52 protein-coding genes and 1 pseudogene (2 of these 53 only partly in view) are annotated in these 56,116 nt (G+C 73.3%); 16 read left to right on the forward strand and 37 right to left on the reverse strand.

The features are described 5' to 3' along the window. The 11 genes and pseudogenes from OG823_RS06685 to OG823_RS06735 all read right to left on the reverse strand — a co-directional run. Window positions 1–728, reverse strand: partial view of an SDR family oxidoreductase gene (locus OG823_RS06685; protein WP_371478324.1) — the start only. It extends 994 nt beyond the left edge of the window; 728 of the gene's 1,722 nt are visible here — the first part of the coding sequence; it begins with the start codon at window positions 726–728; the stop codon falls past the left edge of the window. After that, a complete protein-coding gene (locus OG823_RS06690) occupies window positions 725–1,597 on the reverse strand; it encodes a M24 family metallopeptidase (RefSeq protein WP_371478325.1) in 873 nt (290 codons plus the stop codon). Before OG823_RS06690 ends, OG823_RS06685 begins: the two co-directional genes overlap by 4 nt. 30 nt (window positions 1,598–1,627) lie before the next feature. After that, window positions 1,628–2,713 (reverse strand): 2Fe-2S iron-sulfur cluster-binding protein, encoded by a 1,086-nt coding sequence (locus tag OG823_RS06695; RefSeq protein ID WP_371478326.1) that lies wholly within the window; start codon window positions 2,711–2,713, stop codon window positions 1,628–1,630. A gap of 32 nt (window positions 2,714–2,745) precedes the next feature. Beyond that, the gene (locus tag OG823_RS06700; protein WP_371478327.1) at window positions 2,746–3,642 is read right to left on the reverse strand and encodes a metal-dependent hydrolase; all 897 of its coding nucleotides are present in this window, start codon (window positions 3,640–3,642) and stop codon (window positions 2,746–2,748) included. A 193-nt stretch (window positions 3,643–3,835) separates the two neighbouring features. Next, window positions 3,836–4,615, reverse strand: coding sequence for an IclR family transcriptional regulator (locus tag OG823_RS06705; RefSeq protein ID WP_371478328.1), 780 nt, complete (start codon window positions 4,613–4,615; stop codon window positions 3,836–3,838). 312 nt (window positions 4,616–4,927) lie between these two features. Further along, on the reverse strand, window positions 4,928–6,388 hold the full coding sequence (locus tag OG823_RS06710) for a catalase (protein WP_371478329.1): 1,461 nt from the start codon (window positions 6,386–6,388) through the stop codon (window positions 4,928–4,930). A 440-nt stretch (window positions 6,389–6,828) separates the two neighbouring features. Continuing rightward, window positions 6,829–7,881: pseudogene (alc, locus tag OG823_RS06715) on the reverse strand (allantoicase); the annotation flags it as partial. Next, window positions 7,878–9,263 (reverse strand): allantoinase AllB, encoded by a 1,386-nt coding sequence (gene allB, locus OG823_RS06720; RefSeq protein WP_371478330.1) that lies wholly within the window; start codon window positions 9,261–9,263, stop codon window positions 7,878–7,880. The gene allB and the pseudogene alc, both read right to left, overlap by 4 nt. Before the next feature lie 209 nt (window positions 9,264–9,472). Then, window positions 9,473–10,624, reverse strand: coding sequence for a glycerate kinase (locus OG823_RS06725; RefSeq protein ID WP_371478331.1), 1,152 nt, complete (start codon window positions 10,622–10,624; stop codon window positions 9,473–9,475). A gap of 429 nt (window positions 10,625–11,053) precedes the next feature. Next, window positions 11,054–11,950 (reverse strand): 2-hydroxy-3-oxopropionate reductase, encoded by an 897-nt coding sequence (locus tag OG823_RS06730; RefSeq protein ID WP_371478333.1) that lies wholly within the window; start codon window positions 11,948–11,950, stop codon window positions 11,054–11,056. Window positions 11,951–12,044: 94 nt separating this feature from the next. Then, entirely contained in the window at window positions 12,045–12,908 is an 864-nt protein-coding gene (locus OG823_RS06735) for a TIM barrel protein (RefSeq protein ID WP_371478335.1), read from the reverse strand. A 238-nt stretch (window positions 12,909–13,146) separates the two neighbouring features. Here OG823_RS06735 and OG823_RS06740 point away from each other — a divergent pair, with 238 nt between their 5' ends. From OG823_RS06740 to OG823_RS06775, 8 genes are all read left to right on the forward strand, one after another. Next, a complete protein-coding gene (locus tag OG823_RS06740; RefSeq protein ID WP_371484334.1) occupies window positions 13,147–13,407 on the forward strand; it encodes a thiamine-binding protein in 261 nt (86 codons plus the stop codon). Further along, window positions 13,404–13,784, forward strand: a complete 381-nt coding sequence (locus tag OG823_RS06745) for a helix-turn-helix domain-containing protein (RefSeq protein WP_371478336.1) — start codon at window positions 13,404–13,406, stop codon at window positions 13,782–13,784. Before OG823_RS06740 ends, OG823_RS06745 begins: the two co-directional genes overlap by 4 nt. A 217-nt stretch (window positions 13,785–14,001) precedes the next feature. After that, a complete protein-coding gene (gene uraD, locus OG823_RS06750; protein WP_371478337.1) occupies window positions 14,002–14,547 on the forward strand; it encodes a 2-oxo-4-hydroxy-4-carboxy-5-ureidoimidazoline decarboxylase in 546 nt (181 codons plus the stop codon). 39 nt (window positions 14,548–14,586) lie between these two features. Further along, on the forward strand, window positions 14,587–14,922 hold the full coding sequence (uraH, locus tag OG823_RS06755) for a hydroxyisourate hydrolase (protein WP_371478339.1): 336 nt from the start codon (window positions 14,587–14,589) through the stop codon (window positions 14,920–14,922). Between the two features lie 27 nt (window positions 14,923–14,949). Then, window positions 14,950–15,864 (forward strand): factor-independent urate hydroxylase, encoded by a 915-nt coding sequence (pucL, locus tag OG823_RS06760; RefSeq protein WP_371478341.1) that lies wholly within the window; start codon window positions 14,950–14,952, stop codon window positions 15,862–15,864. A 289-nt stretch (window positions 15,865–16,153) separates the two neighbouring features. Beyond that, window positions 16,154–17,617, forward strand: a complete 1,464-nt coding sequence (locus tag OG823_RS06765) for a nucleobase:cation symporter-2 family protein (protein WP_371478342.1) — start codon at window positions 16,154–16,156, stop codon at window positions 17,615–17,617. A 74-nt stretch (window positions 17,618–17,691) separates the two neighbouring features. Next, entirely contained in the window at window positions 17,692–19,074 is a 1,383-nt protein-coding gene (locus tag OG823_RS06770; protein WP_371478343.1) for an 8-oxoguanine deaminase, read from the forward strand. Between the two features lie 398 nt (window positions 19,075–19,472). Continuing rightward, window positions 19,473–20,609 (forward strand): peptidoglycan recognition family protein, encoded by a 1,137-nt coding sequence (locus tag OG823_RS06775; protein WP_371478344.1) that lies wholly within the window; start codon window positions 19,473–19,475, stop codon window positions 20,607–20,609. Between the two features lie 180 nt (window positions 20,610–20,789). Here OG823_RS06775 and OG823_RS06780 read toward each other — a convergent pair whose 3' ends face one another. Next, window positions 20,790–21,176 (reverse strand): gamma-glutamylcyclotransferase, encoded by a 387-nt coding sequence (locus OG823_RS06780; protein ID WP_371478345.1) that lies wholly within the window; start codon window positions 21,174–21,176, stop codon window positions 20,790–20,792. Between the two features lie 185 nt (window positions 21,177–21,361). Next, window positions 21,362–23,041 (reverse strand): malate synthase A, encoded by a 1,680-nt coding sequence (aceB, locus tag OG823_RS06785; protein WP_371478346.1) that lies wholly within the window; start codon window positions 23,039–23,041, stop codon window positions 21,362–21,364. Window positions 23,042–23,230: 189 nt separating this feature from the next. Between aceB and OG823_RS06790 the strand changes: the two genes are divergently transcribed. Both OG823_RS06790 and OG823_RS06795 read left to right on the forward strand, forming a co-directional pair. Next, window positions 23,231–24,028, forward strand: coding sequence for an IclR family transcriptional regulator (locus tag OG823_RS06790; RefSeq protein WP_371478348.1), 798 nt, complete (start codon window positions 23,231–23,233; stop codon window positions 24,026–24,028). Between the two features lie 188 nt (window positions 24,029–24,216). Then, window positions 24,217–24,735 (forward strand): hypothetical protein, encoded by a 519-nt coding sequence (locus OG823_RS06795; protein ID WP_371478350.1) that lies wholly within the window; start codon window positions 24,217–24,219, stop codon window positions 24,733–24,735. Window positions 24,736–24,799: 64 nt separating this feature from the next. On the opposite strand, the gene OG823_RS06800 is transcribed toward OG823_RS06795, so the two are convergent. Beyond that, complete coding sequence (locus OG823_RS06800; RefSeq protein ID WP_371478351.1) at window positions 24,800–25,300, reverse strand: NUDIX domain-containing protein; 501 nt, start codon at window positions 25,298–25,300, stop codon at window positions 24,800–24,802. Window positions 25,301–25,356: 56 nt separating this feature from the next. After that, on the reverse strand, window positions 25,357–26,046 hold the full coding sequence (locus tag OG823_RS06805) for an HAD family hydrolase (protein ID WP_371478353.1): 690 nt from the start codon (window positions 26,044–26,046) through the stop codon (window positions 25,357–25,359). Between the two features lie 307 nt (window positions 26,047–26,353). Between OG823_RS06805 and OG823_RS06810 the strand changes: the two genes are divergently transcribed. From OG823_RS06810 to OG823_RS06820, 3 genes are all read left to right on the forward strand, one after another. After that, entirely contained in the window at window positions 26,354–26,749 is a 396-nt protein-coding gene (locus tag OG823_RS06810; RefSeq protein WP_371478354.1) for a ribonuclease, read from the forward strand. Window positions 26,750–27,086: 337 nt separating this feature from the next. Continuing rightward, a complete protein-coding gene (locus OG823_RS06815; protein WP_371478356.1) occupies window positions 27,087–30,539 on the forward strand; it encodes a carbohydrate binding domain-containing protein in 3,453 nt (1,150 codons plus the stop codon). A gap of 97 nt (window positions 30,540–30,636) precedes the next feature. Further along, window positions 30,637–30,969, forward strand: coding sequence for a MoaF N-terminal domain-containing protein (locus OG823_RS06820; RefSeq protein ID WP_371478357.1), 333 nt, complete (start codon window positions 30,637–30,639; stop codon window positions 30,967–30,969). 140 nt (window positions 30,970–31,109) lie between these two features. Here OG823_RS06820 and OG823_RS06825 read toward each other — a convergent pair whose 3' ends face one another. From OG823_RS06825 to OG823_RS06860, 8 genes are all read right to left on the reverse strand, one after another. Continuing rightward, on the reverse strand, window positions 31,110–31,748 hold the full coding sequence (locus OG823_RS06825) for a hypothetical protein (protein ID WP_371478359.1): 639 nt from the start codon (window positions 31,746–31,748) through the stop codon (window positions 31,110–31,112). Window positions 31,749–32,030: 282 nt separating this feature from the next. Further along, entirely contained in the window at window positions 32,031–33,167 is a 1,137-nt protein-coding gene (locus OG823_RS06830) for an alpha/beta hydrolase (protein WP_371478361.1), read from the reverse strand. A 359-nt stretch (window positions 33,168–33,526) separates the two neighbouring features. After that, window positions 33,527–34,444, reverse strand: coding sequence for a phosphotriesterase (locus OG823_RS06835; RefSeq protein WP_371478363.1), 918 nt, complete (start codon window positions 34,442–34,444; stop codon window positions 33,527–33,529). Then, window positions 34,441–34,884 carry a carboxymuconolactone decarboxylase family protein gene (locus OG823_RS06840; protein WP_371478364.1) on the reverse strand — a complete coding sequence of 148 codons (444 nt, stop codon included), beginning with the start codon at window positions 34,882–34,884 and terminating at the stop codon, window positions 34,441–34,443. The genes OG823_RS06835 and OG823_RS06840 overlap by 4 nt, the downstream gene beginning before the upstream one ends. A gap of 14 nt (window positions 34,885–34,898) precedes the next feature. Next, window positions 34,899–35,519 carry a DUF4865 family protein gene (locus OG823_RS06845; RefSeq protein ID WP_371484335.1) on the reverse strand — a complete coding sequence of 207 codons (621 nt, stop codon included), beginning with the start codon at window positions 35,517–35,519 and terminating at the stop codon, window positions 34,899–34,901. A gap of 51 nt (window positions 35,520–35,570) precedes the next feature. Further along, complete coding sequence (locus tag OG823_RS06850) at window positions 35,571–36,137, reverse strand: TetR/AcrR family transcriptional regulator (RefSeq protein ID WP_371478366.1); 567 nt, start codon at window positions 36,135–36,137, stop codon at window positions 35,571–35,573. A gap of 379 nt (window positions 36,138–36,516) precedes the next feature. Next, window positions 36,517–37,563: an LLM class flavin-dependent oxidoreductase gene (locus OG823_RS06855; protein ID WP_371478368.1), complete on the reverse strand. Its 1,047-nt coding sequence runs from the start codon at window positions 37,561–37,563 to the stop codon at window positions 36,517–36,519. A gap of 378 nt (window positions 37,564–37,941) precedes the next feature. Further along, window positions 37,942–38,376: a group III truncated hemoglobin gene (locus tag OG823_RS06860; protein ID WP_371478370.1), complete on the reverse strand. Its 435-nt coding sequence runs from the start codon at window positions 38,374–38,376 to the stop codon at window positions 37,942–37,944. A 161-nt stretch (window positions 38,377–38,537) separates the two neighbouring features. Here OG823_RS06860 and OG823_RS06865 point away from each other — a divergent pair, with 161 nt between their 5' ends. Further along, on the forward strand, window positions 38,538–39,530 hold the full coding sequence (locus OG823_RS06865; RefSeq protein WP_371478371.1) for an aldo/keto reductase: 993 nt from the start codon (window positions 38,538–38,540) through the stop codon (window positions 39,528–39,530). 194 nt (window positions 39,531–39,724) lie between these two features. Here OG823_RS06865 and OG823_RS06870 read toward each other — a convergent pair whose 3' ends face one another. The 7 genes from OG823_RS06870 to OG823_RS06900 all read right to left on the reverse strand — a co-directional run bounded on the left by OG823_RS06870 (window position 39,725) and on the right by OG823_RS06900 (window position 46,759). Then, the gene (locus OG823_RS06870) at window positions 39,725–41,011 is read right to left on the reverse strand and encodes a M20 family metallopeptidase (protein ID WP_371478373.1); all 1,287 of its coding nucleotides are present in this window, start codon (window positions 41,009–41,011) and stop codon (window positions 39,725–39,727) included. After that, complete coding sequence (locus OG823_RS06875; protein ID WP_371478374.1) at window positions 41,008–42,084, reverse strand: LLM class flavin-dependent oxidoreductase; 1,077 nt, start codon at window positions 42,082–42,084, stop codon at window positions 41,008–41,010. The genes OG823_RS06870 and OG823_RS06875 overlap by 4 nt, the downstream gene beginning before the upstream one ends. Before the next feature lie 2 nt (window positions 42,085–42,086). After that, complete coding sequence (locus OG823_RS06880) at window positions 42,087–42,992, reverse strand: ABC transporter substrate-binding protein (RefSeq protein ID WP_371478375.1); 906 nt, start codon at window positions 42,990–42,992, stop codon at window positions 42,087–42,089. Between the two features lie 38 nt (window positions 42,993–43,030). After that, window positions 43,031–43,765, reverse strand: coding sequence for an ABC transporter ATP-binding protein (locus tag OG823_RS06885; protein ID WP_371478377.1), 735 nt, complete (start codon window positions 43,763–43,765; stop codon window positions 43,031–43,033). Further along, window positions 43,762–44,562 carry an ABC transporter permease gene (locus OG823_RS06890; RefSeq protein WP_371484336.1) on the reverse strand — a complete coding sequence of 267 codons (801 nt, stop codon included), beginning with the start codon at window positions 44,560–44,562 and terminating at the stop codon, window positions 43,762–43,764. The genes OG823_RS06885 and OG823_RS06890 overlap by 4 nt, the downstream gene beginning before the upstream one ends. 146 nt (window positions 44,563–44,708) lie before the next feature. Then, a complete protein-coding gene (locus tag OG823_RS06895) occupies window positions 44,709–45,725 on the reverse strand; it encodes an NrtA/SsuA/CpmA family ABC transporter substrate-binding protein (RefSeq protein WP_371478379.1) in 1,017 nt (338 codons plus the stop codon). A gap of 26 nt (window positions 45,726–45,751) precedes the next feature. Continuing rightward, window positions 45,752–46,759, reverse strand: a complete 1,008-nt coding sequence (locus OG823_RS06900) for an ABC transporter substrate-binding protein (RefSeq protein WP_371478380.1) — start codon at window positions 46,757–46,759, stop codon at window positions 45,752–45,754. Window positions 46,760–47,246: 487 nt separating this feature from the next. Between OG823_RS06900 and OG823_RS06905 the strand changes: the two genes are divergently transcribed. Further along, window positions 47,247–48,029: an IclR family transcriptional regulator gene (locus tag OG823_RS06905; RefSeq protein WP_371478381.1), complete on the forward strand. Its 783-nt coding sequence runs from the start codon at window positions 47,247–47,249 to the stop codon at window positions 48,027–48,029. Window positions 48,030–48,102: 73 nt separating this feature from the next. On the opposite strand, the gene OG823_RS06910 is transcribed toward OG823_RS06905, so the two are convergent. The 7 genes from OG823_RS06910 to OG823_RS06940 all read right to left on the reverse strand — a co-directional run bounded on the left by OG823_RS06910 (window position 48,103) and on the right by OG823_RS06940 (window position 54,837). After that, window positions 48,103–48,810 (reverse strand): winged helix-turn-helix domain-containing protein, encoded by a 708-nt coding sequence (locus tag OG823_RS06910; RefSeq protein ID WP_371478383.1) that lies wholly within the window; start codon window positions 48,808–48,810, stop codon window positions 48,103–48,105. A gap of 77 nt (window positions 48,811–48,887) precedes the next feature. Next, window positions 48,888–49,016 (reverse strand): hypothetical protein, encoded by a 129-nt coding sequence (locus tag OG823_RS06915; RefSeq protein ID WP_371478384.1) that lies wholly within the window; start codon window positions 49,014–49,016, stop codon window positions 48,888–48,890. A 77-nt stretch (window positions 49,017–49,093) separates the two neighbouring features. After that, window positions 49,094–50,119 carry an ABC transporter substrate-binding protein gene (locus OG823_RS06920; RefSeq protein ID WP_371478385.1) on the reverse strand — a complete coding sequence of 342 codons (1,026 nt, stop codon included), beginning with the start codon at window positions 50,117–50,119 and terminating at the stop codon, window positions 49,094–49,096. A gap of 439 nt (window positions 50,120–50,558) precedes the next feature. Further along, entirely contained in the window at window positions 50,559–51,176 is a 618-nt protein-coding gene (locus tag OG823_RS06925; RefSeq protein ID WP_371478387.1) for an ATP/GTP-binding protein, read from the reverse strand. Continuing rightward, a complete protein-coding gene (locus OG823_RS06930; RefSeq protein WP_371478389.1) occupies window positions 51,157–51,594 on the reverse strand; it encodes a DUF742 domain-containing protein in 438 nt (145 codons plus the stop codon). Before OG823_RS06930 ends, OG823_RS06925 begins: the two co-directional genes overlap by 20 nt. Window positions 51,595–51,601: 7 nt before the next feature. Next, entirely contained in the window at window positions 51,602–52,015 is a 414-nt protein-coding gene (locus OG823_RS06935) for a roadblock/LC7 domain-containing protein (RefSeq protein ID WP_371478390.1), read from the reverse strand. Continuing rightward, window positions 52,012–54,837, reverse strand: a complete 2,826-nt coding sequence (locus OG823_RS06940) for a nitrate- and nitrite sensing domain-containing protein (protein ID WP_371478392.1) — start codon at window positions 54,835–54,837, stop codon at window positions 52,012–52,014. The genes OG823_RS06935 and OG823_RS06940 overlap by 4 nt, the downstream gene beginning before the upstream one ends. Window positions 54,838–55,260: 423 nt before the next feature. Here OG823_RS06940 and OG823_RS06945 point away from each other — a divergent pair, with 423 nt between their 5' ends. After that, window positions 55,261–56,116, forward strand: the start of a protein-coding gene (locus OG823_RS06945; protein WP_371478394.1) for a long-chain fatty acid--CoA ligase. 989 nt of this gene lie beyond the right edge of the window; only the first 856 of its 1,845 coding nucleotides appear in the window; it begins with the start codon at window positions 55,261–55,263; the stop codon falls past the right edge of the window.

The raw sequence follows: 56,116 nt of genomic DNA on the forward strand, positions 1-56,116 counted from the left end.
AGGGTGACCAGCTGGACCGGCACCTCGGTGGGCCGTTCGCGCGGATTGCGCAGGGTGGGCCGCATGTTGGCCCGGTACAGCTCGATCCCGCGGACGGCGTCCTGGCGCAGGGTCGGCTGCGGGTGCCCGGGGCGCGGGGCGACGCCCTCCAGGTCGCGCAGCACCCGCGGCCAGGCCCGGGCCAGCCCGAACCGCCAGGTGGCGGGTGCGAGCAGCGGCAGGTGGAAGGCGGTGATGTACCAGGAGTGCAGGCCCTGCGCGAGGAGCTGTCGCAGGTGCCTGGGCGTGGGCCGGCGCATCCGGCGGCGCAGCCAGAAGCCCAGGTGGTCCAGGCACGGGCCGGACAGCGTGGTGTACGAGGCGAGCCGCTGCCCGGCGCCGGGGGAGGTGACGGCCTCCCAGGACTGCAGCGATCCCCAGTCGTGGGCGACCAGGTGCACCGGGCGGTCGGGGCTGACGGCGTCGGCGACCGCGAACAGGTCGGCGGCGAGGTGTTCGAGGCGGTAGCCGTCCCGGTCGGCGGGCACGCCGGACGCGCCGGCGCCCCGCACGTCGTAGCGGACCACGTGGTGGTCGCGGGCGAGGTCGGCGGCGATGTCGTCCCAGACCACGTGGGTGTCGGGGTAGCCGTGCACCAGCAGGACGGTCGATCCGGCCGGGTCGCCCTGCTCGAAGACGGCGAGCGGCAGCCCGTCGGCGCTGTGCACGGTACGGCGGCGGGTGGTCATCGGGAGGCCTCCTCGGTGGTGGTGCTGTTCCAGCGCCGCACGTGCGGCAGGTCGTCGTCGAGCCAGTGGGCGCCGTCCTCGGTGACCACCAGCAGCTCCTCGAACTTGATGCCCACCTCCCGGAAGCCGATGTGCGGCTCGACCGCCCACAGACCGGGCGTCGGCGCGTGCCGGGAGGCCCGGCCGCCGGCCCAGAGCGGCGAGCGGCCCTGCAGGCGCTCACCGATCAGCTCGCGGCCGAGGGTCTGCAGCGTACGCACGCCGAAGCCGAACAGGTTCACCCCGGCCGGCCCGCGAGCGGTGGTCCGGGTCACCTGGTGGCCGATCACCCGGCCCGGGTAGACCTGGTGGCGGTTGTCGTAGCCGTGCGCGGCGATCTGCGCGTCCACCGCCGCGTAGACCTCGCTGAGCGGCTTGCGGGCCCGCACCTCGCGCAGGATCAGCTCGCGGTAGACCCGCAGGTCGGCGGCCAGGCGGTCCCAGACCGGGTTCTCGCCGACCTTGCCGCCGTAGCCGATGTCGGCGGTGTAGCCGTCCACCACGGGCGCGCAGTCCAGCACGTACGGCATGCCCTCCTCCAGCCGGCGCGAGCCGGCGAAGAACTGCAGCGGGGTGTGGAAGTGCCGGAAGGCGGTGCGGTCGCCGAACCAGGCGAACGGCACGTGGAAGAAGTCCTGCACGCCGGCCACGACCAGGCACCGGCGCAGCTTCGCGGTCGCCTGGCGCTCGGTGACGCCCGGTTCGATCCAGGCGGCGACCTGCTCGGCGCAGTGGTAGGCGAGCTGCTGGGTCTCCCGGAACCGGCCGAGGTCGGCGTCGGTGTAGGGGAAGGCGGGCAGGCGTGCGGCGCGCGGTGCGGTGACGGCCATCGGGTCCACTCCTTGCGGGCGTCGGGGCGGTCAGAGGTCGAGGACGAGGGTCTCGCCCTCGGCCGCGCGGGAGACGCAGGGCAGCAGGACTCCGGCCGCGCGCTCCTCCCCGGTCAGGCGCCGGTCGCGGTGCTCGGGCGTACCGGCCAGCAGGTGCACCCGGCAGGTGCCGCAGAAGCCCTGGTGGCAGGAGTAGGGCAGGTCGGGGCGGGCCTCGAGGGCGACGTCCAGGGCCGAGCGGTCGGCGGGGACGTCCAGCAGCGGGCCGTCGGCGCCCAGGCGCAGGGTGAAACGGCTGCCGCCCAGCACGGGTGCGGCGCCGAAGCGCTCGAAGTGCAGGGTGCGGGCCCCGGACGCCTCCAGCGCGCCCTGGACGGCGGCGAGCATCGGGGCCGGACCGCAGCAGTACACGGCGGTGCCCGGACGGGTGTGGGCGAGCAGGTCCGCTCCGGTGGGAACGCCCTCCCGGTCGTCGGTGCGGATCTCCACCCGGGCCGGGTCCAGCGCACGCAGCTCGTCGCCGAAGGGCAGGGCGTCCGCGGTGCGGCCGGTGTGCACCAACCGCCAGTCCAGCCCGAGTCGCCGCGCCTCGCGGGCCATCGGCAGCAGCGGGGTGACGCCGATCCCGCCGGCCAGCAGCAGGACGCGCGGCTCGGCGCAGAACGCGAAGCCGTTGCGGGGGCGGCGCACGGTCACCCGGGCGCCGAGGGCGAGCTCGTCGTGGATCTCCGTCGAGCCGCCGCCGCCCCCGGGCAGCCGACGCACCGCGACGCGGTACACCGCGGCGTCGGCGGGGTCGCCGCAGAGCGAGTAGTGGCGCTCGCGGCCGGACGGCAGCCGCAGCCGGATGTGCGCACCCGGCTGCCAGGCCGGCAGCCGGTCACCGCCGGGGTCGGCGAGCCGCAGCTCGACCACGTCCTCGGCGACCGTCCGGTGGCCGGTGACGGCCAGCTGCAGCGGCGGGACCGGCCGGGCCGGCGCACGACGCGGGCTGCGGCGCAGCAGCGGGCTGCCGAGCGCCGGGGTGTAGCGGTCGCCGAAGGCGGTGACGCGCCGCATGAAGCGGTCGGGCTCCGGGCGGCCGTACAGGTCGGGGGGCGGGGTGGTGAGGTCCATCCTGGCTGCTCCTGGCGACTGGTGGCGGCGGGTCAGTGCGGGGCGGCCGCGGCGCGGGCCGCCGGGGAGGTGGCCAGGTAGCTGAGGGCCTGGCCGGAGGAGCCCTCCTGGGTGGGGTGGTAGCCGCGCTTGAGGTAGCGCAGACCGGAGCGCAGCGACCTGATCGGGTCGGGCAGCATGCCGCGGTTCGCGATCCGGCGGGCCTCCGCCCAGGTGGGCCGGATCCGTCCGTCCAGGCTCGGGTCGGCGGCGAGCAGGAACCGCACGCCCCGTACCCAGAGGTGGACCAGCAGCGGCCCGGAGACCGCCATCCCGCGGACCCGGCGCAGGTAGCCCGGGTCGAGGTGGACCATCAGGTCGTAGGCGACGCTGCGGTGCTCGACCTCCTCGGCGCCGTGCCAGCGCAGCAGGTCGAGCATGGTGGGGTCGGCCTTGGCCCGGTCCAGACCCGGGGAGTTGAGCGCCCAGTCGCCGAGGAAGGCGGTGAAGTGCTCGATGGCGGCGACGAAGGCGACCCGCTCGATGATGTTCTCCCGGCGCTGACGGGCGTTCAGTCCGCTCCGCTCGCCGAGCACCCGCTGGAACAGCCAGGCGATCTGCCGCACGTACGGGCGGGGGTCCAGGCCCTGCGCCAGCAGGTGGTCCAGCACCTCCTGGTGGGCCTCGGCGTGGATCGACTCCTGGCCGATGAAGCCGAGCACCTCCTCCCGCAGCTGGTCGTCCCTGATCAGGGGCAGCGCCTCCTTGAACACCTTGACGAACCACCGCTCGCCCTCGGGCAGCAGCAGGTGCAGCACGTTGATGGTGTGGGTGGCCATCGGCTCGTCCGGGATCCAGTGCAGCGGAAGCTGCGACCAGTCGAACCGGACGTCGCGGGGTTCGAGGACGAGGCTGTCGTGGACGGTGGGAGCGGCGGTGGAGCGGGGCATGAGGGCCCTCCTGACCTGCGGGTGGCGGCTCGACTCTGGGCAACTTACTCGCGGGTAGAGCGGCGGACAAGAGTTTCGGCGAGCTTATTTACATCGAGTCTAATAGTCCGGAGGTGCCCGGGCCCGCCGCTCCGTGAAACGGCGAGGCCCCGCCGGACGGGCGTCCGGCGGGGCCTCGCGTACCGGTCCTCGCTCAGACCGCCATCGCCAGCAGCAGCGGGGTCGCCCGCCGGGCCAGGAGTTCGGCGGCGCTCTTGAGGCGGTGGATGTTGTCGACCGGCATCGAGGTGGCCAGGCAGCCGACCGTGCTGCCGGCCGTGATCGGGACCGCCGCGCAGACCGTGCCGAGCGCGTACTCCTGGATGTCGAGCACCGGGACGGTGGACAGCTGGCGCTCCAGACGGTGCATCAGCTGGTCGGCGTCGACCACGGTGCGCGAGGTCAGCCGGGCCACCGGGTGCCGGGAGAGGTGATCGCGGCGGCCGTCGTGGTCCAGCTGGCTGAGCAGGCACTTGCCGATCGCGCTCGCGTGCGCGGTGGCCCGGAAGTCCACCCACTCCTGGACGGCCGGGGCGTGGTCGGCGGCGGAGACCGCCTCGACGGACAACTCGCCCTCGTGGTAGCGGCTGAAGTAGACCGCCGCACCCAACTCGTCCCGCAGCTCGGCCAGTTTGTGGTTGAGCCGGACCCGGACGAGCTGCTCGCGGTTGTACTGCCCGAGCAGCGCGAAGGTGCCCCCGAGCACCCAGGCCTCGTCCTGGACCTGGAGGTAGCCCTCGGTCTCCAGGAACTCGGTCAGCCGCCGGACGTCCGGCAACGGCAGCGAGGTCTCCCGCGCCAGACCGGCGGTGGTCACGCCGCCGGGGTGCCGGTCGACCGCCTCCAGCAGTCTCAGCGCGTGCTGCAGGGAGCGGTACGGGCCAGGGCCACCCTGGTCCAGCGTGGCCTGACGACCCCTGGCCGGTGTCGACATGACGTCCCCTTCCGATGTCCCCGCGCGGACCGGCCGCGACTCCTACCAGCCTAACCACCGGGGAGCGCCGGTAGTTGCCGGTCTGCGGATTATTTGCGCAGGTGATACGGACACAGCTGCTTGGCATATGCCAGAAGGGGGACCGGCCCACCGGACGGGCCGGTCCGGCGCCGGTGATCGGGCGGCGGCGGGGCGGCGGGGCCCGGGACGCGGACGTGGCCCCTCCCCCACTGCCCAGGGGGGAGAGGCCACGTCCGCGGTCGGCCGGGGGTGGGCCCCGGCGACCGGTGAGGGTGGGTCGTGCGGTCGGTGTCAGCCCTCGTCGCCCGCGCGGAGCTTGGCGACGGCCGCCTCCAAGCGGGCGCCGTACTCCTCGTCGGCCGCGTGGAAGTGGGCGAGGTTCTTCTCGACGACGTCGTCCCGGGTGACCTGCGCCAGGAAGCCCGCGAGGTTGTCGATCAGGCGGCTCCTCTCCCCCGCCGACATCAGCCGGTAGAGCTCACCGGCCTGGAAGAAGTCGTCGTCCTTGGTGTGGGCCGGCGTGCTGTAGGTGCCGGTGTGGCCGTCCAGCCTGACCGGCGCGGCCAGCGCGTTGTCGGTCTGCGCGGGGCCGTCGTACGAGTTGGGCTCGTAGTTCTTGTCGCGGCCGGAGCTGTTGACCGCGGCGAGGCCGTCGCGCCCGTAGTTGTTCGCCTCGGTCGCCCGGGGGGCGTTGACCGCGAGCAGGGTGTGGTTGACCCCGAGGCGGTAGCGCTGGGCGTCCGCGTAGGCGAACAGCCGGCCCTGGAGCATCTTGTCCGGGGAGGGACCGATGCCGGGCACGAAGTTGTTCGGCGAGAAGGCGGCCTGCTCGACCTCGGCGAAGACGTTCTCCGGGTTCCGGTTCAGCACCAGGCGCCCGACCTTCTGCAGCGGGTAGTCCGCGTGCGGCCACACCTTGGTGAGGTCGAAGGGGTTGAAGCGGTACTCGGCGGCCTCGGCCACCGGCATCAGCTGTACGTACAGCGTCCAGGACGGGAACACACCACGCTCGATGGCCTGGTGCAGGTCGCGCTGGTGGCTGTCGGCGTCGGCGCCGAGCACCTGTGCGGACTGCCCGCCGTCCAGCGAGCGGACGCCCTGGTTGGTCTTGAAGTGGTACTTCACCCAGAACGCCTCGCCGGCCTCGTTGACCCACTGGTAGGTGTGCGAGCCGTAGCCGTTCATGTGGCGGTAGGAGGCCGGGATGCCGCGGTCGCCGAAGAGCCAGGTGATCTGGTGCGTGGAGGCGGGCGAGTGGGCCCAGAAGTCCCAGACGTTGTCCGCCTCCTGCACGCCGGTGAACGGGTCGCGCTTCTGCGAGTGGATGAAGTCGGGGAACTTGATCGGGTCCTTGATGAAGAACACCGGGGTGTTGTTGCCGACCAGGTCGTAGTTGCCCTCGGCGGTGTAGAACTTCAGCGCGAAGCCGCGCGGGTCGCGCACCGCGTCGCTGGAGCCCAGGTTGCCGGCCACGGTGGAGAAGCGCAGGAAGACCTCGGTGCGCTTGCCGATCTCGGCCAGGAAGTCGGCGCGGGTGAACCGCGAGACCTCGTCGGTGACCTCGAAGTAGCCGTAGGCGCCGGAGCCGCGGGCGTGCACGACGCGCTCCGGGATGCGCTCACGGTTGAAGCGGGCCAGCTTCTCCAGGAGCTGCTGGTCCTGGATGAGCAGCGGGCCGTACTCGCCGGCCGACGCCGAGTTCTGGTTGTCGGCGACCGGGGCGCCGGCCTCCGTGGTCAGGATCTTGGACATGAGAGGGTCCTTCAGGTCGTTAAAGGCGTTGCGTGGAGAAGGAGGAGACGGTCGGTCGGGGCGGTCCGGGGGCGGCGCCGCGGACCGGGCGGGGCGCCGGGGCGAGGTGTCGGTCGGGCCCCGGTCGTGTCCGACCGTTCGCGTCGGATCGGCGCCCGGCGCCGCGTGCCCGGCGGGGTCGCGCGTCCGGTGGGGTCGCGCGTCCGGCGGGAGTGGTCGGACCCGGCCTAGACGCCGAGCAGGCGCCAGATCGCCGAACGGCGGCGGGAGGACTGCTCGCCGTCGGGGCCGTCGGCCGGCCGGAGCGCGGAGACGGCGGCGGTGGTGGCGGCGGCGTCCGCGAGCGGGCGGGCGGCGGTCAGCGCGGCGGCCTCCTCCGCGTCGAGGCCGGCCTCGACGAGGGCGGTACGGGCCTCGCCGGCCACCAGGGCGTTGAACCAGCGCAGCGCGAGCGCGGCGCGGCCGGGTTCGGTGAGCCTGCCGGTCAGCCGCAGCCGGGCCAGGCCGCCGTCCGGGTGGACGTTGATCCGCACGTGGGTCACCGGGCGGCCCGCGTCGAGGCGGAAGCGGTGCCGGGTGTCGGGCTGCAGCCGGGTGCGCGGGAGGATCTCGAACCAGCCGTCGGCGTCGGCGGCCGGGTCGCCTCCGGCGGAGGCGTCGTAGCCCACCAGATCGGCCCAGCCGGGGGCGTTGGCGACGAAGTGGGTGGTGTCCACCTCGGCGGCCAGGACCTCGCCGCCCCCGGCCAGGGCGATCCGTACCCAGTCGTTGGCCTTGTCGCGCCGACGCCGGGTCTCCCAGCCCTCGCCCATGACGGAGGCGCGGCCGGGAGCGTTCAGGTTGTGCGGGGAGGAGAAGTAGCGGTCCGAGGCGGCCTCGGCGACGCCGCCGTACTCCTGGGCGGCGAGGTCGAAGGTGAGGCCGTCCAGCTCGCGCGGGTCGGTGAGCACCTCGCCGTGCACCCGCAGGCGGGCCACACCGCCGTCCGGCCAGATGTTGAGGCGTACGTGGGTGTAGCGGGTCCCGTCGGCGACCTCGAACTCGTGGGTGGTGTCGCCGCGCAGCGCGGTGCGCGGCACCAGGTCGGTCCACTCGGCCGCGTCGAGCTCCTCGACCGACGGGTGGCCCGGGATCGAGGCACCCTGGACGGAGGCCGTCTCGGGGTAGTTGCCGGTGAAGTGCGCGGTGTCCACGACCACGCCGCGGATCACGCCGCCGGCGCCGAGCCGCACGACCGCCCAGTCGTGGTCCTCGTCGGTGGGGTGCGGCTGCTCGGCGCTGACGCCGCGGCGGCGCTTGCTCTCCCAGCCGTCCATGATCTGGCCCTTGTGGCCGAAGGTGTGCGCGCGGAACTCGGCGGGCTTGGCGACCAGCAGGTTCTCCGCGTCGGCGAAGGTGTCCTCGTTGGTGGCGACCACCCCGGCGCCGAGCAGACGGGAGGCCAGATTGACCAGCTCGGTGAACGGAGCGCTGGGGGTCCGGTCGGTGCTCATCGGTGCGTCTCCAGGGTTCGGGAACGGGTGATCTGACGGCCGAACGGCTCGGCGTCCACGTCCACCACCCGGCCGCGGAGCCAGGTGGTGCGGACGGCGCCGGTCAGCGCCTTGCCCGCGTACGGCGTCACGGGGTTGCGGTGGTGCAGCGCCTCGGCGCGGACCGCGAAGGCGCCGTCCGGGTCGAAGGCGACCAGGTCTGCGTCGTTCCCGACGGCGATGGCGCCCTTGGTGCCGGTGAGGCCGACCAGCGAGGCGGGGCCGGCGGACATCCAGCGGACCACGTCGGAGAGGCTGTGGCCGCGCTTGCGGGCCTCGGTCCAGATGGCCGGCAGGCCGAGCTGCAGCGAGGCGATGCCGCCCCAGGCGGCGGCGAAGTCGCCGCTGCCGCCGTAGGCCCTGAGCAGCTTGAGATCCGGGGTGGAGGGCGAGTGGTCGGAGACCACCGCGACGAACTCGCCCGCGGCCAGGGCCGCCCAGAGCGCGTCCCGGTTGGACTCGTCGCGGATCGGCGGGCAGCACTTGAAGGCGGTGTCGCCGTCCGGCACCTCCTCGGCCGCGAGGGTGAGGTAGTGCGGGCAGGTCTCGGCGGTCACCCGGACGCCGTCCGCGCGGGCCTGCCGCAGCAGCGGCAGCACGGCGGCGGAGGAGACGTGCAGGATGTGCACCCGGGCGCCGGTGCGGCGGGCGGTGTCGAGCAGCCGGGCGACGGCGGCGGTCTCGGCGTCGTCGGGTCGGGAGGCGAGGAAGTCGCGGTAGTGCACGCCGGGTTGCTGCGGGGCCGCGGCCAGCACGTCCGGGTCCTCGGCGTGGATGATCGCCAGCGCGCCGATCCGGGCCTGCTCGGCGAGGGCGCTCTCCAGGTCGGCCTGCTCGACGTGCGGGAACTCGTCCACGCCGGAGGGGGCCAGGAAGCTCTTGAAGCCGAACACGCCGGCGTCGTGCAGGGGCTCCAGGTCCCCGGTGTTGCCGGGGATCGCGCCGCCCCAGAATCCGAGGTCGACCCAGGACTGGCCCTCGGCGGTCTTCCGCTTGACGGCCAGGCCCTCGACCGTGGTGGTCGGCGGGACGGAGTTCAGCGGCATGTCGATGATCGTGGTGACACCGCCGGCGGCGGCGGCCCGGGTGGCGGTGGCGAAGCCCTCCCACTCGGTGCGGCCGGGTTCGTTGACGTGCACGTGGGTGTCGACCAGACCGGGGAGCAGGGCGGTGTCGCCGAGGTCGGTCAGTTGGTCGTCTCCCGCCGGGAGCGAGCCGTGGACGGCGATCTGCTCGATCCTGCCGTCCCGGACCAGAACGTCGGCGGGCCGCTCGCCGTCGGGGAGGACCACGCGGCGGGAGCGGATCACCACGGTGGCGGGTGGCGTCTCGCTGGGGGGCATCGGGACCTCCGGACTGGGCGGTGCGGGCGTACGCGAGGGGTGGGGAAGGCGGCGGGACCGGGGTGCGCGGCGGTGCGTCGCGTACGGCGGCCATCGGGCGCCCGGGCGGCAGTTGAGGTCTGATCGTCATACTGCTGGCTGCGATTGCTCGGAGCCTAGGGCCGCCTTCAACAAAACGTCAATGTAGGAAGCTACGAGGAAACGAAGGTTTAACGGGAGCGGTCCACGAGGAACGCGGCGGCCAGTCGCTCCCCCGCGACCTCTGCCAGCTCACCCGCCCTGGTCATGCTGTCGCCGGGCTGCTCGGCCAGCTGGGTGAGCGCGATCGCGGCGGCGAAACCGGCCCCGCGCCACTCGTTCTCGGCCAGCTCCAGACGCCCTGCCACAGCGGCCACTCGAACCCCCGCCCGAGTGGCCGCCGCGGCAACGCCGGCGGGGGCCTTGCCGTGGAGCGTCTGCGCGTCCAGGCAGCCCTCACCCGTCACGACGAGGCGTGCCCCACGCACGGCCTCGTCGAAGCCCAGCAGTTCGAGCATCAGCTCGATGCCGGGCCGCATGGTGGCGCCGAGCAGGGCGAGGGCGGCGAAACCGACCCCGCCCGCGGCTCCGGCGCCGGGGGCGTTTCGCAGGTCCCGTCCGCTCACTTCGCCGACCACGTCGGCGAAGCGGGTCAGGCCCTCCTCCAGGATCAGCAGGTCCTCGACGTCCGCGCCCTTCTGCGGGCCGTAGACGGCGGTCGCGCCGCGCACCCCGAGCAGCGGGTTGTCGACGTCGCAGGCGACCACCACCTCCACGCCCGCCAGGACGTCGGCGAGCGGGCCGAGGTCGATCCGTGCCAGCCGGCGCAGCGCGGCGCCGCCGGGGGCGAGCTCCGCGCCCTGCGCGTCGTACAGGCCGACGCCGAGCGCCTGCACCATGCCGGCGCCGCCGTCGGTGCAGGCGCTGCCGCCGAGGCCGAGCACGATCCGCCGGGCCCCCAGGGCGACGGCGCGGCCGATCAGCTGGCCGACCCCGTACGAACCGGCCGCCAGCGGCGCGGTGCGCCCGCCGGGCAGCCGGGCCAGGCCGGAGGACTGGGCCAGCTCGACCACGGCGGTGTCGCCGCGGACGGCGATCGCCGCGTCCACCGGCAGTCCGGTCGGGCCGGCCACCTTGGCGGCCACCCGGGTGAAGCCGGCCGCCAGCGCGGCGGCCAGGGTGCCCTCACCACCGTCGGCGACGGGCAGCTCGCGGACCTCGACGCCGGGTGCGGCGCGCCGCAGGCCGGCGGCGATCCTGGCGGCGACCTCGGCGCCCTCCAGCGTGCCCTTGAACTTGTCGGGCGCGACGACGACATGGCCCTGGGTGGGGGTGGCGGGCATGGCGTGGGCCTCACTTCCGGGTCGGGTGGGGGATCGCCGGCCGGAGGCCGGCAAATCGGCGGGCGGCGGATGATCCGAGTCTGCCCCCGCTTCGTGCGTTCCGGGGCCTGGGTGGGGGGTGCGACCCCCTCCCCGCCGTTCTCCCCCGGCCTTGCGGCCGGGAGACATCCCCCCTCGTCCCGCTTCCGACGTACGAGAGGGGCTCCCCTCGGCGGGGAGGGGGCCGGGCGGCGCGCACGGCACGACCGAAGTGCCCCCGTCAGGGAGGGCGCGCCACCGGCTTGGACGGTCGGCAGGCGAGCGGATGAGCCCCGGCGCGCCTGCCGACCGAGTCCGCCCTCCTGGCGACGCGGGCACGACCGGATAGGTACACGCCGCCAGGAGGAGTTCTCGGGGGCCCGGGGACGCGTCCCCGGGCCCGGGGTCGGCCTAGGAGGCCACGGTGCGGCCGGAGAGGCGCTCGACGCCGCGCAGCAGCGCGGAGTGGTCGAGCGAGCCGTCGCCGTTGGCCCGGGCCGAGGCGACCAGCTGGGCCACGACCGCGCCGACCGGCAGGGCCGCGCCGACCGCGCGGGCGGCGTCCGTGACGATGCCCATGTCCTTGTGGTGCAGGTCGATGCGGAAGCCGGGGGCGAACTCGCGGTTCAGCATGTTCGCCTTCTTGCGGTTCAGCACGGTCGAGCCGGCCAGGCCGCCGCCGAGCACGTCCAGCGCGGCGGCGAGGTCGACGCCGGCGTTCTCCAGGAAGACCACGGCCTCGGCCAGGACCTGGATGTTGACGGCCACGATCAGCTGGTTGGCGGCCTTCACGGTCTGGCCGGCGCCGGCCGGGCCGACGTGCACGACGGTGGTGCCCAGCACGTCGAACAGCGGCTTGGCCTCGGCGAAGTCCGCCGCAGCGCCGCCCACCATGATGGACAGCACGGCCTCGACGGCGCCGGCCTCGCCACCGGAGACCGGGGCGTCCAGGGTGCGGACGCCCTTCTCCGCGGCGGCGGCGGCGACCTTGATCGAGGTCTGCGGGGTGATGCTGGACATGTCGATGACGAGGGTGCCGGCCTTGACGTTCTCCAGCACACCGCCCTCGCCGAGGACGGCCTGCTCCACGTGCGGGTCGGCCGGGACCATCGTGATGACGACCTCGGCGTCGGCCACCGCCTCGGCGATCGAGCCCGCGCTCCGGCCGCCGGCCGCCACCAGGGCGTCGATCGGGGGCTGGGTGAGGTTGTAGCCGGTCACGGTGTGGCCGGCCTTGACCAGGTTGGCGGCCATCGGGCTGCCCATGATGCCGAGGCCGATGAAGGCGATCTTGCGGGAGGCGCTCATGCGGGGCTTTCCTTCGTACGGGGAGGGGTGGGAGGACGAGGGCACCGGGCCCTGCGGTCCGGGACGCGCGGGGCGGGCCACCGCGCGGGGCGGACTACCGCGCGGCGCGCAGCTCGCGGGGCAGCCACTCGAAGCTGTCGGCGCTGACGCCGGTGGAGGGGCGGTACTCCAGGCCGACGCGGCCCGTGTAACCGGCCGCGGCGAGGCGGGCGAAGAGGTCCGCGAAGTCCAGGTCCCCGGTGCCGGGCTCGCCCCGGCCCGGGTTGTCCGCGATCTGGACGTGGCCGAAGCGGTCGGCGTAGGCGTCGATGACGCCGGCCAGGTCCTCGCCGTTCTTCGCCAGGTGGTAGAAGTCGCAGAGGAACCTGGCGTTGCCGAGGCCGGTGGCGGCGTTCACCTTGTCCACGACCTCGATCGCGGCCTCAGCGGTGACCAGCGCGTAGTCCGGCGCCTCGGGCTTGTTCAGGGTCTCGATCAGCAGGACCGCCCCGATGGAGTGCGCGGCCTCGGCGGCGAACACCAGGTTCGCCAGCGCCAGCTCGTCCTGCTCCTCGGGGGTCGAGTCGAGGACCCGGTTGCCGTAGAGGGCGTTCAGCGCCGTGGCGCCGAGCGACTCGGCGAGCGCCACGGCGACCGGGACGTTCGCCCGGAAGCGCTCGCTCTCGGTCGGCACCGACAGGGTGCCCTTGGCGACACCGGTCGCCAGGTCGTCGAGGAAGTTGAGGCCGGTGAGCCGGACCCCGGCGTCGCCGAAGGCCTTGCGGAGCTCGTCCTGCTGCGCCGGGGAGGGCGTCGGGTCGAGGCCGAAGGGCCACCAGAGCTCGGCGGCGGTGAAGCCGGCCGCGGCGGCGGCGGCCGGGCGCTCCAGGAGCGGGAGCTCGCCGAACAGGATCGACAGGTTGACCGTGGCGCTTCCGTCCGGAAACGCGTGCTCGGGGGCGGCAGTCACGTCAGTCACCTTTCACTCTCTTCCGTTTCCTCCTCCGGCCTTCGGCTCGGAGGAGCCCTTTCTTCCACGATCCGGAAGAGGGATTCTGCTTGATGGAAGCATGTCCGCCGAGTCGAGCGAGTGTCAAGGCCGTCGCAACAATTTGTTGAAGCGGCCGAAGCCCGTCGGCCCCCCGACCGTCGGACTGTCGGATCGACCAGCCCCTTCCACCCACCGGACCGCTCGCTAGAGTGGGCAGGTGCGATTGATGGTGGAGTTCACGACAGAACCGTTCGAGCTGGACACGTTGCCCGAGCACGCCGCCCGGGCCCGCCGAGTGGTCGACGAGGCCGGCCTCGCCGTCGCCGTCGGCCCGTTCGGCACCGGCGCGGAGGGTGAGGCCCCGCAGGTCCTGGCCGCGGTGGCCGAGCTGCTGCGGGAGACCCTGGACGCGGGCGCCACCCGGATCTCCGTCCAGGTGAGCGTCCTCGACGACGACACGACCCCGGAAGGAGTGGGCACGCAGTGAGCAGCGCCCCGGAACACCCGCTCGCCGCGGCGATAAAGCCGTTGCTCGACGCGGTCGGCGCCACGCCGGTCGCGGTCGGGGACGCCAAGGCGGACGACGTCCTGCTGGAGTGGGACGGCGCGCCGGCGATCGCCGTGCGCCTGCCGCACCTCAGCAGCGCGCTGGACCGCCTGCTGGCCGAGATGACCCGCCAGTTCGACGGCCGCCCGCTGGACGGGCTGGACCGAGGGGAGAAGCAGCGGGTCGTCGCCCTTCTGGAGGAACGCGGCGCGTTCACCGTCCGGCACGGTGTGGAGACGGTCGCCGCCGCGCTCGGCGTCAGCCGCTTCACGGTGTACAACTACCTCAACCGGCAGGACGGCTCGAAGTCCGGCTGACGCCTCCCGCCAGGGGCCCGGCCGAGCGGTCGGCCCTGCCGGTCGGCCCAGTCTGTCCCCTCGGGGAGTGCGGACGCATTTGGCGAATCGCACACGAAACGGGCCGGTAACCAGGCACGGATCAAAACGTAACCACCAACCGTTCAACAAAGTGTTGACGCCCGGGGGTGGCGGATCTAGCTTTTGCGGGTGGCACCACTCTTCAGGAGGTCCACCCGTGACCAACCACCCCTCAGCACCGACCGACACCGCGTCCGTCGACGCGGCCGGCGCCCTCGGCGCACTGGCGGCGGCCCCGGCCGCCGAGTTGGAGAAGACCCTGCTGGAGATCTGCTCCAGCCCCCGCTGGGCCGCCGAGGTCATCGCGGCCGGGCCCTGGTCCGACGTCGGGGCACTGCTCGCCGCGAACGCGGCGGCGATGGCCGCACTGACGGCCGGCGACCTCGCCGACGCGATGGCGGGCCACGCCCGGATCGGCGAGCCCAAGGCGGGCGACGCCACCTCCGAGCGCGAACAGGCCGGCATCCACGGAGTGGACCGCGCCCTGCTCGACGAGCTGCACGCGGCGAACTCCGCCTACGAGGCCAAGTTCGGCCACGTGTTCCTGATCTGCGCGACCGGCCGCACCGCGGCCACCATGCTCGCCTCCCTCCGCGAGCGCTTCCCCCACGACGCCGCCACCGAGGCGGAGATCGTCCGGGGTGAGCTGCGCAAGATCAACGACATCCGCATCAACCGCCTGTTGGACGGACCACCTGTCTGACCGTGCGTCACTCCTGCCATCAGTAAGGTCACTTCACCCATGACTGGCATCTCCACGCACGTGCTCGACACCAGCCTCGGCCGCCCGGCCGAGGGGGTACCGGTCGAGCTCGCACTGCACACCGAGGGTGGCTGGAAGGTGCTCGGCACCTCCGCCACGGACTCCGACGGCCGGGCCAAGGACCTGCCGGCCGTGGAGGCGGGCTCGGTCGTCCGGCTCCTGTTCGACACCGCCGCGTACTTCGCGAAGGCGTCGGAGCAGAAGCCGTTCTTCCCCGAGGTCTCGATCGTCTTCACGGTCGCGCCCGCGCAGCACCACTACCACGTGCCCCTGCTGCTCAACCCGTTCGGATACTCGGTCTACCGCGGAAGCTAGACCGCTTGATTGATTGGGAGCCACGTCATGGCCCACGTGCTCGGTCAGAACCAGTACGGCAAGGCGGAGAACCGCATCGTCCGCGTCTACCGCGACAGCACCCGTCACGAGATCAAGGACCTGAACGTCTCGGTCGCCCTCTCCGGTGACCTCGACGACGTCCATCTCACCGGCTCCAACGCCAACTGCCTGCCCACCGACACCACCAAGAACACCGTCTTCGCCTTCGCGAAGGAGTACGGGATCGAGTCGGCGGAGCAGTTCGGCATCACGCTGGCGAAGCACTTCGTGGACGAGAACGAGCCGATCCACCGGGCCCGGATCCGGATCGAGGAGTACACCTGGGACCGGATCAAGACCCCGGACAACTCGGCCCGCTTCATCGGCTCGGAGGAGGTCGGCCACTCCTTCGTCCGCAACGGCGGCGAGACCCGCACCTCGGAGATCACCTACGACGGCGAGTCCGTCCAGGTGATCTCGGGCCTCAAGGACCTGGTCGTGATGAACTCCACCAACTCGGAGTTCTGGGGCTACATCAAGGACAAGTACACCACCCTGCAGGAGGCGTACGACCGGATCCTCGCCACCCAGGTGACGGCCCGCTGGAAGTACGGCTTCAGCGGCCGGGACGAGGAGCCCCAGCCGAACTGGAACCGCTCGTACACCCACGTACGGCGGCACATGCTGGAGGCCTTCGCCGAGACCTACTCCTACTCGCTGCAGCAGACCCTGCACTCGATGGGCACCCGGGTCCTGAACAACCGCGCCGAGGTGGACGAGGTCCGCCTGGAGCTCCCCAACAAGCACCACTTCCTCGTCGACCTGGCGCCCTTCGGCCTCAAGAACGACAACGAGGTCTACTACGCGGCGGACCGGATGTACGGCCTGATCGAGGGCACCGTGCACCGCGAGGGCGTCGTCCCGGTCATCCCGGTCGCCTGACGGCCCGCACGCCATGCACACCGCCCGGCATCGCGGCACCCTCCGGCCCCCCGGGGCCGGCCGGTGGCGGGCGCACCGCAGTACCCGCCGTACCCGTCTCACCCGCACCATCTGTTTCTCCACCCCCACCAACCGGAGATCGTGCTCGCCTCACGGCGGCCGGCCCGGGGAGCTGGAGAGGCCGGCCGAGGGACTCTCGTACCGCCGTCCCGCCCTCGGCCAGGGCGAGTTCAGCCAACCTCCAGCGCCACGGGCGCGCCGAGGGCCAGGGGCACAAGAGGGGCTCGACATGGCACTCCGCACCAACAGCAGCACCGACGGCGGTTCCACTCCTGACCGGCCCTCCGGTCCGGGTGGTGGGACGGACATCAACTCCGACGCACCCCCCGGGCCGGCGGTCCACCCCGTGGACGAGCTGCTGCCCCCGGTGAAGCTCGTCTCCACCGGTCTGCAGCACGTCGCCGCGATGTACGCGGGCGTGGTAGCGCCCCCGCTCATCGTCGGCGCCGGTGTGGGACTCTCCCCCACCGAGCTCGCCCTGCTCATCTCGGCCAGTCTGTTCACCGCCGGGCTGGCCACCCTGCTCCAGACCCTGGGCTTCTGGAAGATCGGCGCCCGGATGCCGTTCGTGAACGGCGTCTCGTTCGCCGGTGTCGCGCCCATGCTCGCCATAGCCAACGAGCACGGCCCGAAGAACGCCCTCCCGGTGATCTTCGGCGCGGTGATCGTCGCGGGGATCCTGTGCTTCCTCGCGGCGCCGTACTTCTGCAAGCTCATCAGGTTCTTCCCACCGGTCGTCCAGGGCACCGTGATCACCCTCATCGGGATCTCCCTGCTCCCGGTGGCGGTCAACTGGGCACGCGGCGGCTCGCCGGGCGCCCCGGGCTACGGCTCCGTACGGGCCATCGGCCTCGCCGCGTTCACCCTCGCCGCGGTGGTGCTGTGCAACCGGCTGCTGACCGGGTTCTGGCAGCAGCTGTCCCTGCTCATCGGTCTGGCGATCGGCACCCTGCTCGCCTTCCCGCTGGGCCTGGCCGACTTCGGCGCGGTCAGGGACGCGAAGGTCTTCGCGCTCCCGTCGCCGTTCCACTTCGGCGCACCCGTGTTCGACGCGGCGGCGATCGTCTCGCTCTGCATCGTGATGGTGGTGTCGATGACCGAGTCCACCGCGGACATGCTGGCGCTCGGCCGGATCGTCGACCGCGAGGCCGACGAGCCGACCCTGGCCGCCGGCCTGCGCGCGGACGGCCTGGCCACCGCGATCAGCCCGGTCTTCAACGGGTTCGCGGCCAGTGCCTTCGCCCAGAACATCGGGCTGGTGGCGCTGACGAAGATCCGCAGCCGCTTCGTGGTCGCGGCCGGCGGCGGGATCCTCGTCCTGCTCGGCCTCTTCCCCGTCCTCGGCTCGCTGGTCTCGCTGGTGCCGCAGCCCGTCCTCGGCGGCGCCGGGATCGTGCTCTTCGGCACGGTCGCGGCGAGCGGCATCCGCACCCTCGCGGACGCCGGCATGGAGTCCGGCTCGAACACCGTCCTGGTGTCGGTCTCGCTCGGGGTCGGCATCATCCCGATCGCCGCGCCCACCTTCTACGACGCGTTCCCGGAGGCCGTCCGCACCCTGATGCACTCCGGGATCTCGGCCGGCTGCGTGGCGGCCGTCCTGCTCAACCTGCTCTTCCACCACGTCGGAGCGGCCCGCCGGTCCACGACCGGCGACACGCCCGGCGCGACGGTGCCGACGGCGACACCGTCCTGACCGGTGGGCGGGGCGGTACAAACGCTCCGGACCGTCCCGCCCCCACCCACCCTCCCCCCATAGGAGTTCCCACCATGGCAGTCCAGCCCCCACCCGCCGACCAGCGGATCGTCATCGAGAACGTCGCCATCGCGACGGTCGACGCCAACGACACCGAGTACGCGCGCGGGCACGTCGTCGTCCTCGGCAACAGGATCGAGTCGGTCGGCGACGGCCCCGCCCCGCAGTGGCTGGACAACGTGGTGCGCCGGATCAACGGCGAGGGCCACCTGATCACCCCGGGCCTGGTCAACACCCACCACCACTTCTACCAGTGGATCACCCGGGGCCTGGCCCAGGACGACATCCTCTTCGACTGGCTGGTCGCGCTCTACCCGACCTGGTCCCGGATCGACGACAGGCTCGTGCACGCCGCCGCCCAGGGCTCGGCCGCCGCGCTGCTCAAGTCTGGCTGTACGACCGCCTCCGACCACCACTACGTCTTCCCGAAGGACGGCGGCGACATCCTCGGCGCCGAGATCGAGGCCGTCCAGGAGCTCGGCCTGCGCTTCACCGCGCTGCGCGGCTCGATGGACCGGAGCAAGAAGGACGGCGGCCTGCCGCCGGACCACGCGGTCGAGCGCACCGAGGACATCCTGATCGCCTCCGAGGCGGCCGTGGACACCTACCACGACCCCTCCTTCGACTCGATGCTGCAGATCGCCATCGCGCCCTGCTCGCCGTTCTCGGTCTCCACCGAACTGATGCGCGAGGCAGCCCTGCTGGCCCGCCGCAAGGGCGTACGCCTGCACACCCACGGCTCGGAGACGGCCGAGGAGGAGCAGTTCTGCAAGGAGCTGTTCGGCATGGGCCCGACCGACTACTTCGAGTCGACCGGCTGGCTGGGCGAGGACGTCTGGATGGCGCACTGCGTCCACATGAACGACTCGGACATCGCCAAGTTCGCCGAGACCGGCACCGGCGTCGCGCACTGCCCGTCCTCCAACGCCCGTCTGGCGGCCGGCATCGCCCGCGTCCCCGACATGCTGGCGGCGGGCGTCCCGGTCGGCCTCGGCGTGGACGGCACCGCCTCCAACGAGTCCGGCGAGCTGGGCACCGAGCTGCGCAACGCGCTGCTGATCAACCGCCTGCACGGCAGCCCGAAGGCCCTCACCGCCCGCAGCTCGCTGCGCCTGGGCACCATGGGCGGCGCCCGGGTGCTCGGCCGGCACAACGAGATCGGCTCGATCGAGGCCGGCAAGCTCGCCGACCTCGCGCTGTGGAAGATCGACGGCATCATGCACTCCTCGATCGCCGATCCGGTGGCCGCCCTCACCCTGGGCGCCCTCCCGCCGCTGGCCCTGCTCCTGGTCAACGGCAACCCGGTCGTCGAGAAGGGCAACCTGACCACCGTGAACGAGGACCGGATCGCCCAGGCCTGCGCCCGCGCGGCCAAGGACCTCGCCGCGCGCGGCTGACCACCCCCTCCCGTGCGGCCGCCGCCCCGGCGGCCGCACCCCGCAGACTCCGGGCCGCCCAGGGACGGTGCGTGACCCGGACTCCGTGAGCCCCTCGTGGGCGAGCGGAACGCAGCCCCGGACCCACGGCGAGGGTCCGGGGCTGTGACGCGCCGCGCGGAGCCCCGGGGGTGGAGGGCCCGGGCGGCGGGCCTGGGGACGCGCCGGACGGGCGCGGGCGGGAGGGTGCCGGACGGGCGCGGGCGCGCCGGGTCTGCCCTAAAGGGAAGACCTGCGTGAATCCGGAACCGGGTCGGGTGCCTGAGCCGTATACAACGGTGGTGCTGATCATCCATCAGCACGGGAGCCCGTCGTCACGGGCTCTTCGTCGAGCGCTCACACCCTGGATGGGGACCCCGATGCCACACCGTAAGCCCGCCGTCAGCCGCCGTACCGTGATCGGGACGCTGGGCGCGACGGCGGCCGCCGTCGCCGTCACCCCGCTGACCTCGGTCGCCGCCCGGGCCGCCGCACCGTCGAACCCGCAGGCCGGTGGGCAGCAGATCGTCGAGATCCCGCAGACCCGGTCGCAGTCCGCCGCCGGCGAGGCCGCCACGGCGGTGCAGGCCGACTTCCCGATCGAGTACGTCGGTGTCAGCTGGACCGGCCCGCAGCGGGGCGCCTCGATCCGGCTCCACCAGGACGGCGTGCCCGGCGACTGGCAGGCCCTGCCCACCAGCTGCGCGGGCGGCCCGGACGACCGGCCGGTCGACGCCTCGGGGAACGCGACCGCGCTGGTGACCGCCGGCGGCGCGAGCGGCTACGACCTGCAGCTGCCCGACGGTGCCACCGACGTGCGCTCCGCCGCGATCGACACCCTCCAGGGGCCGGCCCGGCGGGTGAGCCTGCCGCTCACCGCTCCGGTGATGTTCGGCGGCATCCAGTACCTGTCGCGGGCCGCGTGGGGCGCCGACGAGACCAAGCGCTTCAAGAACGGCGTCGAGAACAGCCCCACCAAGTACTACCCGCTGCAGACCCTGACGGTGCACCACACCGACGGGGTGAACGCCGACCCCGACCCGGCGGCCACCGTCCGGGCGATCTACGAGTACCACGCGATCACCCTGGACTGGGGCGACATCGGCTACCACTTCCTGATCGACGAGGCCGGCCGGATCTACGAGGGCCGCTACTCCGGTACCGACCCCCTGCCGGCCCATGACGCCGACGGCAACGTGGTGACCGCCTTCCACACCTCCGGCTTCAACTCCGGCAACCTGGGCATCGCCCTGCTCGGCACCCTCAGCGACCAGCTGCCCACCGAGGCGGCCCGCAGGTCGCTCACGCTGCTGCTCGCCGGGCTCTCGTTCTGGCACGACCTGGACCCGCAGGCCCGGGTCACCTTCGTCAACCCGGTCAACGGCGTGACCAAGGACGTCGACATGATCAGCGGCCACCGCGACTGGCTCGCCACCGACTGCCCGGGCGGGACCATGTACGCCACGCTGCCCGCCCTGCGCGCGGACGTCGCCGGCCTGGCCGGCCACTCCCACTGAGCCCGAGCCGAGTCCGCCGCCTGGGGCTCCCCGCCCCGGGCGGCCCCGGTCGGTCGAAGCGGCCGAAGAGCCTGGGCAGCAGCCCAGCGAGCTCGTCGTCGCCCACGGTTCGCCGGCCGGCTCGCCAGGCGGGCCGACGTCCGTCGGTCCGACGGTGGAGCGGCGGTCCGGCGGGCGGGGTCAGGCCGTCCGGCCGAGGGTGGCCAGGTAGGCGCGCCAGCCGCCGTACGTGGTGATCTCCCGGTGGACGCCCTTCTCCAGCTCGCCGCGGGCCAGCACCATGGACAGGCAGGCGCTGCCGTCGGCCAGCTCGATGACGCCGAGCTCCAGCTCGCGCGGCTCGCCGGGGAGGATGACGTCCCGCAGGTGTTCGAGGTCGACGTCGTACAGTTCGCCCTCGATCGCGGTGTCCGCCCCCGGGGCCGGGAGCAGGCCCGGGCAGACGTCGCCGATGGAGAAGAAGCGGTAGCCGGGCGCGGTGCGCACCGGGCCGATCAGGGCGTCCGACACCGAGTGGTGGAACGGGCCGCCGGCCATCGCCTGGCCGTTGAAGAAGATGCGTGCCATCGGTGGTTCCTCCTGAACGCGCGCGGCGGCCCGGCCGGGGTGGACCTCGCCTGGTCCCCCGGCCGGGCCGCCGGTCGGTGCGTGACGGGTGGGCGGGCGGCTGCGCCGTACGGAACGGCGAAATCGCGACAACCAGTGCTACAGCTTGGACGGCGGCAGCCGGGTTGTGCCCGGATAGATTGGGATCAGCCCAGCAGGGGCAGCGCGGGCAGGGTGAGGAAGTCCGCGAACTCCTCGGCGAGGGCGACCTGTTCGAAGAGCCTGGCGGCCTCCGTCCAGCGTCCACCGGCGTAGGCGGCGTCGCCCAGTTCGGTACGGATCTCGGCGAGGTCGGCGGCCACGAGCCGGCGGACCAGCTCGGCGGTGGCCTTCTCACCGGTGTCGGCGAGCACGACGCCGTTGTGGATCCACTGCCAGATCTGGGAGCGCGAGATCTCCGCGGTGGCGGCGTCCTCCATCATGTTGAAGATCGCCACCGCGCCGAGGCCGCGCAGCCAGGCCTCGATGTAGCGGATTCCCACCTGGACGGCGTTGTGCAGGCCGGTCCGGGTGCAGCTGCCGCCGGCGCCGGCGATGTCGAGCAGCTGGGCGGCCGTGACGGGCTCGGCCGGGCCGGGGTTGTCCTTCTGGTTCGGGCGGTCGCCCAGCACGGCGTCGAACGAGGCGCGGGCGATCGGGACGAGGTCCGGGTGGGCCACCCAGGAGCCGTCGAAGCCGTTGCCGGCCTCGCGGTCCTTGTCGGCCCTGACCTTCTCCATCGCGGCGGCGTTGACCTCGGGGTCGCGGCGGGACGGGATGAAGGCGGCCATGCCGCCGATCGCGTGGGCGCCGCGCCGGTGGCAGGTCTGCACCAGCAGGCGGGTGTAGGCGGCCATGAAGGGCGAGGTCATCCCGACGCTGTTGCGGTCCGGCAGGATGTAGTGCTCGCCGGCGTCGCGGAAGTTCTTCACGATCGAGAACAGGTAGTCCCAGCGGCCCGCGTTCAGCCCGGCGGCGTGCTCGCGCAGCTCGTAGAGGATCTCCTCCATCTCGAACGCGGCGGTGATGGTCTCGATCAGCACGGTGGCGCGGATGGTGCCGTGCGGGATGCCGAGGGCGGCCTGGGCATGGGTGAAGACGTCGTTCCAGAGCCGGGCCTCGAGGTGGCTCTCGGTCTTCGGGAGGTAGAAGTACGGGCCCGAGTTCGGGTCCTGCGCGCCGCGCGCGATCAGGCGGGCGGCGTTGTGGAAGAAGTACAGGCCGAAGTCGAACAGGCCGCCGGAGACCGGGGTGCCGTCGACCAGCAGGTGGTTCTCGTCGAGGTGCCAGCCGCGCGGGCGGACCACCACGGTGGCGAGCTCCGCCGCGGGCCCGAGCGTGTACGACTTGCCGGCCTCGGTGCTGAAGTCGATCCGGCCCAGATAGGCGTCGATCAGGTTGATCTGCCCGCTGACCACGTTCTCCCAGGTCGGCGAGGTGGCGTCCTCGAAGTCGGCGAGCCAGACCCTGGCGCCGGAGTTCAGGGCGTTGACGACCATCTTGCGGTCGGTCGGGCCGGTGATCTCGACCCGCCGGTCCCGCAGTGCGCGGGGAGCCTCGGCGACCCGCCAGTCGCCGGCGCGGACGGCGGCCGTCTCCGGGAGGAAGTCGAGCGTGCCGGCCTCCGCGATCTCGGCGCGGCGGCTCTTTCGTCGGGTCAGGAGTTCCTGGCGGCGCCCTTCGAAGGCGCGGTGGAGGCCGACCACGAAGGCGACGGCCTCCGGCGTGAGCACCTCCTCCGCCCGGGGAACGCGCGGACCGGCCACGGTGACGACCGGGGCGGCGGGGGAGGCGCCTTGGGGCACCCCCAGCCGGAGGCTGGGGGAGGGTCCCTGATCTGCAGCCATGGACAGGACACTCCTTGGACGGTTGAGCTGATGAAGGAAGCTCCGGTGGGATCTTCCCTGATCTGAACCCGCCTACCGACGGGTTGGATTCTGTAAGGTGGAGACTAGTTTCCGCGATACAGAATTTCAACGGTTTGTTGAGGTGATCGCTGGGACTCTACTCCTCCCCCGACAGTGAAGGGAACGCCGGTGGCCGCGACCTCCGACACAGCATCGACCACGAGCGCCGACCGCGCGAGCGGCGGCGTGCAGTCCGTCGAGCGCGCCTTCCAACTGCTGGAGGCGCTCGCCGACGCGGGCGGCGTGGCGACGCTGAGCGAGCTGTCCGCCTCCTCGGGCCTGCCGATGCCCACCATCCACCGCCTGGTTCGTACCCTCGTCCAGCAGGGATATGTACGCCAGGACACCACCCGCCGCTACACCCTGGGCCCGCGCCTGATCCGGCTCGGCGAAACGGCGGGGCGGCTGCTCGGCAGCTGGGCCCGCCCCTACCTCGCGGAGCTGATGGAGGCCACCGGGGAGACGGCCAACCTGGCCGTCCTGGAGGGCGGCGAGGTGGTCTACGTCGGGCAGGTGCAGTCCCGGCGCTCGATGCGGATGTTCACCGAGGTCGGCCGCAGGGTGCAGCCGCACTGCACCGGCGTCGGCAAGGCGCTGCTCGCCCAGCTCCCGCAGGACGAGGCGCGCGCCGTCCTCGGACCGAACCCGCTGCCGGCGCACACCTCGTACACCGTCACCGACCCCGGACTGCTGCTGGAACAGCTGGCCGAGGCCCGCGAGCGCGGCTACGTGGTGGACGACCAGGAGCAGGAGATCGGCGTCCGCTGCATCGCGGTGGCGGTGCCGGGCGCGCCGACACCGACCGCCCTGTCGGTCTCCGGCCCCGAGGCCCGGATCCGGGCGTTGGAGGAGCAGGCGGGCAGTGCGGCGCTGGTACCCGTCATGCGGCACATCGCGGCCAGACTCGGTCAGGTACTGGCCCCCTGACGCCGCGTCGGATGCTCGCGGCGGGCCCGCCGGCCGACCGCCCGGCCGGGTGAGACGTGCCGAACCAGCGTTCACTCGTTCGAGCGGACGCGGCGCGCCGCCCGCCGCCCGGCGGGGGCCGCCGGTCCAGCCTTGTTCCGAGGCGGCCCGCACGGTGACGGGCCGGTGAGACGGAGCGGGTGGCGGCGATGTCCCGAGAGTCGGTACGCAACACACTGGTGGCCGCGGGTGCGGTGATGGCCCTCGCCGCGAGCGCCGGGGCGCCGTCGGCGGCCGGTCTGCGGGCGACGGCGGCGCCGGTGTCCGACCTGCGGGTGGAGCGGAGCGACCCGGCCGCCGCGCCGCCCGGCGGCACCACCACGGTGCACGCCTCGGTCTCCAACGGCGGACCGGACCGGACGGCCTCCGGGTTCACCGTCCTGGTCGTCCTGCCGCCCGGCGTCGAGGCCGAGGGCCCGTTCTTCCCCGCGTCCTGCCAGGTCTTTCCCGCCGCCGAACCGGCCGGCGGGGAGCAGGTCCGGTGCGACTTCCCGGCCGGCCTGCCCCCGCAGCGCAGCGCCACCGCGCTCGTCCCCCTCCGGCTCGGGCCGCACGTCCCGGCGCCGGGCACCCTCACGGGTGGCCGGGTCCAGGTCACCGGCCCGGACGATCCGGACCCGTCCGACAACCGCAGGCCGTTCGAGATCCCGGTCTCAGCCGTCTCCTGACGAGCCGCCCGGCCGACGCCGCCGCCCGTTTCGACGCCGCCGTCCCCGGACGCCGCCGTCCGTCTCAGCGCCGCCGGTCCCGGTGCAGCGCCAGCGTCGGCGCGAGCTGGGAGTGCTGCGGCGAGGGCAGCGCGTCCGGGTCGAACCAGCCCAGGGCGTCGAACTTGTGCGGCTCGCCGATCGCCGCCCGGGACGCGTCCAGCTCGACGGCGAACACCACGGCGACCCAGTGGGACACCGGATCCCCCCGCAGGATGTTGCGGACACCGATCGTCTCGATCGCGAGCGGCTCCGTCGAGTACTCCTCGCGGACCTCGCGTGCCACCGCGTCCTCGAAGGACTCACCGTGTTCGAGCGCCCCCGCACCGGTGTCCCAGGTGCCGGGCTCGTCGCGGGCACCGGCGCTGCGCCGGGCCAGCAGGATCCGTCCCCGGCCGTCGTGGCAGACGAACACGCAGGAGACGGCCGGCTCCGACAGCGCCCGCTCGGCCGGGCGCCGGGGGCGCGGGGCGGGTTGCGGATCCCTCGGCGGATCGGCCGGCGATCCGGGAGCTGCCTCGGTCATCGGAGGTCCTCTCGTGCGGTCGGCGGCCGACGTCCCTGACGGGCGCGCCGCGCGGCTCAGAAGTGGTCGACGAGCTCGGTCAGGGCGCCCAGGTGGAGCACTCCCGGGTCGGACGCGTCCACCTCCCCGTGCTCCAGCACCCAGGTGTGGGCGTGGGGGATGAAGACCGCGTTCATCCCGGCCCGGCGGGCGGGCAGGATGTCCGACTTGGGCGAGTTGCCGATCATCCAGCTCTCGGCGGGGTCGAGGCCGTACGCGGTGATGAGCCGCCGGTAGGCCGCGTCGTCCTTCTCCGGGACGATCTCCAGGGCCTGGAAGTACGGCGCGAGACCCGAGGCGTCGATCTTCCGCCGCTGCTCCTCGGCGTCGCCCTTGGTGAGCAGCAGCAGGCGGTGGCGGACGCCGAGCCGGGCCAGTGTGTCGGCGGCGCCGGGCACCAGTTCGACCTGATGGTCGATCAGTACCGCTGCCAGTGCGGCGATCTCGGCCGTCTCGGCGGCGGTGACCGGGCGGCCGCGCAGCCGGGTGGCGCAGTCCGCGAAACTCCGGATGAGCATCCCGCTGCCGTAGCCGTGGGTGACGGCGTTGGCCGCCTGGATCTCGTCGAGGACGGCGCGGCGCTCCGGGAGGCCGAGGGCCGGATGGTCCAGCCATCCGAGGAACTGAGCGATGACCCGCTCGAAGACGACGTTGTTCTCCCACAACGTGTCGTCGGCGTCGAAAACCAGCACCTGCTCGCGCCTCACGGCCGACCTCCAGGACTCCCACGGACGGGCACCCGGCCACGCTAGCCCCGGGGAGCAACGACCCGCAGCCGGTTTTCCGGGCACCGCCGCCCGGTCCGCGACCTCGTCGCCCGTTGCGCACGCGTCCTGTCCGCCACCCGCGCCCGGTCCGGCCGGATGCCCCGGCGCCCTCGGAACGGCATCCGCCGGGCCGCCGGCAGACAGCTGAAGTCGCCCGGGTTCCGGCGCAGTTACGCGTACATGAAGAGTCTTCGCAGGTGCCGGAGCGGCCTTTCGCGGGCACCCCGACGGGCTCCACACTGCTGCCATGCGAATCACTCTACGCGCGTTGAAAACCCGCGCCGCCTCCGTCGCCGTCGTCGGCCTGCTCGCCCTGGCCCCCACCGTCGCCCTCGACTCCGAGGCACACGCCACCGTCAGTGGCAGCGTCTGCCTGACCGCCCTGCCGAGCCAGGCGGACGACACGCTCGCCCTGATCGCCACCAACGGGCCGTTCCCCTACTCGCAGGACGGAGTGGTCTTCCAGAACCGGGAGCAGGTGCTGCCCCTGCACACCGCCGGCTACTACCACGAGTACACCGTCAAGACGCCGGGATCCTCGACCCGCGGGACCCGTCGGATCATCACCGGCCAGACCTATCACGAGGACTACTACACCTCGGACCACTACGTGACGTTCCGCCTGATCAACTTCGGCTGCTGACCGACCGTCACCGCCGCGTGCCCCACCGGCCGCCCGCACCCCCGACCCCCGGGGATGCGGGCGGCCGTCGCATTCGGGGCACTCCACCTTCCCGGCCGCACGAGACCTCTTTACGTCGGGTTTACAGACGAGTACCCTCCTGAAACATCTTGCAGAACCTTGCGCAAGACAGGACCGCGACGCCGCATGGCCCACCCACCCCAAGGGCCCACGGCGGACAGCCAGGACGGTGCATCTTCTGCAAGGGATTGCAATGATCCGTGCTGCCCCGGCCCCGCGCTCCCGCCCCCACCCGACCGGCCGCCCCACCTGACGGCCCGCCCCGAGGAGTCCCGCCGTGGACCGAATCCGCCACGTGCCCCTACGCAGCAGACGCCACCGGCACCGCCGCCCCCTGGCCGCCGTGGTCGCCCTGCTCGCCGGCCTGCTGGCCACCCTGCTGCCCGCGCTCTCCGCCCACGCGGCGAGCACCGCGACGGTCTACTACAAGCCGACCTCCGGCTGGTCCACCGTCGACCTGCACTACGCCCCCACCGGCGGTACCTGGACCACCTCCCCCGGTGTCCCGATGGACGCCTCCTGCAACGGCTGGTTCAAGAAGACCGTCGACCTCGGCGCCGCCACCGGCCTGAGCGCGACCTTCAACAACGCCGCCGGCAGCTGGGACAACCACGGCGGCGCCAACTACGCCCTCGGCAGCGGCATCAGTGCCGTGACCGGCGGCGCGGTCGGCACCACCGACCCGTGCGCCGACGCCACCCCCACCTCGGCGACGGTGTTCTACTCCACCGCGTCCACCAACTGGTCGGCGTACTACCTGCACTGGGCCCCGGCCGGCGGCAGCTGGACCACCGCCCCGGGCACCCGGATGACCGCGACGTGCACCGGCTGGGTGAAGCTCACCGTCGCCCTCGGCACCGCCACCACCTGGCAGGCCGACTTCGACAACGGCTCCGGCACCTGGGACAACAACGGCGGCGCCAACTACCAGCTGGGCACCGGCTCGGTGACCGTCACCAACGGCGTGGTCGCGCACAGCGATCCGTGCGGCTCGACGGACCCCACACCGTCGGCCTCGCCGAGCGCGAGCGCGTCCGCCGGCACGTCCGCCAGCACGTCCGCCAGCGCGTCCGCCAGCGCGTCCGCCAGTGCCTCCGCGAGCGCCAGCCCCTCCGCGACCGCCAGCACCTCCCCCACGGCGACCGCGACCACCACCGCACCCCCCGCCGGAACCGCCGCCACCGTCTGGTACTCCACCGCCTCGGTCGGCTGGACCACCGTCAACCTGCACTGGGCGCCGGTCGGCGGCACCTGGACGACCGCGCCCGGTATCGGGATGGACGCGGCCTGCACCGGCTGGGTCAAGAAGACCGTCAGCCTCGGCACCGCCACCACCTGGCAGGCGACCTTCAACAACGGCAACGGCGTCTGGGACAACAACAACGGCGTCAACTACCAGCTCTCGGGTGGGAACAACACGGTCAAGGACAAGGTCGTGAAGACCGCGGCGACCGACCCGTGCGCCGCCGTCGTCCCCGACACGACGGCGCCGACCACCCCGGCCGCCGTCACCGCGACCGCCACCGCCACCGCCGTGGTGCTGACCTGGAACGCCTCGACGGACAACACCGCCGTCACCGGCTACCAGATCACCCGCACCGGCGGCACCAAGGGAACCTCGCTGGTCAACACCACCTCGACGGTCTACTCCGAGTCCAACCTCGAAGCGACCACCTACTACTGCTACACCGTGAAGGCCCTGGACGCGGCCGGCAACCTGTCCCCCGCCAGTGCCCCCGGCTGCACCACCACGGGCACCGCCCCGCCGGCCGCGGCCGGCGGCACCCCGCTGGGCACCGACCCGCGCAAGGACCCGATCTACTTCCTGCTCACCGCCCGCTTCTACGACGGTGACACCAGCAACGACCGCGGTGGCAGCCAGGACGTCAAGTCGGGCAACGCGGCCAACAACGACCCGATGTTCCGGGGCGACTTCAAGGGCGTCGTCCAGAAGCTCGACTACATCAAGGGTCTGGGCTTCTCGGCCATCTGGATCACCCCGGTGGTGCTGAACCGCTCCGACTACGACTACCACGGCTACCACGGCTACGACTTCTACAAGGTCGACCCGCGCCTGGAGTCCGCCGGCGCCTCGTACCAGGACCTGATCAACGCCGCCCACGCCAAGGGCATCAAGATCTACCAGGACGTGGTCTACAACCACAGCTCCCGCTGGGGCGCCAAGGGCCTGTTCACCCCGACCGTATACGGCGTGCGCGACTCGCAGTGGAGCTGGTACTACGACGCCCCCAACGCGGGCTTCGAGTACGACGGTCTGACCGTCGACCCGGTCTCCGGCAAGTCCTACTACAACGGCGACATGTGGTCGACCGCCGAGCCGGCCGGCAACACCTGCGTCAACTGGGGCGTGCCGACCGGGGGCAAGAGCGCCGAGGGCTACACGGTCTACAACTGCCAGTGGCCCAACCCCACGTCGGGCATGTTCCCGAAGGCGCTCTACCACCAGTGCTGGATCGGCAACTGGGAGGGCGAGGACTCGCGTTCCTGCTGGCTGCACGAGGACCTGGCCGACTTCAACACCGAGAACCCGGTCGTCCAGCAGTACCTGATCGGCGCCTACAACAAGTACATCGACATGGGCGTGGACGGCTTCCGGATCGACACCGCCGTGCACATCCCCCGGATCACCTGGAACCGGCGCTTCCTGCCGGCCATCTACGCCGAGGTCAACCAGAAGTTCGGCGCCGCCAAGGCCGCCAACTTCTTCGTCTTCGGCGAGGTCGGCGCGTTCGTCAACGACAAGTGGAACCGCGGCTCGGTGAACCACTCGGCGCAGTTCTACACCTGGAAGGAGCGCAAGGACTACACCAGCGACGACGTGCAGGCCGCACTCGACCAGTACAACTACGAGGAGCAGCTGGGCACCGGCAACCAGCCCACGTCCAGCAACGCGTTCCTCAGCGGGAACAGCTACCACACGCCGGACAAGAGCCAGTTCAGCGGCATGAACATCATCGACATGCGCATGCACATGAACTTCGGGGACGCGTCCAACGCCTTCAACAACGGCAAGGACTCGGACGACTCGACCAACGACGCCACGTACAACGTGGTCTACGTCGACAGCCACGACTTCGGCCCGAACAAGTCGAGCACCCGCTACGCGGGCGGCACCGACGCGTGGGCCGAGAACATGGCGCTGATGTGGACGTTCCGCGGCATCCCGACGCTGTACTACGGCTCGGAGATCGAGTTCCAGGCGGGCAAGCAGATCGACTGCGGCCCGACCTGCCCGCTGGCCACCACCGGACGGGCGTACTACGGGGACAAGATCGCGGGCGACGTGACCGCCTCCGACTTCTCGGTGGTCTCCGGCGCCTCCGGCGCGGTCGCGACCACGCTGGCCCAGCCGCTGGTCAAGCAGGTCCAGCGGCTGAACCAGATCCGTCGGGCGGTACCGGCCCTGCAGATGGGGCAGTACTCGACCGAGGGTGTCTCCGGTGACATGGCGTTCAAGCGCCGCTACACCGACGCGGCGAGCGGCGTGGACTCGTTCGCGCTGGTCGCGGTCACCAACGGCGCGACGTACACCGGGATCCCGAACGGCACCTACAAGGACGCCGTGAGCGGTGACGTGAAGGTCGTCACCAACGGCACCCTGACGGTCGCCGCGCCCGGCAAGGGCAACCTGCGGGTGTACGTGCTGGACCTGGGCGGTGCCAACGCCGCCCCGGGCAAGGTCGGCACGGACGGCCCGTACCTGAAGTAATCCGGTGCAGGTCCACGCGTTCGGATAGGTTGGTGGGCGTGGCCGGGCGACCGGCCGCGCCCACCTTCACGAGACGACGACGAGGACCAGCCCAGCCATGACCGCGCCCCTGCCCGCCTTCGCCGGCCGTACCTTCCTCTTCCGGGTCGACAACGGCGCCGAGTTCCGCAACGCCTACTCGGCCGACGGGAAGCGGCTGCGCTGGGAGGGCCTGGGCGAATCCGCCGGGCAGTGGGAGGACGTCGCGCTGCACGTGGCGCAGGTCGGCCCCGAGCTGTACTTCGTCAGCTGGACGGAGCTGAGCGGGATCACCGTCAGCCACGTGATGGACCTGGCGGAGCTGACCGTACGGGCCTTCTGGACGTACGAGGGCGAGGGCGGCCGGGTCGGCGAGCTGCACACCGGCACCCTGGCACCGGTCGCGCCGTAGCCCCTGTCTCCCCCGCCGTGCCCGCCGTGACGACTCCCGGGGCGCGGCGGTCGCCGGCGCCGTGGCGTGATCCGCCGGCCGCGGCGGGGCCTGCCGCGCCGGCGTCGGCGGGGCAGGCAGCCGGTGGTCCGGCGGAGGGGTCAGTGCAGGGGCCCGCACAGGGCGGGGGCGGTGGCCTCCTGGGGGAGCTTGGGGTCGAGGTCACTGGCGCCGAGAACGCTGTCGTACCTGCCGTTCTTGTTGTAGTCGATGCCGTGGATGACGACGACGGCGTTGTCGGTCCGCAGGGCGTGGACGACCTGGTCGGTGATCTGGATGGTGCGGGAGTACGTGAAGGTGCCGGTGGCGGGGAAGCGGTTGACCGCCAGCGCGCTTGCCGGGCTGGTGTCGCCGGTCGTGGTGAGCGACGTGCCGATGGGCCCGTAGTCCTTCAGCCCGTCGGTGGTGGAGGTGGCGAGGTGCCCGTTCTGCAGGGTGGAGTCGTCGGCCTCCGGGCACTCGCCGGAGCCCTTGACGTGGATGTGCATCGCGTGCGGGGCGTGGTCGAGCAGCCCGCGCACATGGATGGTGATCTTCGCATCGTGGCCGTGCAGGTCGACCACCGCGTTGCCGATCCCGGTGACCCGGTTGTTGGCCACCGGCAGCAGCAGCGCGAAGGTGAAGGAGTTGCGCTGCTCCTTCGACGGGGTACTGCTGTGGCCGGAGTCGGCGAAGGCGGTCGTCGCACCGAACGGCAGGAGCAGGCCGGCGATCGCGGCTGAGACGAGGAGCTTCCTCATCGGAGCGCTCCCTTCGAGAGGAAATGGGACGCGCGCGGCGGCGATCGCCGTGCGGCGGATCCACCGGGGCGGTGGCCCCGGCCCACGCGGGGCTGTTCGCCGTCGCGCGCCTGTACCCGGGGTTCGGACCCGGCGGACGGACGGATGGGTGGGCTGTCGGACGGATGGGCTGTCGGACGGATGGGTGGCAGCCCCGGTGTCGGGTGCGGAGGACGATGACTCCCCGCGTTCGGCTCCCCACTGCGCACGGCTCCGGCGGCGCGCGCCCGTGCCCTGGACGGCCTAGGCCCGGGCGGGGACCGTCAGGTGCTGGGAGAGCCATTCCAGGGAGGAGGGCAGCAGTCGTTCCCAGGTCTGGAAGTTGTGGCCGCCGGTCGCCAGCATGCTGTACGAGACCGTCATCGGCGCGTGCACGGCCCCGATGAACTCCTCGGTTTCGCGCCGGTAGTCGCCGTCGCCCTCACTGCTGCCGGCCACCAGGACAGCGATCCGGGGGTGCGGCGCGTTCTTCAGCCGCCAGACCAGGTCGGCCTCGTCGCGCCGGTGCCTGTCGCCCCGGAACAGGTCACCGGTGGTCGCGTCCTCGGCGGCGCGGTAGTAGCCGGAGAGCGAGACGGCGGTGGGGAAGACGTCCGGGTGACGCATCGCCAGTTTGAGGGCGCAGTAGCCACCGGTGGAGTTGCCCATCAGGGCCCAGGAGCGCGGATCGGCGGAGACCCGGAAGGAGTCCTCGACCGCGCGGGGCACGTCCCTGGTGAAGTAGGTGTCGGACTGCGGGCCGCCCGGGACGTCCTCGCACTCGGTGTCGGCGGGCATCGCCGGGGACGGCCGCATCAGCACCATCACGGTCGGCTGCATACGGCCGCTCCCCAGCAGCTTCAGCGCGGCGCCGGGGTAGTTGAGGCGGGTCACCAGGTTCCTGGCGTCCCCGGGGAAGCCGGTGGTGACGATGACGGCCGGGAACGTCCGCCGGGCGTACTCCGGCTGGAAGTACTGCGGCGGCAGGTAGACGTAGCCGTCGGTGGAGAGCCCGGTGGTGGCGCCGGCGATCCGCACCACGCGGATCTCACCGGCCTGCTTCGGATCCCGGCCGACCGCGCCGCCGCCCTGGACCTCCACCCGGCCGAGCGGCTGGATCCCGGGCCGCCCGGCGTCCAGCTTCGTCTGGATGCGGATCGGGCCGCCGTCCCCCGTGCCGAGCAGGTCGTCCCAGCTGCTGTAGAACGCGAAGTAGTTGTTCGCCACCAGGCCGAGCGCCATCAGGACGGCGAGCTGGGTGGCCATGATGGTGCCGATCCTGCCGAGCACCGCCTGCCAGCTCCGCCTCGCCAGTCTCGGCCAGATCCACACCGACCCGGCCGCCACCAGAACGGCGAACAGAACGGCCAGTGCCAGCACCTTGTGGCTCGTCAGGCCCATGTCCCACGTACTCCCGCAGCTCGATGTCGCGTCCCCCGCCACTACGACACCTGTGCGAGCGGCCCGGTTCCGACCGGCCACCCGGTTCGGTTCCAGGACGTGATCACAACCCTAACCGGCGACGGGCCGTGCCCTCGACCGACACCGCCCGAACTGCCCTCCGAGGCACCGGGCGGTGCCCGGACGGCCCTGTCCGGCCCGGCGGCGGTGGGTGTCCCGGCGGCGGTGGGTGTCCCGGCGGCCCGGCCGCGGTGAGCGTCCGGGCGGTCCACGGCGGTGGGTGTCCGGGCGGCCCGGCCGCAGGACCGGCTCCGCCGGCGAGCGTCGCGCCGGCCGCCCCTGGCTGCGGCGGCCGGGCTTCAGAGCCAGTCGGCCGCGAAGGCCCGGGCCGGGTTGGCGACCAGCAGCCGCTCGGTCAGCTCGGCGCCGAACTCCCGGGTGATCCTCGCCGCCAGAGCGCCGACCAGGAACGGCAGGCCGGGTGCGCCGCGGGCCGCCCTGGTGGTGGTGTCGCCGCCGAGCAGCAGCTGCCCGGCGTGCCCCGCGCCGACCAGTGCGGCCACCGTGTCGAACAGGTGGTGGTCGGTGGCGTGATGGGCGCGGGAGGGGCCGTCGAGGGCGATGAACGCGCCGGATTCGGCGGCCTGCCGGTGCAGGCGCAGGTCGGGGAACCGGTTGAGGTGGCCGAGCAGCACCCGCTCCGGCGGTACGCCCAGCCGGTCGCAGAGCAGGTCCAGCACGTCCGGTGCCCCGGTGCCCAGTTCGTGGTGGACACCGATCGGCGCACCGGTGGCGTGGTGCGCCTCGGCCGCGGCGGTCATCACCCGGCGGGCGTGCTCGTCCAGACCGTGGAAACCGCCCGCGACCTTGATCATCCCGGCCCGGACGCCAGCGGGCACACCGGGCTCGCGCAGACCGGCGGTCAGCTCCTCGACGAACAGCTCGGTCAGCCGGTCGCCCGTGAACAGGCCGCGCAGCACGCTCTCGTCGTAGTGCGCGGCCTGGTGCAGTCCGGTGGCGGCGACCAGCCGTACGCCGGTGGCCCGGGAGAGCCGGGCCAGGCCCGCCCCTCCCCGGCCCATCCCGTAGGGCGTCCACTGGACCACGGCGCGGCCGCCGGCCGCCGCGAACGCGCGCAGCTCGGCCTCGGCCGCCACCGGGTCGTCCAGTTCCTGGCCGGACAGTTGCGGCGAGGCCAGGAAGAGGTGGTCGTGGGAGTCGCAGCGGCCGAGCAGCCCCGGTTCGACGTCTCCCAGGACGGTGCGTATCGCACTCACGCGTCGGCTCCGGCCGGAGCCTCGGCGCGCGGCGCCTCGGCGGACGGCGCCTCGGCGAGGGTCGCGGTGACGACCCGCATCCCGGCCAGGGCCTTGGGGACCCCGATGTACGGCGCCAGATGGATCATGACCTCGGTGATCTGCTCCCGGGTCAACCCGACCCGCAGGCTGTTGCGGACGTGGTCGGCGAGCTGCGGCTCCACCCCGCCGAGCGCCGCCAGGGCCGCCAGGTTCAGCAGTTGACGGTCCCGCAGTTCCAGGCCGGGGCGCTGGTAGGTGCCGCCGAAGAGGCTGGTGACGATCCAGTCGGGGAAGCCGGGCGCCAGGTCGTCCAGACCCCGCAGGGTCTTGTCCTGGGTCTGCGGGCCGGCCAGCTCGTTCATCAGGCGGTATCCGGCGGCGCGGTCGAGCACGGCCGGGGTGAGGTCGTCGGGTTCCATGCGGGTGGGTCCTTTCACCAGTGCCGGCCGGCCGGCAGCGCGTCGATCTCGGGACAGGACAGGTGGAGCACCTGGTAGCGGGCGCCGGGCGCGTCCGCAGGGGCCGGGCCGTGCCACAGGGCGGTGTGCAGGATCTCCCAGCGGCTCGGGTCGACCGCGACGGCGGCGGAGTGCAGAGTGTCGCCGTCCGGCAGGGCGGCGAGGGCGCGCTCCACCGCCTCGCCCGGGTCCACCCCCTCGGGGATGCGTTCGGTGTGCCGGGTGGCGGCGGTCGGCAGGGCTTCGCCCGAGCGGCCGCGGCGCAGACCCGCGCCCACCCACTGCTTGACCTGCGGGCGGCCGAAGTCGGCGATGATGCCCCGGAACCCGGGCCCCCAGAGGAAGCTGTTCATGCCCTCGGCGGTGCGCCAGAGGTAGAACGGGGCGTACAGGTTGACGGCCGCTCCGCCGCCGTCCTCCGGGGCGGGGGTGCCCTGCGGGAGGTGCACGCCGTCGCCGCGCTCGCGGACCAGGTACGCCTTGAGGCCGAGGCCGGGATAGGCGTCCATCAGGTGGCCCCGGGTGGCGATCCGGTTTCGGATGATCTCCATGTCGTAGTCGGCGGGGAGGGTGATCTCGTACTCCATCGCTTGCACGGTCATGCCTCTCGTTCAGGGGTGTGGTGTGCCGCCGCACCGGCCCGCGGTTCAGTCGCGGACCAGGGCTGCCAGCAACCCGAGGGCGCCGCGGACGGCCTGCCGGAACGGCTCCTCGCTGCCTGCCGCGCGGGCCAGCACGTAGCCGCCCTGCAGTACCGCGACGATCGCGGTCGCGGTGTCGGCCGGATCGGGACCGGGCCGCAGCTCGCCCGCGACGGTTCCCTCGGCGATCACCTCGGCGATCCGTCCGCGCAGCCAGGCGAAGGTCTCCTCCACCGGGGCGCGCAGCTCCGGGTCGGCGACCACCTCCGGGTCCTGCGCCATCCGGCCGATCCGGCAGCCCCGCAGCACCTCGCGCTCGCGCAGCAGGTAGGCCTCGATCCGCTCGTACGCGGTACCGGGGCCGCCGAGCTGCCGCTCGGCCAGCGCCCGCATCTGCGCGGCGCTGCGGCGGAGCGCCGCGGCGGCGAGGTCGGGCTTGCCGGCGAAGTGGTGGTACATGCTGCCCTGCCCGACGCCCGCCCGCTGCTGGATGGCCTTGGGGCTGGTGCCGACGTACCCGCGCTCCCAGAGGAGTTCCTGGGTGCTCTCGATCAGACGGTCCTGGGTTGCCATGACCCCAATGTACATACCAGTAGGTACAGGTGCCAGTCGGCGTCACCGGGCGCGCCGCGCACGCCCGGGGGCCACCGGAGGACGGACGGCGGGCCCCCGGGCGGACGGACGGCGGGCCTCGGGCGGACGGACGGCCGGCCCCCGGGCGGACGGACGGCGAGCCTCGGAGGGCGGGTGGGTGCACGAAGGGCCGTGTGCCGCCCCCCGGCGGCCACGGCCCCAACCGGCCGCACGACGGTCCGAGACCCGGTCCTCCGACTGATCGTCTGCCCACGTACACCATGCGTCACTCCCGTGCCGGAGCAACCGTGGTGAGGCGTACGTCACGTTCGGACCGCCCGGCCCCGCCCCGGCGGGCGCGCGGGCCGGGCGACACCGGTCACCCGGTGGCCGGGGCCCGCAGGACGTCCGGTATCTCCTTGCGGATCACCGGGGCCACCTCCGTCGCGAACAGCTCCAGCTGTCGGTGCTGGACGTCCTCGGTGAGCGCGTCGACGCCGATGCCGACCACCTCGTTGCCGAAGGCCTGGTGGTAGCGGTGGATCTTCTCGATCACCTGTTGCGGGCTGCCCACCAGGGCGGAGCCGCGCTCCAGTGCGTCCTCCAGCGAGGCGAACGGCGAGTTGTTGTGCTTGCCGGCCGCCGAGGCGAGCAGGGCGTCCCAGTAGGGCCGGAAGCCCTCGACCGCGTCCTGCGAGCGCTCCGCGACGAAGAGTCCGCCGAAACCGGTGCCGACCCGGGCGTCCTTCGGATCGCGGCCGTGGTGCTCCCACCGCTCGCGGTAGTGGTCCACCAGTGCCTTGTACTTCTCCAGCGGGTGGAAGGCGTTCGCGGAGAACAGCGGATCGCCGTACCGGGCGGCCAGGTCGGTGGACCGCTCGCTGGTCGCACTGCCGTGCCAGACCGGGATCGGCGACTGCAGCGGGCGCGGCGCGGTGGTCACGTCCGTCAGCGGCGGCCGGGTACTGCCCGTCCAGCTGACCCCCTCCTCGCGCCAGAGCCTGCGCAGCAACCCGTAGTTCTCGGCGAGCGCCTCCCACTGGCGCTCCTCCGGCAGGCCGAAGAGGCCGAAGTGGCGCGGGTCGTTGCCCTTACCGATGATCAGTTCCAGTCGTCCGCCGGAGAGCTGGTCGAGCATCGCGTAGTCCTCGGCGACCCGCACCGGATCCAGGATGCTCAGCACGGTGACGGTGGTGAAGAGCCGGATCGTCGAGGTGCGGGCGGCGATCGCACTGAGCAACAGCGGCGGCGCCGGCGAGAGGAACGGCTCGCCGTGCCGCTCCCCCACCCCGTAGCCGTCGTACCCGAGCTGCTCGGCGGTGACGGCCTGGTCGATGACACTGCGGAGCTTCTCGTTCGGGGTGCGCTGCACGCCGGTGACGGGGTCGGGGCCGTTGGCGACCAGGGACGAGACGGTGAACCGCATGGCGGTCTCCTTGCGGGCGTTCGGCGTGGACGGCCGCGGCCGCGCCGGAGCGCCCGGAGGAGGACTGCGCCCGCGCGGCAGCAGCACCTGGGAGGGATCGCGCGACGGGCGGTCGTGGGGCCGGGGTCAGCGCGGAGTGCTGCGGGGGCGACAACAGCGGCGGAGCGGGGCGCAGCCGCGGTACTCGCGCATGCCGGCTCCCCCCGATTCGTCCGGTGGGCGCGGAGCGCCACCGGAGGCCTGACCGCACACACACGATCCACCCGCGAGCATAGGCAGTGGCCAGGGGCCGGGCAAGGGCCTTCCGGAGGACACCCCTCCAGGGACCGGCCGGACCGACAGGCCCGCAGCGGGACGGGCAGGCCGGGCCCGGCTACGTCAGCTGCGCAGCAGGACGGCGGAGAGCGGGACGAACCCGCCGCCGGTGCCCTGCGTGTCACCGCCCGAGGTGCGCCGCAGCAGGTTGACGGCGATCCGCTCGCCCCGGGCCTTCGCCCGCTCCGCCACTGGCCCCTCGTGGAGGCCGTCCACAGCGGCCACCCAGAGCTGCACCCAGCGCCCGAAGTGCTCGGCGGTCATCGGCCGGCGCGCGTGCAGCGCGGCGTGCGGGGTGACGACGTTGCGGCGGTACACGGTGGTGCGCAGCAGCGCGCTCTCCCAGAAGTCGGTGATGTGAGGCAGGTGCGCCTCCAGGTCGAGCCCGCTGAAGTACGGGCCGATCAGCGGATCCTCGAAGGCGGCCGGGTAGAAGCGGCGCAGCACGGCCGCCAGGTCGGCCCGGGTCGCGATGTCGGGGTGTCGGCGCGGCGCCATCTCTCGTCTCCTTGCCCGCGTGATCCGGCCCGCCCGCGGCGGTGGGCCGGGAAAACGCTCCCCGCCACGGTACGGCCTCGGCGGCCCGACCGGCAGGGGCATTGGTCCCGGCTGCCCGTACCCCGCCGTGGCCGGTCTTCGGACCTGGCAGGATGGCGTTCATGACCTACCTCGCCGCGGACGACCGCTACGCCACGATGACCTACCGCCGCGCCGGGCACAGCGGTGTGCAGCTGCCCGCCGTCTCGCTGGGCCTGTGGCACAACTTCGGTGACACCCAGCCGCTGGAGGTGCAGCGCGCGGTGCTGCGCCGCGCCTTCGACCGGGGGATCACCCACTTCGACCTGGCCAACAACTACGGCCCGCCGTACGGCAGCGCCGAGCGCAACTTCGGCTACCTGTTCGCCCAGGACTTCCGTCCCTACCGGGACGAGCTGTTCATCGCCTCCAAGGCCGGTTACGACATGTGGCCGGGCCCGTACGGCGACGGCGGCTCGCGCAAGTACCTGCTGGCCAGCCTCGACCAGTCGCTGGACCGGATGGGCCTCGACTACGTCGACGTCTTCTACTCGCACCGCTTCGACGCGGACACCCCGCTCGAAGAGACCATGGGCGCCCTGGACTCCGCCGTCCGCTCGGGCAAGGCACTGTACGCGGGCATCTCGAACTACCCGGCGCAGCAGCACCGGGAGGCGGTGGCGATCCTGCGTGAGCTGGGCACTCCCGTCCTGCTCAACCAGGCGAGCTACTCGATCCTGAACCGGGGCCCGGAGGACGGCGTGCTGGACGCCGTCGGTGAGACGCGGACCAGCCTGATCGCGTACTCCCCGCTGGCCCAGGGTCTGCTGACCGACCGCTACCTCGGCGGCGAGGTGCCGGCCGGCTCCCGCATGTCGGTCGGCCACTTCCTGAAGGAGGAGGCGCTGACCGGCTCGAAGCTGGAGCAGCTGCGGGCGCTCGACAAGGTGGCCCAGGGCCGTGGCCAGAGCCTGGCGCAGCTGGCGCTGTCCTGGGTCCTGCGCGACCCCCGGGTGGTCTCGGTGATCATCGGCGCGAGCAGCGTGCGGCAGCTCGACCAGAACATCGACGCGCTCGACGGCGGCCCGCTGACCGCCGACGAGCTGGCCGAGATCGACCGGCTGAGCGGCCGCTGAGCCCGGCCCGTCGAGGACGGCGCGCGGCGTCCACGCCCCAGGCGCCCGGCGCCGGGGACGCGGGGACGGTTCCCCGGCGAGGGGGACGCGGTGACGGGAATGCACGGCGGTGCGGGCGCCCGGTCGTGCACGTGCACGGCGGTGCGGGCACGGCGCGGGGTGACTCGCAAGGCCACCCGGCACCGTGCCCGCCGTCACGCGCGGCCCGGATCCGCCTGCGCCGCCAGCCGGCGCAGGGCCAGCTCCGCGAGCAGCGCCGCGCCGTCCGACAGCACCGAGTCGTCGAAGAGCGCGTACGGGGAGTGGTTGGGCGCGGCGGCGGCCCGGTCCAGGCCCGGCGGACGGGCGCCGAGGCTCGTCATCACTCCCGGGACCGCGGCCAGCACCCGGCCGATGTCGTCGGAGACCATCGCCGGTCGCTCGCCGGCCGTGAAGCGGTGCTCGCCGTGCAGTTCGGCGACGGTGGCACCGACGAACCCGGCCTCGCCGGCGTCGTTGAGGGTGGCCGGGTAGCCGTCGGTGTACTCGATGTCCACCTCCAGTCCGTGCGCGGCGGCCACGCCCCGGCAGGTCCGGACGGCGAGGTCGCGCAGCCGGGCCAGAGCCGGGCCGGTGAGCGCCCGCAGGGTCGCCTCGAAGGTGGCGGTGCCGGGGATGATGCCGGCCTGGGTGCCGGCCCGCAGCACGCCGACGCCCAGCACCACGGGCTCGAACGGGTCGAAGCTCCGGGTGACCGCGCTCTGCAGCGCGGTCACCGTCTCGCAGAGCGCCGGGATCGGATCGCGGGCCGTGTGGGGCCAGGCGCTGTGGCCGCCGGCGCCCCGTACGGTCACGGTCAGGCTGCCCGATCCGGCCAGCGCGGGACCGGCCCGGTTGGTGAAGGCGCCCAGCGGCCCGGCGGTGGTGGCGTGCAGCGCGTACGCGGCGACCGGCCGCCGTCCGGAGGCGTCGAGCAGGCCCTCGTCCAGCATCAGCCGGGCACCGTCGTGGCCCTCCTCCCCCGGCTGGAACATCAGCACCACGTCGCCGGCCAGCCGGTGGCGGCGCTCGGCGAGCAGCCGGGCGGCACCGACCAGCATGGCGGCGTGCAGGTCGTGACCGCAGGCGTGCATCGCGTCCGGCACCCGGGAGGCGTCGGCGATGCCGGTGCGCTCCCGCAGCGGCAGCGCGTCGAGGTCGGCGCGGAGCAGGACGGCGGGCGCGGCCCGGCCGGGCAGCGCCCCGCCACCGGGGCCGGGCGACCCGGGCACCGCCCCGCCACCGGGACTGGCGGGCGCGGGTACCGCCCCGCCCCGCAGGACTGCGACGACCGAGGTGAGTGCCCTGCCCGTGGTGATCTCCAGGCCGAGCCCGTCCAGCTCCCGGAGTACGGCCTCCTGCGTGTACGGCAGCCGCAGGCCGGTCTCCGGGCGGCGGTGCAGCCGCCGGCGCAGCCGGACCAGGTCGGGAGCGAGCGCACGGGCGTCGGCGAGGAGGGTCATCGGCGGCCGGCGCCCAGCGCGGGCAGCACGGTCTCGGCGACCCGGTGCGCCTCCTCCAGCAGCGGGTTGCCGGAGAGGATGAAGGTGTCCACCCCCAGCGACTCGAACTCCTGGAGGCGCTCGACCACCTGGGCGGTGCTGCCGACCACGGCTGTGCCGGGGCCCGGCCGGAACAGGCTCATTCCGGGCCACAGGTTGGGGTAGGTCTCCAGCTCCCTCGCGCGGGCCGGAACCTTGCCGCCGTGCTGGCGGAACTGGCGCTGCCAGCCGACGCCGTCCTCGCCGTCGCGGCTGCCGAGCTGGCGGGCGTAGGTGGCCTGGCTGGTGACGTCCAGCAGGCGGTCCGCCGCGGCCCAGGCCCGGTCCTCGGTCTCGCGCACGATCAGGTGCAGGCGCAGCCCGATCCGCAGCGTCCGCCCGTGTGCCGCGGCGCGTTCGCGCACCCGCTCCAGCTTCTCCTTCAGCAGGTGCGGCGGCTCGCCCCAGGTGAGGTAGACGTCGACGTGCTCGGCCGCCATCTCGATGCCGGCCGGCGAACTGCCGCCGAACCAGAGCGGGATGCCGCCCTCCTGGACGGGGGTGAGCTCGCGCAGGCTCGCGCCGGCGTTCTTGAGGTCGTAGAAGCGGCCCTTGTGGTCGAACACCTCCCCGGCGGTCAGCCGCTTGACGATGGACCAGTACTCGGCGCTGAGCCGGTAGCGATCGTCGTGCTCGACGTGCAGGCCGTACTCGCGCAGTTGCTCGGTGGAGCCGTTGACCACGTTGAAGCGCAGCCGGCCGCCGTGCAGGTGCTCGAAGCTCAGCGCCATCTTGGCGAGCAGCGTGGGCGCGATCAGGCCGGGGTGCACGGCCAGCAGCGGCTTGAAACCCGGGCTGGTGGCGGCGGCCAGCGCGCTGCCGAGGGTCCACACGTCGTACAGGTCGGTGGCGAGCAGGGCGCCGGAGTAGCCCAGGCGGTCCACCGTGGCGGCGAGCTGCTGGAGATAGCCGAGGTCGACCGGGCGGCGGCCGGCCGGCTCCCAGGGGAAGCGCCCCTCGCGCGGGATGACGTACCAGAGGAACTCGGAGGCCATCGTCAGACCGCCTTCGCGAGCGCGGCGGCCACCGGGGCCTCCAGGGACGGCAGATGGGCGTCGGCGACGGTGATCGGGCGGTCGATGAAGCCCACGCCGTGGAAGATGTCGGCCGCCTCCTGCTGCTCGGCGATGAACTCCGCACCCGCCGGCTCCAGCCGCCACGGCAGCGTGGCGAGCGCGGTGCGCCAGTCCTCGGCGCTGCCGCCGAGGTCGGCGGCGGCGATCGCGGCGGCCTCGGACAGGTTGGCCGCCACCCAGGCGTCCGCACGGGCCAGCGCGGAGCTGACGGCGGCGACCAGCTCGGGGCGGTCGGCCGCGAAGTCGCGACGGGCGAAGAACACCGAGCGGTCGGTGATCACGTCGCCGGTGCGCACCAGGACCCGGAAGTCCCCGCTGCGCCGGGCGGCGGCCAGTTCGGCGCCCTGGGCGATCCAGCCGGCGATCTCCCCGCTGCGCAGCTGCGCGGCCGGGTCGGCGCCGGGGCCGGGGCGTACGGGGGTGATGTCCGTCGCGTAGGAGAGGCCCTCGGCGTGCAGCGCCTTGGCCAGCAGATGGGTCTGCCAGGAGCCGATGCCCAGCACCACGGTGCCGCCCTTGAGGTCGGCGGGGCGGGCCACCGGTCCGTCGGCGAGCACCAGCAGCGCGCCGTGGTCGGGGCGGGGGGCGGAGACCGCCGTGTAGACCAGGTCGTGTCCGGCCGCCTGGGCGGTGACCGGCGGCGTGGAGCCGGTGCCGCCGAGGTCGATGGTGCCGTCGGCCAGCAGGGCGCCGGTACGGGTGCCGTCCGTGTAGTGGTGGAAGACGCCGCTCTCGCCGAGCGGGGCCAGCTCCTCGGCGAGGAAGTCCAGCCGGGAGAGGTAGTAGAGGGACGGGTTGCTGCTGTGCACACCGATGGTCACGGTCATGGGATCGCTCCTGGTTCGGGGGGTGGACTGGGGGGACGTCAGGCAGTGGCGGGCTCGGGCACGGTGACCCCGAGGTCGGCCAGCAGTCGGCGGCGCAGGGTGGTGAAGGCGGGGTCGGCCGGGTCGCGCGGGCGGGCGACGTCCACGTACTCGTCGGTGACGAGCGCGCCGCCGCGCAGGACCACCACCCGGTCGGCCAGCCGGATCGCCTCCTCCACGTCGTGCGTGACCAGCAGGACGGCCGGGCGGTGCTTGCGGACCAGCTCGCCGACGAGATCCTGCATCCGCAGCCGGGTCAACGCGTCGAGCGCGGCGAACGGCTCGTCCAGCAGGAGAAGTTGGGGCTCGCGAACGAGCGCCCTGGCCAGTGCGACCCGCTGCGCCTCACCGCCGGAGAGGGTCCCGGGCCAGGCCTGCGCGTGCTGCTCCAGTCCGACCTCGGCCAGCGCCCGCAGCCCGGTCTCCCGGGGGGCCCGGCCTCGCGGCAGACCGACGGTGACGTTGGCGAGCACCCGCTGGGAGGGCACCAGGCGCGGCTCCTGGAAGACCACCGTCCGCACCGGTGGGACCAGCACCGTGCCGCCGTCGGCCCGGTCCAGTGCTCCGAGGATCCGCAGCAGCGTGGTCTTGCCGGTGCCGCTGGCGCCGAGCAGGGCGACGAACTCGCCGCGCGCGATGTCCAGGTCGACGCCGTCCAGGACGTGCCGGGCGCCGAAGGTGCGGCGCAGGCCGCGCAGGTGGACGGCGGGAGTGACGGGTTCCTGCGCGCTCATCGGGTCGCTCCTTGGGTGCGCCAGGGCATCAGCAGCCGCTCCAGCACACGGACGACGCCGTCCGCCAGCAGGCCGAGCACGCCGTAGATCAGGATGCAGACCGCCAGGATGTCGGTCCGGGAGTAGTTCTGCGCCTGGGCCATCAGGTAGCCGATGCCCTCGGTGGAGTTGATCTCCTCGGCCGCGATCAGCGCGATCACGCTCAGCGTCATCGAGAGCCGCAGCCCCGACAGCAGCGGGGGCAGCGCGCCCGGCAGCACGACGGTGCGGACGATCGCCCACCGGCCGAGGCCGAAGCTGCGCATCGCCTCGATCAGCTTGCGGTCGGTGTTGCGGACGCCGCCCGAGGTGGAGACGTACATCGGGAAGCTGGTGGCCACACCGATCAGGGCGACCTTCGCCGTCTCGGTGATGCCGAACCAGACCATGAACAGCGGGACCAGCGCCAGGAACGGCACCGTCCGCAGGACCTGCACGGCCGAGTCGAGCAGCTCCTCACCGAGCCGGAAGAAGCCGGTGACCACGCCCAGCACCAGGCCGATCCCGGCGCCGAACAGCAGGCCGAGGCCGGCCCGGGTGAGCGAGACGCTCAGCGCGTCGGCGAGCTGGCCGTTGCGCCAGATCTCGCCGACCGCGCCGACCACCTGGCCGGGCGAGGCCAGGACGTCCTGGGTGAGGGCACCGGTCGCGGAGGCCAGCTCCCAGGCGCCGAGCAGCGCGAGCGGGCCGATCGTGCGCAGCGTCACCGCCAGCAGGCGCGGACGGGGGGCGGGCAGTTTGGCCGTGGGTGCCACCAGTCCGGCGGCGAGCGCCGCGGCCGTGTCCGATCCGGCGGTCTCCGGTCCGACCGTGTCGGGTCCGGCGGCGTCAGCCACGGAGGTCCCACGTCCGGTCCCCGGTACGGCGGTGGGGGCGGCCGGCGCGCCCGCCGGAGCGGGGGCGGTCACTGGCCGCCGCCGGGCAGCTTGCTGACGTCCAGCACGTAGGGCTTGACGTCGATCAGGGACTTGGTGACCTTCTGGTCGGCGAAGAACTGCGCGACCGTGCCGAACCGGACGAGGTCGGCGTCGGTGATGACGTCGGCCGTGGCGCCCTGCCTGGTGACGTTCACCGCGACCTCCTTCTCGGCCGGGGTGACGGCGGTCGGGCCGGAGTCGGTCACCACGTTGAGGTAGCCGGCCGGGTCGGCCTTCTCCTGCAGGCCGTTCTCGTGCAGGTAGCGGTAGAACGCGGCCACCACGGCGGGGTTCTTGTCGGCGAATCCGTTGCGGACCGCCCAGACCGCGTAGTTGTCCGAGCCGACGTCCTTCCCGTTGACCAGGAAGTGCGCGCCGGAGTTGGCGATCTCGGGCGTGGAGAAGGTGTTCCAGGTCGCCCAGGCGTCCACCTGGCCGGAGTTGAAGACGCCGGCGGTCTGGTCGGGGCGCAGGTAGACCCGCTCGACCTGGTCGGCCGGGATGCCGTTCTTCTCCAGTGCCTTGAGCAGCAGGTACTCACTGGTGCCGCCCTGGGAGCAGGCGACCTTCTTGCCGACGAGGTCCCGCACGGTCGTGACGGGGGAGCCGTTCTTCACCAGAATGCCCTCGCCGACGGCGTCGGGAGCGTTCTGCGCGAACAGCTTGAAGCCGGGCTTCTGGGCGAGGGCGGCGACCGCCGAGGTGATCGAGCCCTGGGCGAAGTCCAGTTGGTCGGCGGAGAGCGCCTGGGCGGCGGGTGCGAACGCGCCGGCGCTGCCCGTCCAGGCCACCTTGGCATGGACGGCGGCCAGGGCTCTGTCGAGCGAGCCGTCCTTCTTTCCCTTGGCCAGGAAGCCGGAGTTGCCGGGGTCGGGCAGCCGCAGCACCACGTCGGTCCCGGCGTCCGCCGAGCTCTTGGCACTCCCGGCGGACGAGCCGCAGGCGGCGACCGTGACGGTGGCGAGCAGTGCGGCGGCGAACAGGACGGGGCGAGGGGTCTTCATGATGGTCGTTCTCCTGGTGGGTCGAGTCAGAGGGTGACGGTGCGGCGGGTTTCGAGCAGCGCGCGGGCGGCGCGCAGCGGCTCCGGGTCGGTCCAGGCGCGGACGTCGACCGGGGCCTGGAGGAACCCCTGGCCGTGGAGGAATCGCTCCTGCCGGGCGAGCAGGCCGAGCCGCTCCTCGGAGAGGTCCAGGTGAAGGGTGCGGTGGCCGCCCTCGGCGTAGGCTCCGGCCACCCCCTCGGCGCCGGCGCCGGTCTCGGCCTGGAGGATGCGGGCTACCTCGGCGGGGCGCTCGGCCGCCCAGTCCGCGGCGCCGAGCAGCACCGCCAGGAAGCGCACCACCAGGTCGGGATGCTCGTCCAGCAGCCGCTGGTGGACGGTGACCGGGCGGGGCGTCCCGTTGTTGACCCTGGCCCGGCGGTCGGGAGCGGCGTCCAGCTCCACCGCGACCTCCGCGCCGTAGCGGCGGGCCGCCTCCACGGCGAGCGCGCCCTTGACGTACACGGCGTCCACCGTGCCCTCGCGCAGCGCGGCCAGCTCGGCGGCCCACTGCCCGCCGTCCTCGGAGGCGGGCACGTCCACGGGTTCGGCGTCCGCGAGGGTGAGCCCGACCGAGCCGAGGGCCCCGGAGAAGCCGGCCAGCGCCATCGCCCGCCAGAAGTCGATGCTGATCCCATGGCGTGGGATGGCGAGGCGCAGGCCGCGCAGCCCCCCGGGCCCGCTGATGCCGTTGCCGGCCCGGACCAGCACGACCTGGCGCTCCTCGATCCAGGTGAGGCCGATCAACCGGGTCTGCTCACCGCGCGAACGGGCCCACAGCGCGGGCACGTTGCCGCCCTCACGGAACAGACCGGGCAGCGCGTGGGTGAAGTGGTGGTCGGCCGCGATCTCGCGCGGCACGTCCTGCAGCGAGCGGACCGCGATGCCGTCGGCGGCGAACTCCTCGGCCAGCCAGCCCTGGTCGGCGGCGATGCCGGTGGCGGTGGGGACGGGGCAGCGGGTGAACCAGAGGGTGTCCGGGGCGTGGCTGGGCACGGAGGCGCCTTCCTCGAAGGATGCGGGGGTGCACGGGCGCGGCGGCGGTGCGCGGCGACGGGTGTGCGGGGTGGAGGACGTACGGGGTGAAGGGCCGCGGCGACGGGCCGTCAGCAACAACAGGTTCGGCGGACGCGGACGGTGGGGAGAGCGGGGTACCGGTGGGTCGTCACGGTGCTGCTCCCTCCTTCGGTCCGGCGTCCTGCTCCGGGTGATCCCGGGGCTCCGCGGCGGCTGGTCCGGCGCGATGGACCGAGCGTTCCACGGCGGACGATCCGGAAGCAAGCTTTTCCATATCGTGGGATCACTTGTTCACAAAAGCCATGTCATTGCAATGCCGGTGTCACAATCCCGCCGTGCGTGCTGCCCTAGTCTGGAGGTGCCCGATCGATCCGGCCGCGCGTCGGGTCCGTCGGTTCCAGCCACTCCGGCACTGCCCGCAACTCCCGTTACCGGGGCGGGAGACCGGCACAGAACGCGAGGTGTCATGACCGAGGCGGCCACCGCCCAGAGCCCGCCCGCCGGCGCGCAGGCCGTCCAACGGGCGCTCGGGCTGCTGCACTGTTTCCACGACAACGGGCCCGACCTCAGCGCCTCGGACCTGGCCCGGCGGACCGGTCTCTCGGTCTCCACCGCGCACCGGCTCGCGCGGACGCTGGTCAGTACCGGCTTCCTCGACCAGGACGAGCGGACCGCGCGCTACCGGCTGGGCCCGGCCGTCGCCGAACTCGGCCAACTCACCTTCCACCAGCGGGGCCTGCATCTGGCCGGGCCCGAGCTGGAGCTGCTCTCCCGGCGTACCGGCGCCACCGCCGACCTGGCGATCCGCAGCGGACCGCACGCGGTGATCCTGGTCGGCGCCTCGGTCCGGCCGGACACCGGGCTGGGCCTGCGCCGGCCACTGCACTCCACCGCGCTCGGCAAGGTGTTGCTCGCCTGGCCGCGCCCGGGCGAGGGCGGCGAGCCGGCACTCGGGCGGCTGGAATCCTTCACCGAGCGGACGATCACCGAACCGGAGCTGCTGCTGGCCGAGTTGGAGCGCGTCCGGGAGAACGGCTACGCGCTCAACGACGGCGAGTCGGCCGCCGGGGTGCGCACCGTGGCCGTCCCGGTGCTCGACGCCGCCGGGCAGGCCAGGTTCGCACTGGCCGTCCGCTCCACGCCGGAGCACCTCACCGACGAGCGCCTGGAGCGGTTCCTCGGCCACGCCCGGACCTGCGCGGGCGCACTCGGCGTCCTGTTGCTGGCGCCGGAACAACGAGCGGGCTGACCCGCTCCGGCAGGAGCGGATCAGCCCGACACCGCACGGCCGACCGGGCCGCGGGTGTGCCGTGCGGGACCGACTACGCGACGGGCGTGTACTTGTAGCCCACCCGGCGGACGGTCACGATGCTGTCGCGGTAGCCCGCGCCCAGCTTGCGGCGCAGCCGGGCGACGTGCACGTCCACCGTGCGGCCGTCGCCGACGTGGCCGTAACCCCAGACGGCGGAGACCAGGTGGTCGCGGGTGTGCACCCGCTGCGGGTGACCGGTGAGGTGCGCCAGCAGCTCGAACTCCAGGTAGGTCAGATCGAGCAACCTGCCGTCCACGTAGGCGTTCCGGCGCTCGACGTCGACGCTGATCCCGCGGCCGGTGGCGGGCTTCGCGGGGCGGGCCTCGGCGACCGGCGCGGGAAGGACGCTGACCGCCGGAGCGGGCGCCTGCGCGCTCTCCGCCGGGACGAGGACCAGGTAGCCGACCATCGGGTGGCTGCCCGGCACGCCGAACTGCACGCCGTACTGGGCCAGTAGACCCTGCGGGAGTGCGGAGTGCGGGAGCGCCGCGACGACGGTGGCGCCCTCGGGGAGCGCGGTCAGCAGGGCCTGCGGCGGCTGGACCGCCGGGTGCTGCCCCGGGCCGACGAACTGCGGGGCCCCGTACGGCTGAGCGGTCGGCTGCTGGGCGGCGCCCTGGTGCCGGCGCTCGACGGGGGAGGGCAGGACGGAGCGGACCGCGCGCAGGTGCGGGGTCGCGGACGGAACGGAGAGGGTGGCGGTGGAGGAAGAAGACATGATGCCGCTACTTTCGCGCGAGACCGACGGTGGGAGTCGTCTGCGCGTCGACCGGGATTACCGGGGCTGAGCCTTGGTCAGCGGGCGGAGAGCCGGGACGCGCGGGGCGAGCCCGGACACGTCTGGTCGAACAGGTGCGGCTGCCGGGACGTCCAGAACGGCTCAAGGTCGAACCGACCCTGGCTGCTGTCCACGACGAAGTTCATGCCCCCATTCAACCAGATGAACGGGCCGTTGCCACACACCGGGGCCGACCGGACCTCCGGAGGACGCCGTCGGGCGGTCATCCGGCACCGCCGGTGAGCACGGCCGGATCCAGCAGATGGGCCCGTACGTCGATCGCCGCGGGCACCACCCCCTGATCCGCGAGGAGTTTCGCCACCTTCTCCAGCCGGACGGTGTCGGCCTCCCGGATCGGTTCGACCGGGGAGGCCGCCCGCCCGGCGTCGACCCGCAGCTCCTCGGCGCGGCCGGAGACCGAGTCAGGTCCGCTGTCGGTGAAGACGTTGAGGTAGGCGGCCGGATCCTGCTGGGCCCTGCCCTCCGCCTCGTGCAGGTAGCGGTAGAGCGCCCGCACCACGTCGGGGTGCTGCCGCACCAGCTCGGTGCGCACCGCCCAGAGCCGGTAGTTGTCGGAGCCCGCGCCGAATCCGCTGACCACCATGTACGCGCTCGACCGGGCGAGTTCGGTGACGACCGGCTCGCCGGTGGTGGCCCAGGCGTCCACCTCGCCGGTGGCGAAGGCGCTCCGGGTGGCCGCCGGATCGAGCCGCACCCGCTGGACCCGGTCGGCCGGGACCCCGTTCTTGGCGAGCGCCTGGAGCAGTAGGTACTCACCCGGGCCGCCCGGGTCGACGGCGACCCTGCGTCCGATCAGATCCCTCACCGTCCTGATCCCGGAGTTGTTCTTGACCAGGATGCCCTCGCCGACCGGATCCGGCTGGGCGGCGGCGAAGAACTCGAAGGCCGGCTGCCCGGCCAGCAGCGCGAGGCCCGTGCTGATGGTGCCCTGGGCCACGTCCAGCGCACCGGAGTCGAGCGCCTGGGCGGCCTGCGCGAAACCGGCCGGAGCGGCCGGAGCGGCCGACCAGCTCACCGTGGCGTGCACCGCGGCGAGTGCCCGCTCCAGCGAACCGTCCTTCCTGGCCACCGCCAGCACACCGGAGTTGCCGGGATCGGGCAGCCGCACCTCGACGCCCGCCGGCGCGGGTGCGACGGCGACGGAGCCCGCCCGGGCGGCGCCGCCGCAGGCGGTGGTGGTGGTGGCCAGCAGAGCACCGGCGAGCAGGACGGGTCGGGCGAACTTCACAGGGGTCTCCGCGGGAACCGGAACGAGAGGAGGGGCATGCCTGGCACGGGCCAGCAGCGCTGCACGAGTCGCAATCCGACGATGCGTCAGATCCGTGTGCGCACGGCCGCGCCGACACGGCACAGCAGGAGGGCGCGGTGGGCCGGGCCGCGAACGGCCGGATCACACCGCGCGGACGAGCGTCAGCGACAGCAGGCGCTGGAGATGAGGGCGAGGTCGATGTACCGGCGGATCGTCAACGCCGGGGTGACCGGGGCGGGCACGGCCGTACGGGAGTGCTCGACCGTCATGCCGCTGTCCTCCCCCGGGGATCCTCGCCGGCGCCGCCGCGGCGCCGGGCCGCGCTCCGCCCCGGAGAGTGGTCACCGGGTGGCGCGCTGTGTGCAGAGCCTTCCATGCGAAGGCCCGGCAGGGCAACCTGCCGGGCTTCCGGTGTCCGTCATACGGACGGCACAGGGGCCGCCGACCGCCCGGCCGCGGCGTGCTCGACCAGGGTGATCAGCAGGTTCTTGCCGTCCTCGCGGCGGCGTGCGTCGCAGAGCACCACCGGTACCCCGGGGTCGAGATCCAGGGCCGCGCGGACGTCGTCCGGGGCGAACACCTCGGTGCCCTCGAAACAGTTCACGCCGACCACGAACGGGATGCCGCGCCGCTCGAAGAAGTCCACGGAGGGGAAGCAGTCGGCCAGCCGGCGGGTGTCGGCGAGCACCACGGCGCCCAGCGAACCCTGGGCCAACTCGTCCCAGACGAACCAGAACCGGTCCTGCCCGGGGGTGCCGAAGAGGTAGAGCGCCAGACCCGCGCGGAGGTCGATCCGGCCGAAGTCCATCGCCACCGTGGTGGTCCGCTTCGCCTCGACCCCCGAGAGGTCGTCGAACGGCCTTCCGAGTTCGCTGAGTTGCTCCTCGGTGCGCAGCGGGCGGATCTCGCTGACCGCCCCGACCAGCGTGGTCTTGCCGGCGCCGAACCCCCCGGCGATCAGGATCTTGAGGGCGACGGCCGGGCCGCCGGGCCAGCGCCCGGGCGAGGCGTCGGGGTCAGAGCGCACGGAGGCCATTGATCACTTCCCGCAGCAGGCGCTCGTCCGGGAGCTGGGCGAGCGGGACGGGACGGGTGACGGTGATCAGCTCGGCGTCGTACAGGTCGCCGAGCAGCACCCGCACCACGCTGACCGGCAGGTCGGTGTAGGAGCCGAGCTCCGCGACGGTGAGCGGCTCGTGTCGGCACCGGTCGAGGAGGGTGTGGTGCTCGGGGTCGAGGACCGGCTCACCGCTGCGCGCCGCGGCTCCCCGGTCGGCGACGGCGATCATCGAGATCAGGTCGAACAGGCCGTCCTCGGTCGGCCTGGCCCGTCCCTTGGTCATCGAGAACAGCCGGACCATCGGGCCCGCGTCGTCGTCGAACCAGCGCTCGTCCTGCGCCGGCCGCGGCGCGAACACGCCCGCCTCCGGCTCCTGTTCCGTCCCCTCGGTCATGCTTCGCTCATCTCCCGGGCGGTGCGGTGCGCGGCTCGGCGGCGAGGTGCTCGCCGACCCGCTTGACCAGCAGCGCCATCTCGTAGGCGATCAGGCCGATGTCGGCCTCGGCCTCACTGAGGACGGCCAGGCAACTTCCGTCGCCGGCCGCCGTGATGAAGAGGAATGCCTCGTCCAGTTCGACCATGGTCTGCCGGACCCCGCCGACCTGGAAGTGCCGGCCGGCACCCTTGGCCAGGCTGTGGAAGCCGGCGGCGACCGCGGCCAGGTGCTCGGCGTCCTCGCGGCCGAGGCCGCTGGAGGCCCCCGTGGCCAGCCCGTCGCTGGAGAGGATCACGCCGTGCCGCAGGGCCGCGACCCGTGCCACGAGGTCGTCCAGGAGCCAGTTGAGGTCCCCGGACGGCTGCGTCGTACTGGTCATGAATCAGTTCCTTCCGCTGGAGCGGGTGGTGCGGATGGTGCAGGTGAAGCTGATGATGCAGGTGAAGCCGGCACCGCCGGAGCTGCCGGTGATCCTGGTGATGCCGATCGTGGCGGGGCCACCGGAGCCACCGTACGTCGCCCGGTCAGCGCGGCCGGTCCGGCCGGGGCCGGCGGCAACGCGGCCGGCCGGGGCGCCGAGGTCAGGGCGCGCCGGGAGAAGCCGGCGAGCGGGTCGAACAGCGCGGGCCCGGGCGGGGCCGGCGACGGGACGGCGGGCGCCGGGACGTCCGGCACGACCGTCAGCGAGCCCGGGCGCGCGCCGCGGTCCCCGCGGCCCCGGGTGAAGCCGCGCTGGAACGAGGCGAAGGTGGCCCTGGCCTCCTCGGGCGAGCGCTCGCGGGCGGCGTCGGTGCCCGCCGCGCCCACGCCGCCGCCCTGCGCGGCCTGCGCCGCCCGCTCCTTCAGCTGGGGTGCCAGGTTGGCCTGGCGCACCCGGCGCGGCAGCAGCCCCCCGGCCGCCGGCGCCGCGTCCGGACCGGCGGCGGGCTGCGGCGAGCCGGCGGTGGCGGCGCCCGCGGAAGCCGGTTCGGCGTTCTCCTCGCGACGGTGGCGTCCCCGGCTCTCCGCGTCCGAACCGGCCGGCGCGGGCACCAGCACGGGGCCGCCCGGGCGGCGACGCGGCAGCCCGCCGGGCTCGCGCGCGGGCTCGGCCAGGGACGGGCGGGGGCCGCCCCCGCGGTTGCGGTCGCCGGGGTCGGCCTCGTCCGCGGCGGGAACCGGTCCCGCGTGGCGCCGGCGGCCGGCGGCGTCGGCGAGCGCCGGTACCGCGACCAGCTCGCGCTGACCCCGTCTGGCCCCCGGCGCGGGCGCCGTCCTGGAGCGCTCGGCGGCGGGCGGGGCCGGCTGCTCGGCCATGACGTCCGGCGCCTCGGCGAGCAGTTCGCGCGGGATCAGCACGACGGCCGTGGTGCCCCCGTACGGCGAGGGACGCAGGTGCACCCGGACGCCGTGCCGGCGGGCCAGCCGGCTGACCACGAACAGGCCCAGCCGGTCGGTGTCCGCGAGGTCGAACTCCTGCTCCACGGCGAGCCGCTGGTTGATGTCGGCGAGCGCCTGGGTGCTCAGGCCCAGGCCCCGGTCGTCGATCTCCAGCGCGAAGCCGTGCGCGACCACCTCGCCCTGCACGGTGACCTGGGTCTGCGGCGGCGAGAACACCGCGGCGTTCTCGACCAGTTCGGCGATCAGGTGGGTGACGTCCGCGACGGCGCTGCCGAGCAGCCCGGTGCCGGGGAACGGCCGCACGATCACCCGGGCGTAGTCCTCCACCTCGCCGACGGCGGCACGCACCACGTCCACCATCCGCACCGGCTTGCGCCAGGCACGGCCCGGCGATCCGCCGGAGAGAATGATCAGGCCCTCGGCGTGCCGGCGCATACGGGTGGTCAGGTGGTCCAGCCGGAAGAGGTCCTCCAGCTCGGCCGGGTCCTCGGTACGGCGCTCCATGGTGTCCAGCAGCGTGAGCTGGCGGTGCAGCAGCACCTGGCTGCGGCGGGCCAGGTTCACGAAGACGGCCGACACACCGCGGCGCAGCTCGGCCTGTTCCACGGCGGCCTCGACGGCGGCCCGCTGCACGGCGTTGATCGCCCGGCCGACCTGCCCGACCTCCGCCGGGCCGAACTGCAGGTCAGGAGTCTCCGCCGCGATGTCGACGGGCTCGCCGCGGCGCAGCCGCAGCATCACCGACGGCAGCCGGTTGGCGGCGAGCTCCTGGGCCGCGTTGCGCAGGCCGATCAGCTCGCGGGCCATGCCCCGCCCGATCCGGTACGAGATCACGATGGAGAGCACGATCGCGGCGAGTCCGATGAACCCGGCGATGCCACCGCGCCAGAGCAGGCCGATCGAGTAGGAGCGGGCCCGGTCGGCGATGTCGCTCGCCAGCCGGTTGTTGATCGCCGCGAGGTCGCTGAGGGCGTGGTCGGCCACCCCGTGCCAGTCGTCGCCGTTCATCGCGGCGGCGACCTTGTCGTAGCCCCCGGCGCCGGCGAAGTCGCGCTCGGCGCGCTCCAGCGCCGACCAGTTGTCGCCGCTGCGTAGCGCGGTGTAGTCGCCCTGGTCCCCCGGGTCGAGCTCGGCGAGGTACACGGTGAACAGCGCCTGCTGGTCGTGCAGGGCGTCCAGGGCCGCCTGGTACTGCTCGGGGGTGGTGCGGCCGGTGGAGGTGCGCAGGCCCTCCATCGCGGCGTCCTCCTGCGAGAGGTACTCGCGGGCCCGGACCAGCTCGATCAGGATGGTGCCCTGCCGGGGCAGCTGGCCGCTCTGCCGGCTGACGAACGCCGAGCGGAAGGCGAAGGTGGGCTTGATCAGGTCGCTGTACTGGCCGAGGACGTAGTCCCAGCTCAGCGCCGAGCGGTTGATCTGGCTGCGGAGCGCGGCGAGGTCGTTGGCGCTGTGCAGGATGTCCTGGTACTTGGCGCGCTGCCCCGCGTCCATCTTCTTGGCCGCGCTGCCGTCCGCCATGAGGCGCAGCACCTGGGCGTCCCGGTCGGTGATCGTCTGCGTCTTCTGGAACGCGTCGGCGGCGGCCTGCGAGCGCGGGTCGGCCAGGCGTTGGACGGCGGCGCGGCGCTCGTCCTGCAGATCGTGGGCGTACTGCTCCACCGACCCGCCGAACTCGGTGTAGGTGTCGGCGACCTGCAGTTGGGTCCAGACGTCGCCGGTGGTGGCCAGGGTCGCGTAGATCCACAGGGCGACCAACGCGACGATGGGCACCATGAGCAGCGCGATGACCTTCGCGCGGATCGAGCTGCTGCGCAGACGCATGGAGTCCTCGGTCGGGAAATGCCAGGCGCGGACAGGGATCGGTTCGGGCAGGGAACAGTTCGGACATGCCGGAGCGCCGGAGGCCCGGCCACAGGATCTGCGCGACTCTACTACGCCGTGAGTACTCGTTCGAAGGGTCGAACCGAACCGTGACAGGCGCTTGTCCGGATCATCCCGAAAGTCGGGAAAGTACCGCCGCTCCCCTGCCGCCGGACCCCCTGTGGCCAGGCACTGTGTCGGCCGTGTGACGAGGGCACTTTCCTCACCGGCCGGTGCCGATCTCGTCCCACCCGGGCAACAGCCCTGGGCAGTGCCACGCCGATCCGATACCTTCGCTCCCACCTGCCCGTGCGCCGGCGGCGGCCTCACCGCACACCCGGACGGGCCCGGCAGCCCGGGCTGTCACGAAACATCGGGGGGAACGTGCGCGAGTTCACCAACCCCGCCCCGGCCGTACCGGTCACCGGCGGACTCGCCGACTCGCTCTACGACACCGCCGAACGCACTCCCTCCCTGGTCCAGCTGGCCCGCCGCCGGGAGGACCCCGAGGACCAGCAGAGCCCCGGGCAGTGGCGGGACGTCACGGCCGCCGCCTTCCGCGACGAGGTGCTCGGCCTGGCCAAGGGCCTGCTCACCCGCGGCGTGCGGTACGGCGACCGGGTCGCCCTGATGTCCCGCACCCGGTACGAGTGGACGCTGTTCGACTACGCCCTGTGGTCGATCGGCGCGATCCCCGTCCCGGTCTACCCCACCTCGGCTCCCGAACAGGTCCGCTGGATCCTCGCCGAGACCCAGGCGGTGGCCTGTGTGGTGGAGGACGAGAACCACGCGATGACGGTCGGCGCGGTCTGCGACGCCCTCCCCGACCTCACCGGGATCTGGCAGCTCGACCACGGCTGCGTGGCCGCCATCACCGAAGCCGGCCGCGGCGTGCCCGACTCGCTGGTGCACCGTCAGCGCCTGGGTGTCACCGCGGACACCGTCGCCACCGTCGTCTACACCTCGGGCACCACCGGCCGCCCCAAGGGCTGCCTGCTCACCCACGGCAACCTCGGCACCGAGGCGGACAGCCTGCTGGACGGCTGGCACGACGTCTTCCACGACACCGGCGGCGGGCCGCCCTCCACCCTGCTGTTCCTGCCGATGGCCCATGTGTACGGGCGGGTGGCCCAGATCGCGGCGGTGCGCGGCGGCATCCGGCTGGGGCACCTCGCGGAGGTCAGTGCGGACGCGCTGCTGCCCGCCCTGGCGGAGTACCGCCCGACCTTCCTGATCGCCG

The organism is Kitasatospora sp. NBC_00315, assembly GCF_041435095.1.
In the GTDB taxonomy this organism is placed as follows: domain Bacteria; phylum Actinomycetota; class Actinomycetes; order Streptomycetales; family Streptomycetaceae; genus Kitasatospora.

What these genes read in the sequence shown, in the direction of transcription:
- OG823_RS06905 (WP_371478381.1), top strand. Translation starts at nt 47,247, where the DNA reads ATGACCGAGGCGGCCACCGCCCAGAGCCCGCCCGCCGGCGCGCAGGCC.
- OG823_RS06770 (WP_371478343.1), top strand. Translation starts at nt 17,692, where the DNA reads ATGGCAGTCCAGCCCCCACCCGCCGACCAGCGGATCGTCATCGAGAAC.
- OG823_RS06925 (WP_371478387.1), bottom strand. Translation starts at nt 51,176, where the DNA reads ATGGCCTCCGTGCGCTCTGACCCCGACGCCTCGCCCGGGCGCTGGCCC.
- OG823_RS06825 (WP_371478359.1), bottom strand. Translation starts at nt 31,748, where the DNA reads ATGAGGAAGCTCCTCGTCTCAGCCGCGATCGCCGGCCTGCTCCTGCCG.
- OG823_RS06850 (WP_371478366.1), bottom strand. Translation starts at nt 36,137, where the DNA reads ATGGCAACCCAGGACCGTCTGATCGAGAGCACCCAGGAACTCCTCTGG.
- OG823_RS06795 (WP_371478350.1), top strand. Translation starts at nt 24,217, where the DNA reads ATGTCCCGAGAGTCGGTACGCAACACACTGGTGGCCGCGGGTGCGGTG.
- OG823_RS06830 (WP_371478361.1), bottom strand. Translation starts at nt 33,167, where the DNA reads ATGGGCCTGACGAGCCACAAGGTGCTGGCACTGGCCGTTCTGTTCGCC.
- OG823_RS06690 (WP_371478325.1), bottom strand. Translation starts at nt 1,597, where the DNA reads ATGGCCGTCACCGCACCGCGCGCCGCACGCCTGCCCGCCTTCCCCTAC.
- OG823_RS06695 (WP_371478326.1), bottom strand. Translation starts at nt 2,713, where the DNA reads ATGGACCTCACCACCCCGCCCCCCGACCTGTACGGCCGCCCGGAGCCC.
- OG823_RS06915 (WP_371478384.1), bottom strand. Translation starts at nt 49,016, where the DNA reads ATGAACTTCGTCGTGGACAGCAGCCAGGGTCGGTTCGACCTTGAGCCG.
- OG823_RS06885 (WP_371478377.1), bottom strand. Translation starts at nt 43,765, where the DNA reads ATGAGCGCGCAGGAACCCGTCACTCCCGCCGTCCACCTGCGCGGCCTG.
- OG823_RS06860 (WP_371478370.1), bottom strand. Translation starts at nt 38,376, where the DNA reads ATGGCGCCGCGCCGACACCCCGACATCGCGACCCGGGCCGACCTGGCG.
- allB (WP_371478330.1), bottom strand. Translation starts at nt 9,263, where the DNA reads ATGCCCCCCAGCGAGACGCCACCCGCCACCGTGGTGATCCGCTCCCGC.
- OG823_RS06910 (WP_371478383.1), bottom strand. Translation starts at nt 48,810, where the DNA reads ATGTCTTCTTCCTCCACCGCCACCCTCTCCGTTCCGTCCGCGACCCCG.
- OG823_RS06940 (WP_371478392.1), bottom strand. Translation starts at nt 54,837, where the DNA reads ATGCGTCTGCGCAGCAGCTCGATCCGCGCGAAGGTCATCGCGCTGCTC.
- OG823_RS06865 (WP_371478371.1), top strand. Translation starts at nt 38,538, where the DNA reads ATGACCTACCTCGCCGCGGACGACCGCTACGCCACGATGACCTACCGC.
- aceB (WP_371478346.1), bottom strand. Translation starts at nt 23,041, where the DNA reads ATGGCTGCAGATCAGGGACCCTCCCCCAGCCTCCGGCTGGGGGTGCCC.
- OG823_RS06780 (WP_371478345.1), bottom strand. Translation starts at nt 21,176, where the DNA reads ATGGCACGCATCTTCTTCAACGGCCAGGCGATGGCCGGCGGCCCGTTC.
- uraH (WP_371478339.1), top strand. Translation starts at nt 14,587, where the DNA reads ATGACTGGCATCTCCACGCACGTGCTCGACACCAGCCTCGGCCGCCCG.
- OG823_RS06730 (WP_371478333.1), bottom strand. Translation starts at nt 11,950, where the DNA reads ATGAGCGCCTCCCGCAAGATCGCCTTCATCGGCCTCGGCATCATGGGC.
- OG823_RS06875 (WP_371478374.1), bottom strand. Translation starts at nt 42,084, where the DNA reads ATGGCCTCCGAGTTCCTCTGGTACGTCATCCCGCGCGAGGGGCGCTTC.
- OG823_RS06725 (WP_371478331.1), bottom strand. Translation starts at nt 10,624, where the DNA reads ATGCCCGCCACCCCCACCCAGGGCCATGTCGTCGTCGCGCCCGACAAG.
- OG823_RS06880 (WP_371478375.1), bottom strand. Translation starts at nt 42,992, where the DNA reads ATGACCGTGACCATCGGTGTGCACAGCAGCAACCCGTCCCTCTACTAC.
- OG823_RS06700 (WP_371478327.1), bottom strand. Translation starts at nt 3,642, where the DNA reads ATGCCCCGCTCCACCGCCGCTCCCACCGTCCACGACAGCCTCGTCCTC.
- OG823_RS06855 (WP_371478368.1), bottom strand. Translation starts at nt 37,563, where the DNA reads ATGCGGTTCACCGTCTCGTCCCTGGTCGCCAACGGCCCCGACCCCGTC.
- OG823_RS06930 (WP_371478389.1), bottom strand. Translation starts at nt 51,594, where the DNA reads ATGACCGAGGGGACGGAACAGGAGCCGGAGGCGGGCGTGTTCGCGCCG.
- OG823_RS06800 (WP_371478351.1), bottom strand. Translation starts at nt 25,300, where the DNA reads ATGACCGAGGCAGCTCCCGGATCGCCGGCCGATCCGCCGAGGGATCCG.
- OG823_RS06895 (WP_371478379.1), bottom strand. Translation starts at nt 45,725, where the DNA reads ATGAAGACCCCTCGCCCCGTCCTGTTCGCCGCCGCACTGCTCGCCACC.
- OG823_RS06820 (WP_371478357.1), top strand. Translation starts at nt 30,637, where the DNA reads ATGACCGCGCCCCTGCCCGCCTTCGCCGGCCGTACCTTCCTCTTCCGG.
- OG823_RS06840 (WP_371478364.1), bottom strand. Translation starts at nt 34,884, where the DNA reads ATGGAACCCGACGACCTCACCCCGGCCGTGCTCGACCGCGCCGCCGGA.
- OG823_RS06765 (WP_371478342.1), top strand. Translation starts at nt 16,154, where the DNA reads ATGGCACTCCGCACCAACAGCAGCACCGACGGCGGTTCCACTCCTGAC.
- OG823_RS06775 (WP_371478344.1), top strand. Translation starts at nt 19,473, where the DNA reads ATGCCACACCGTAAGCCCGCCGTCAGCCGCCGTACCGTGATCGGGACG.
- OG823_RS06740 (WP_371484334.1), top strand. Translation starts at nt 13,147, where the DNA reads ATGGTGGAGTTCACGACAGAACCGTTCGAGCTGGACACGTTGCCCGAG.
- OG823_RS06935 (WP_371478390.1), bottom strand. Translation starts at nt 52,015, where the DNA reads ATGACCAGTACGACGCAGCCGTCCGGGGACCTCAACTGGCTCCTGGAC.
- OG823_RS06870 (WP_371478373.1), bottom strand. Translation starts at nt 41,011, where the DNA reads ATGACCCTCCTCGCCGACGCCCGTGCGCTCGCTCCCGACCTGGTCCGG.
- OG823_RS06710 (WP_371478329.1), bottom strand. Translation starts at nt 6,388, where the DNA reads ATGTCCAAGATCCTGACCACGGAGGCCGGCGCCCCGGTCGCCGACAAC.
- pucL (WP_371478341.1), top strand. Translation starts at nt 14,950, where the DNA reads ATGGCCCACGTGCTCGGTCAGAACCAGTACGGCAAGGCGGAGAACCGC.
- OG823_RS06705 (WP_371478328.1), bottom strand. Translation starts at nt 4,615, where the DNA reads ATGTCGACACCGGCCAGGGGTCGTCAGGCCACGCTGGACCAGGGTGGC.
- OG823_RS06810 (WP_371478354.1), top strand. Translation starts at nt 26,354, where the DNA reads ATGCGAATCACTCTACGCGCGTTGAAAACCCGCGCCGCCTCCGTCGCC.